We start from the raw sequence: 57671 nt of genomic DNA, 5'->3' as shown, positions 1-57671 counted from the left end.
GGAAAAAGCCCGGATTCAGGATATTTTAGGGTTTTTGGCCAGGCTTCGCAAGCTCGATCGCGCCACATTCCGCCGATGTATTTGCCGACATTCCGCGAACCGGAGTGAATCATGAAAGCGATTTGTCCCGATCGAACTCCCCAAGTATAAGCCGTAGCCTTGTCCACAACTTCCTCAACCACTTGAATTTCCACAAAGTGATTGCCGCCGCCGATGGTACCTAAGCCACCATCCCTGACTAAGCCGTCATTTGGGACTAATTCTTCGGGAGCCCATTTGACATCGCCATTCATGGAACCGCCTCCGAAAGTGCGATTGCACTCTGTCGCCAACTGCTCGAAATCCGAATTGGCCGCGCTGCCGGTTGGCTTGTCCCGCAAAGCATCCAGCCATCCGGGAATCCCGTGTTGGAACATCGCGCGAGCAGTTTTTGCAGTCATGCTGACATCGCGAGTACCGAAGAAATAATCGCCTTTGAGCAATTCTACAAATCGATCGCGCTGACTGAGGAATTGTTCGATCGACAAATCCGCAACGTGCAACCGCATCCCACAGTTGATATCGGAACCGACAGCCGCCGGAATCACCATTCCTGCTGTTTGGACGATCGACCCAATTGCCACTCCCGCATCCCCCGGATGGAAATCTGGAGTAGCGCAGGCGCGACAAACGCAACCACCTTGAGGGTGTCGAACATTCGCCAAATTTGCCAACTGTTTGAGCGCCTTTGCTTCCACAGGAAAATCCTCTGGGAGCAAAACTTCTGCTGTTGTAGCACTAGCATCCTGCCAGTATTTTTCCAGGGAACTCTTGAGAGAAATAGAGTAGACTTTGTTGCTGTAACTAACATCCAGACCTTGCCGAGACAAAGCTCGCAAAAGCCGGTTCAAGTTTTTTGGCTGCTGCATAAATAGTCTGTTGCGGGTTGCTATGCAACCCCCACAAATTGAAGAGATGTTGTAGTTAGTAAAAGACTTTGGTTCAGCAGCCGCAATCTTTTTGGAGAAAGGTTGAAAGGCAACTTTTCTACTTATATCGATCCTTGCACATAATTTTTTATATGTCAACTTCCAGCGAGTATCAGAAACCTGGTTTCTGCTTAGATACTTCGCAAACACACAAAATTTTTGTCAGAAACCCGGTTTTTTTTCCCAGCATCTCCTAAATAATTCCAGTTTTCATAGTTTACAGAAAATACCTCACCGTCGTCACCACCAGACTTTTTTTAGCCCGCAAAGCCGCCTTCAAAAAGAAAGCAGTTTGATTGTGCAGCAGTCCCTCCCACCAATTTCGCGTCACAAACGCCGGAATAATCAGCGTTAAAAACACTCCCGGCCGCCGCTCTTCAAACAAAGCCAAAAAGTGAGTTAAAGGCTCACCAACAGAACGGTAAGGCGATTCCAGAATTTCCAAAGGAATGTCAGACTGCAAATCTTGCCAAGCCGCTTGCAATTTTGCTATGTCTGTCAAACCAATATCTACGTGAACCGCCACAACCTCATCAGCAATTAAACGAGCGTAATCCAGCGCATCCAAAGTTCCCCGGTGCAACTGTCCGACTAGCACCACTGCCGGATGTTTCACCTCCTTAACTTTAGGTCTCCGAAGATAGGATTTAGGTGCGATTCCCTGAATGCTTAAGCGAGCGGCTACATAGCGATAGTGTCGGTTAATAGCTAAAAATAGACTGACTACGATCGGAATAGTTACTACCACAACCCAAGCTCCCAAAAGGAATTTGGTAGCGACAATTACAGCCAAAACTCCCGTGGTTGCCACTGCACCAATACCGTTCATCACAGCACTAGCTTGCCAACCTTTACCTCGCTCCTTAAACCAGTGAATTACCATTCCCGATTGAGACAGAGTAAAAGAAGTAAAAACTCCAACCGCATACAGCGGAATTATTGCAGTGGTATCGCCTTGGAAGATGATAATTAACAAAGCCGCGCAGAAGCTGAGCAGATTAATGCCATTAGAATAAACCAGCCGATCGCCCAACAGCGACAACTGCCTAGGCAAAAACCCGTCCCGCGCCAAAAAATAACACAGTCGCGGAAAATCCGCATAACTCGTATTCGCCGCCAACAGCAAAATTAACAGAGTTGCAATCTGCAAATAGTAATAAAATATGCCTACTCCAAAAATATCTTTTCCCAACAAAGAAAGCAGCGTTTCATTTTCTTGAGGAATCACTTGATAAATATGAGCCAAGTAACTAATTCCTAAAAACATTACCCCCAGAATTACGCCCAAATAAGTTAAAGTTAGGCGCGCATTCTTCCATTCAGGAGGTTTAAAAGCCAACACACCGTCCGATATCGCTTCAACTCCAGTCAGCGCCGTACAGCCAGCAGCAAAGGCGCGCGCGATCAGAAACAATCCCAAAGGTTCTTTAGCTGGAATATTTTCTAATGCCGGCAAAACATGACCTGTTGCCTGTTGGAATAAACCGCAGCCAATCAAGACAAAAATACCCGCGATAAACGCATAGGTGGGAACCATAAATATTTTGCCAGATTCCCGCAAGCCCCTGAGATTGGCAAACATGATTAAGACAATACAAACTAAGCATATTTCCACCGTATAGGGCAGCAGCGAGGGAACCGCTGAAGTCAAGGCTGCCACACCAGCAGAAATACTCACCGTAACTGTGAGTATGTAGTCAATCATTAGGGAAGCTGCTGCGATCAAACCCGGATAAGTACCCAAATTTTCTCGCGCTACAATGTAAGCGCCGCCGCCCTTTGGATAAGCTTTAATCGTCTGTCGGTAAGACAGCGCCACGATCGCCAGTAGTAAAACAATAATGCCCGAAATAGGTAACGACCAACTCAAACTACTGCTCCCCGCTAGTAAGAGTACCAGCAAAGTTTCTTGAGTAGCGTAGGCAACAGACGACAGTGCATCGGAAGCAAGAACAGCAAGTCCTGTAGCGTTGCTCAGACGTTCGTGAACAGATGCGCTAGTGGGCAAAGATTCACCCAGTAAAACCCGCTTGAGTCGAGAATAGGTGTACATTAAAACTCAATATAGAGGCGTCCACAAATCATAATCGAGATGGGAGCAGTTTTAAGCAATTTTTGGCTCACAAGTTATAATTATTTCTGGCTTTTTGAGTATGCTTTAGCTTATGTTCGAGAGCTTGCCAATTTTCGGATGCGATATCGTTGATAAACTCGTCAAGACTGTCGCGGTAAATAGAGAGCGATCGCAGCAATTCCTCTCGATTGTATTTCGCCACCATCACTCCCAACTCCGGGTTGCCGCCCCCTACGCGACTCGTGTCCCGAAAACCCGAACTCGCCAAATGTTGGGCTAAATTAACAATATCCCGATCGCCCTCAACAGCGCAGGCAGCAACCAGAGTCGCGCTAGCCATCAGCGGCAAATGAGAAATCCAAGCCACAGCTCGATCGTGTTCTTCCGGCTCACATCGGTAAACTTTAGCACCCAACAACCGCGCAATTTCCTCAACCTTATCCACCGCCAGCGCCGGAGTCACCGCAGTCGGAGTCACCACATAAGGCCGCCCCACAAACAAATCCCTTACCGCCGCCTCAATGCCGTTTTGTGCAGTCCCCGCCATCGGATGTCCCCCCACAAAATTCGGCCACATAGAGGACACAGCTTGTACTATGGGTGTTTTTACGGAACCGACATCGGTTAGAATAGTATCACGGGAAAGATAGGGCACCAACTCTCGGACGATCGATTCGATCGCTCCTAACGGCGTGCAAATAAAAACCAAATCGGCTCTTGCCATCAGAGACAGGTGTATGCTGGCTTCAGAGACAACACCGCTTTCTTGCGCGCGATCGCAAGTCTGCTGGCGACTCGAAACCCCAAAAACATCAAACCCGCGCGATCGCAAATCCAGAGCGATCGAGCCACCAATTAAACCAAGTCCTACAATACCGATATTCATAGCAATAAAATGGGGATAAATGATACGGTGCCGCCCCCATGACAGTCGAGGAACTCCTAAAAAAATATGCCGCCGGAGAAAGAAACTTTGCCGGAATCAACCTAACTGAGGCCAACCTCAGCGGCGTCAACTTGAGCGGAGCCAACCTCAAGGGTGCGAATCTGAGTGTAGCAAACCTCAGCGGAGCCAACCTCAGCAAAACCGACCTGACCGGTGCCAAACTCAACATCGCCAGACTCAGCGGCGCCCATCTCGGCGGTGCAAACCTCACCGACGCCGACCTCAACGTCGCTTACCTAGTGCGAGTTGACCTCAAAAGAGCCAACCTCACAGGAGCCAAACTGATCAGAGCCGAGCTAATTCGAGCCGAACTCAGCGGAGCCAACCTCAGCGGAGCCAACCTCAGCGGAGCCACCCTCACCGAAGCCACCCTGCGAGGAGCCAACCTCAGCGGAGCCAACCTCCGAGGCGCTCACCTAAGCGGCGCGTACTTGACAGAAGCCAACCTCGAACAAGCCAACCTGCAAGGTGCCGACCTCAGTCGAGCCGACCTCAGCAGCGCCGACTTGCGAGGGACGGAACTCCGACAAGCCAATCTCACTCAAGCCATACTCAGCGGAGCCGACCTCAGCGGAGTCAATTTGCGCTGGGCCATCCTCAGTGGCTGCAACCTGCGCTGGGCAGATTTGAGCGAAGCCAAATTGAGCGGAGCCGACCTCAGCAGAGCCGACCTCTGCCACGCCAACTTACTCAATGCAAGTTTAGTTCACGCCGACCTGTCAAACGCCTATCTGATCCGCGCCGACTGGATTGGAGCCGACTTAACCGGAGCCACCTTAACCGGAGCCAAACTCCACGCAGCTTCGCGGCTGGGTATCAAAACCGAAGGCATGACCTGCAAATGGGTAGATCTAAGCCCCAACGGCGACCACAGCCAAATTTATTGGTTAAATTCGGGAGGAACCAACGAATTTTTTCACGAAACCTTACCCACAGTTCGGATTGTAATTGACTCGCCCCTAGACCAAGGCGCTCATTTTGCCCTAGCTGCAACTTATTACCAAATTGCCCAACAATACCCGAGTTTAAGTCAGCCACCCACCATCGAAGTCAGCTCCAGGCGCACCGTACTCGCCTTTAAAATGGACAGCGATGATAAATTATTTGCCACCGCTTACGTTGCCATCATTCCTTTTAACGACGCCGCCACAACTCAAAAAAACCTGATAGCTTTGATGAAAATGATTCAATCCCACGACGCAGGCAAACTTAACGTTAAAGAATCCAAACACGTCCAATTATCCAGCAAAGATCTCAACCAAGCTATCAGCAAAGTAGACCAAATTAAAATTTCAAGTTCTTTTCCAAAAATTGGCGAAAGCATCAATTTTTTTCAAATTCCTACACAGATGATTTTAATTAATTCCAGCGATCAAAAAATTAGCGTATATCATCACCCAGCCTTCGGCAAGCGCCAGCTCAAAAAAAAATACGCTCCGAACAATGCAACCACCGCCAAATTAACCGAAAATACAAAATTGGGTCAAGCTAATATCAGCAGCATTTTGGATTTTATAAAAGGCTTCCACAATATAGATGTCTAAGCATATTGCATCAAGTTACAAAAAATGCTTATTCTATTTAAAGGTTGGCACAACAAAGCTTTGTTCTAGCTAACACATCAGGGAAAGTGAACAGCATGGACGCCGAAGAACTCATAGCCAAATATGCAGCAGGAGAAAGAGACTTTACTGCCATCCTCCTGTGCGAGGCAAATCTCAGCAGAATCGATCTAGCTGGGGCTAATTTCAGTGAGGCAATCTTGAGCCTAACCAACATGAGCGGCACCAATCTGTCAAACGCCAACATGAGAAAAGCCAAACTCAATGTTGCTAGACTCAGCGGTGCTAATCTCAACAAAGCCAACCTCAGTGGCGCTATTCTCAACGTAGCTAACCTGATTCGAGCCGACCTCAGCGAAGCCCAACTCGTCGAAGCTACACTGATCAGAGCCGAATTGATCAGAGCCGACCTCAGCGGTGCAAACTTGAGCGGTGCGAACCTCAGCGAAGCAGATTTGAGAGAAGCAACCCTCAGAGAAGCCAATCTAGAGCAAACTGACCTCAGCGGGGCTCACCTCAGAGGTGCTTGTTTGACAGCGGCCAACTTGGAACGGGCTAACTTGCACAGAGCCGACCTCAGCAGGGCGGACTTACGAGGAGTAAACCTCTGTAATTCAGAACTCAGACAAGCTAATCTGTCTCAAGCCAACCTCAGCGGCGCTGACTTGCGAGGCGCTAATCTGCGGTGGGCCGACCTCAGCGGGGCTAACTTGACCGGCGCTGACCTCGATGAAGCGAGATTGAGCGGGGCTAACTTGTACGGGGCAAATTTGAGCAATGTCAATCTGTTGAACTCTACTCTGGTACACGCGGATTTGACTCAAGCGAATTTGATTCACGCTGATTGGGTGGGCGCAGATTTGACCGGGGCGGCGCTGACGGGGGCAAAAATTTATGGGGTGTCGAGGTTTGATCTGAAAGCAGATGATATTACCTGCGATTGGGTTGACCTCAGTCCCAACGGCGATCGCAGCCACATCCAGCGGTTTACCTCACAAGAATCTCAACGGTTTTTTAATGCTACACCGCCGACAGTTCAAATTATTGTCGATCGACCCCTAGACCCCGATGCTAACTTTGCCCTCGCGGCTGCCTACCGCCAAATTGCTCGTCAATACTCGGGTTTGAGCCATCCTCCCAGCATAGAAGTTAACTCGAGGCGGACAATCATTTCGTTTAGAATAGAGCGGGACGAGCAATTGTTTTCCACAGCTTTCGTTGCCATTATTCCCTTTAGCGACGCGGCATTTACTCAAAAAAATCTCATTACTTTGATCAAAATGATTCAACCCCAAAATGGCAATAACCAGGGAGTCAGAGTCGCAAATCTAGTAGTCCAATTGAACGTAATGCTGACCAAAACAATCAGAAAAATAGGGGAATTAAAAATTCAGCCGATTCGCCTCGAACGCGAATTGATGTCGAGTTTTTTCCAATCGCCTACCCAAACCATACTCGCTAACTCCATCGCCGAAAGTTTGATGGTTCACTATCACCCAGACTTTGGCAGAAACTTGGCAAATTTGCCTGGAGTCACCAAAACCTCGATCAGTCCTGCAATTAAAGCCCAAAGATTCACAACCCCTCCCCTAAATACGGTGATTGAGTTTGTCAAAAGCTTTTATCAGCTCGGCGAGTAAATATAGCCGAAGGAAGGAAGAAGGAAGGAAGAAGGAAAAAGGAAGTTCGGCAACGAGCAATGTACGGGATGTAACGGATCTAAGTTCGTCGGAAGAAGGAAGAAGGAATCAAGAAAAATGTAAATGCAATTGTCGTCAATAATTTCAGCAATTAAAAATGTAATAACCTTGGGTTTGCTATATAAATTAAGTGGAAATAATTTAGATTTACGCCCCAAATAAGTTAGCCGATCGGCATTTCATTCAGGTTAAAAAATGGGAGCTGAAGAACTTCTCAAACGATTTGAACTCGTCAAAAGATACACAGAAGGCGACAGAGATTTCACAGGAATCAATCTGAATGAAGCTAATCTCAGCCGCATCAACCTCAGCCAATCAATTTTAAGGCGGGCTAGCTTATTTATCACCAACATCAGCGGCGCTAACTTGAGCGATGCTGACTTGACCGAAGCTAACCTAAATGTGGCTAGACTCAGCAGCACCAATCTCTCGCGGGCAATCTTAAACGGGGCTAATCTCAACGTAGCCAACTTAGTGAGAGCCGATTTAACTGCGGCTCAATTAATCGGAGCATCGCTGATTAGAGGCGAATTAGTCCGCTGCCAACTCAGCCAAACTAACTTCAGTCGTGCTAATCTGACGGAAGCCGATTTAAGAGAGGTAAAACTGATAGAAGCTAACCTGTGCGGTGCTAATCTTTCCGGTGCAAATCTCAGAGGTGCTTCGGCTTCATCGGCTAACTTTCAAGGAGCTAACTTGCACGGTGCGGATTTGACAAAAGCAGAACTTAATGGCGTGAATTTAATCGATGCGGATCTGAGACAAGCTTGTTTGCAGGGGGTGAATCTCAGCGGTGCCAATTTGAGCGGAGCTAACCTCAAATGGGCCGATTTGAGCGGAGCCAACCTTAACGGCGCAGATCTGATCGATACTAAATTCAACGGAGCTAACCTCAACGGAGCGGATTTAAGAAATACTAATTTAGCCAATGCTCATTTGGTTCACGCAGATTTGACAGAAACTAATTTGATTAACGCAGATTGGGTGGGGGCAGATTTGACGGGGGCAATTTTAACTGGGGCTAAACTCTATTCGGTTCCCAGATTTGGCATCATCGCCGATAATATTAGTTGCGAGTGGGTTGATATCAGCTCTGCTGGCGATCGATCTGCGATTCAACAATTTAATTCGCCGTCTGAAGCGAGAAAATTTTTAAATCATACGCCGGGATTAGTGCGAATTGTGGTTGATGCAGTTTTAGATTACTCAGCAAACATCACTTTAGCAACAGCGTATAGTGAAATAGCTCGGCATTACCGGGCAATGAGCTTTCCTCCGAATATTGAAGTAGGCTACCGCCGGACAAATATAACTTTTAGATTTGAGAGCGACGAACATTTATTGCCAGTCGCTTTTTTAGCAATTTTACCTTTTAATGATGCTTTAGAAACTCAGAAAAATATTGTGGCTGTTAGCAAAAATATCGCAAGTCAAAATTTGAATAAAAACCGAATTGTGCAGTTGTATAAAGGATTGAATGCAGCGATAGATAATTTAAGTGAAGCGAAGGAAATGCTGCAAATAACACTAAATTTAGCTCGGGAGACTAAGTTTTTTCAATCGCCTACCCAAACTATTTTAATTAGTTCTGGGCAGGAAAGTTTGACCGTGCAGTCTCACCCGAATTTTGGTGGGCGAGGTGGAAAAAATCAGGAGAATAAATTCAGTGTGCCCGATCGTCAAAAAGTAGTTGATTTTCTGGCAAGTTTTGATTATGTTGATTGAGCAATATCAACTGTGACATCGATTGATTGAGGTAGAAGTCCACAACTCGCTGCTCCACTTCTTGCGATCGCACTCCGAGCCGCACTGGCCCCACCATTTAACGATGGCGCGTCTCGTGGCGCGGGCTTTGCGCTTGGGGCGCAGCGCTCTAATTCAAACGGGGCTGCCCGCAGGAGCTTACCGACAGCGGTATCGAGTCAGTTATTTGATGCCGGTTTTGATGTGGCCCGATCCGGTGATTTTAGTTGCGCCGACACCGCTGCTGGAACATTTGCAGCGGGTGGAAATTCCTCGCTTGCAAGAGTGGCTGCAAACAGAGAAGCCGATCGAGATTTATTCCCATAATGCCGATTTCCAAGGGCTGACGCTCATAGATCCGCAGTCTTGGCTGGCGGATAGCTTGGCGGAAAATTCGGAACTTCGCGGCAATATTCCGACAATTATCGACGGTGTGGATGATTTGGAAGTTTGGACGCGCCAGCAGTTGACTGCGGGTTTGCAACCTCCTGACTGGAATGATTTAATGCAATCTGAGCCAATGCTGGCGGATGAAATCCTCCAAGTGCGGGTACTGCTAACGCGGGCTGTGTTTCTGCATCCAGCTAAGCCTGACGAGTGCTATTTGCTGGAAACTGCAGAGCAAAATATTTTGGAGGGGCTGCTAGGAAGGATCGAGCTTAACGGGCTGATTCCGGCTGCTTGGAGCAATTTTTGGCATTGCTGGCAAACTAACGGCCAACTGCGGTGGGCGCAAATTCATCGATCGAGCGGGTCATTTTCTCTCTACTGCGCGCCGGTGCAGGTGGCGGAGGTTTTGGGCAAAATTTGGTCTGCGGTGCCTGTGGTGTTGATTGGCTGTGCGGTGGATGTGGAACCGAAGGCTCCGATCTTCCGGCAAATGATGGGATTGCCAGAGTTGACGAGTGTGAAGTTTTCGCCCGATCGACAAAACGAATTAATTCAACTGTACATTCCCAACTGGCTGCCGCTGCCGAATACGCCGGAATTTCAGGGTGTTTTAATTCAAGAAATTCGGACTTTGCTGTTGATGAGTGTGTCGGTGGCGGGTTTAACTGTGCTGATTGTTGGTGATGTACCGCTGAGGGCTCGGCTGGCGGCGATTTTGGCTTCTGAGTTCGGTTCTCGGGTGCAGGTAGAAAAAACTGATGTGGGGGAGAATGGGATTTTGGTGAGTGGGTGGGAGTTTTGGCGGGAACATCAGGGGGAGTTGAGCGCGCCTCACTTGCTGGCGATCGCCACTTTGCCACTACCTACCTTGGAGAATCCTTTGGTGGCGGCGCGTGTGGCTTATTATAAGGAGCGGCGTCTAGATTGGTTTCGGTTGTATTTGCTGCCGGCGGCGCTGAATGAGTTGCAACGGGCGATCGCGCCGGTGCGAGAACGTCAGGGGGTTGTGGCGATTTTTGACAGCAGGGTGATTCACCGCAGTTACGGGCAGCAGGTTTTAGCGGCGCTGAGTCCGTTTGCGAGGATTAATTATTTGGATACGACTTGGCTGACGCAGGCCTGAGATGACCTGTTGGCGTATAATTTGGTTGGTTATACAATTGAAATCTGATTTAGCAGACAAAAATTATGGGTGAAGCTAAGCGTCGTAAAGAGTCGATCGGCGACGAATTCGGTAAAGAAGAGCGCATCGTTTCGTGGCTGCCAATCACGAAAACCCAAAGCGAAGATTTTGTGAGGTGGACATCTCGCGGAAGCTGGATCGGGATTAGTCTGTTGGTGGGTTGGTGGATTGTGGTGCGGTTCGTCGGCCCTGCGGCGGGTTGGTGGCAGGTTGATTGATGCCAGACTCGACAAATGCCTGTGTTGTGGGCATTGTGTCGAGTTTAACTGGGAAACAAGCGGCTGAATTTTTTGGAAAAATTTAGTTGCACATTTGGACTTGGTATGGTATCGTAATTATCTACGGGCGATTGGCACAGTGGTAGCGCGCTACCTTCACACGGTAGATGTCACAGGTTCAAATCCTGTATCGCCCATCTTATTAAATCTATATATATCAAAAGTTAGGGGGATTTAGCCAAGATTTTTGGCTTTACATTGACTATTAACTACGAAATGACTATGATTGCTCCAAAGCCATAGTCAGGATTAAGCTATGAACACTACACAGAAAGCTACCAATGGTAAATACAGAAATCAGACATATCTGACTGTTGTAGAAGCAATTAAGCCAAAGCCAGCAATAACTCTATCAAAGTTGTGGGAAATGTATGTAGTTTATAAAACTCCGACAGTTGCAGTTAGCACTCTTAAAAATGCTTACAGTGCCATAAGTTCTCATGTTAAAAAGCTACCAAAACAATCTCTTGAAGATGCTGTAGAAATAAGAGATTATTTGATTGATAATTTTAATCCCGATACGGCTAAAAAATATTTAAATAATATCACAGCTTGTTGTGATTGGGGTGTTGAGTATGGTCATATTTCTAACAACCCTTTTTTAGGTATGGCCAAGAATATCAAAACACAACCTAAACAATTAGAGGACATAAAACCTTTTTCTAAGGCTGAAAAAGATGCCATCATAAAAGCTTTTGAGACAGATCGCTACTATAGCCATTATGCCTCTTTTGTTAAATTTCTTTTTTTTACAGGATGCAGGACTTCGGAAGCTATAGGGCTAAAATGGAAACATATAGATGCTGACTGCCACCACATCTGTTTTTGTGAATCTTATGTTAGAGGAAATAGAAAAGGTACTAAGACTGGCAAACCAAGGATTTTCCCTTGTAATGCTCAATTACAAAACTTTCTAAAATTAATTAAGCCAGAAAGTGGCGATCCAGAATCTTTAGTATTCCCCAGTCCCGAAGGTAAAGAAATTGACGATCACAATTTCCTAAGCAGAGCTTGGAAGGGATATAAAAACAGGCATGGAAATAAAGTGGATGGGGTTGTAACAAAGTTGGTCAAAGAAGGTCTAGTTAGTGAATATAGGAGCCAGTACCATACTAGGCACACATTCGTTACACAATGTCTAGAAGCTGGCATCAATGTTGTACAAATAGCAAAATGGGTGGGTAATACTCCTGAGATAATTATGAGGCACTATGCGGGAATTACTGCTACCATCGAAGTACCTTTGTTGTAGAAATATCAGCACAAAAGTTTAAATTAAGTAAGTAATATTTATTTACTACTTTTTTTGCTGTTAGAAGTAGATGCAAGACTTACTGAAACAGCATTTAACCTACGCCAAAACGATCGATCGCCCAAAACACCCATTTTCCACTACAAATATACTACAATAAGAATGTAGCTCGTGTCTCCGCAGGAGGTTTCCTCGTGACAAATCCCAATATTTCCCAAAATTTCAACTTAATCATCCCCGCAGGAACCCAAATTGTCACCAAAATTGAAGTCAAAAATCCTGCCAGCGACCAATCTTGGAAACCGGGATTAGTAGGCGTCATCGTTCAATCGCCTACGGACAATTCCCACGCATATTTAGTCAAATTCCCAGACGGAACACAAGTTAGTCTGCGGCGACACGAACTCAGTATCCGCAAGCAGTTTCAGAGCGAAGGATTGCAGTCAGGAGGAGATTTTCTTGCAGAATACAACCTCTATGATTCTGTAATTTACCGCTGCATTGTTGGTTCCAGAGCCTACGGTTTGGATAACGAGCAATCCGATACAGACAGGCGCGGGATTTACCAGCCGCCGGCAATTCTTCATTGGTCGCTTTACGGCATTCCAGAACAATTGGAAAACAAGGAAAATCAAGAATGCTATTGGGAACTGCAAAAGTTTCTGGTTTTGGCACTAAAAGCTAATCCCAATGTGCTAGAATGTTTGTACACGCCTTTAGTAGAAACCGTTTCTCCTGTAGCACAAGAATTGCTAGAAATTCGGGAAATCTTTCTGTCTCAATTAATTTATCAAACTTACAATAGCTACGTTTTGTCTCAATTTAAAAAAATGGAGCAAGACTTGCGGAATACAGGAGAAGTGCGATCGAAGCACGCGATGCACTTGATTCGGTTGTTGCTGTCGGGAATTACGGTGCTGAAGGAAGGGTTTGTGCCGGTGCGGGTGCAGGATTTTCGATCGCAATTGCTATCAATCCGCAATCAAGAAATATCCTGGGATGAGGTGAATCGCTGGCGGTTGAGCTTGCACGCAGAGTTCGATCGCGCTTTTGCAGAAACTTCCTTACCAGAACGTCCTAATTACGAGAAAGCTAATCAGTTTTTGATTGAAGCGCGTAGAGGTGCGATCGGCTAAAAGGGGCGGGTTTACGCGATCGTTAAGTTGAGACATATATGGTTGGTAAAACCCGCCACTACAGCTATTTGCGATTGTTTAACCGGAATTGAAATTAGCATTAATAAAATGTTGGAAAAATGATCGAATATATCTCTAATCTAGCCAAAATTATCTCAGTTCGACCTTACCCATTGCTGTTTGCGACTGTCAGCGGATCGCACTTATACGGTTTTCCTTCGGCAGATTCTGATTTCGACTTGCGGGGAGTACATATCTTGCCGCTACCGAAAGTAATTGGACTGATTTCGGGAGAAGAAACAATCGAGGTTTCGGAAGTTCGGGAGAAAATGGAACTCGATTTAGTCACTCACGATATTAAAAAGTTTCTTGAGTTGCTGTTGAAGCGCAACGGCTACGTATTGGAACAACTGTATTCGCCGCTCATAGTTTATAGTAGCGAGGAACATCAGGAGTTAAAAGAACTCGCCTCGAACTGCATTACCAAGCACCACAGCCACCACTATCTCGGTTTTGCTCAGACTCAATGGAGATTGTTTGAGAAACAAAGCCCGCGTCGGGTTAAGCCGCTGCTGTACGTTTACCGGGTGTTGCTGGCGGGGATTCATTTGATGCAAACGGGGGAAGTTGAGGCGAATTTGGTTAAACTTAACGACAAGTTCCAGTTGTCGTATATTCCCGATTTGATCGATCGCAAACTGGCTGGTGCGGAAAAATCTGTGCTGGAAAATACAGATATTGAATTTTATCAGCAGGAGCGCGATCGGCTAATCAATGTATTAGAAGAGGCAAGTTTGACAAGTCATTTGCCGTCAAATCCTGATGCAAAGGTTGCTCTTAGTGAATTCTTGGTAAAGGTGAGGATGGCATCTGTGAACTAAGCTGTTCCACTTCTAATTACTCGTTTGGTGCGCCGAAGATTGCAGAACCTCCATTCCCAGACAAACTAATACTAAAAAAACCGGGTTTTTTATTGTGATTCAAGACCAGAATGCAGTATTTTTGTCCTTCATCAAACCCGGTTGTAAGTGATTTATCTTGAGATATTTGTGTTGGCTGGTTCGCTGAGGGCGGGTATGCCGATATTTTCATGTTCTGTAACCTGTGTTTGTTTTCCTGGTATGTAAATATTCCAACTTAACCCGCCTAAATATGTCTTGATATACGAAGTCAATGCGTGGATAAATACTACGATGCCCAGCATTTCTAATGACTCTTCAACCGTCACTATTATCTTGTAAGGTATATTATCTTCTCCCGCTACAGAAGCTTGGTATGCTCCTACCAATTCCATCCCTAGCGCTCCTCCAATATAAATAACAGTTGCTGCAACAAACAATTTTCGTGTAGGAACAGGAAGGTGGAACAGAAACTTAATGTAGGATAAGAGAAATATCACTACTAGAATGCCCACCGGCACAACCCAAGTAAAGTAAAGAATTCCTGTGGCATTTAGCATGGTTCGCATCGGTTGTACCAATTTTTCGTGCAATTGACCGGCTTCGTCTATAGATATATATAAAAATATGAATGATAAAGCTTTCCAGTGATTCTTGTAGCGACAACTATCCAAATTTTTTATATAGGCGATCGTACCCAGCAAGAAAGAACAAAACAGCAATGCCAAAGCTGAGTATGCGGTTGGAATGTTTCGCTCGGAATTAACGCTGAATACCTTGACGAAGTAGTTTTCAGACCGGACACCAGGCAAGAAGTACGCGGCCATCTCACTTAAGAAAGATATTACAACCAGACAGGTCACAACTCGAAGCAAAAATTGGGTGATCGTCCCAGGGGTTAGAGAAATTTGGAATTTCATGTTTTCTTAACCGTTTGTTTAATTTTTGATTAAGCATATGTTATCCAAAAAAATCTTTTCTCGGTATATCTACGGGAATAGATGAGCTATCATGGTGAACAATTTATTTTTTTTTACGGTAAAATTGTCGCAGGATTAAGAAATGTAGCAGATATCGATCGCCCTTAATTTTATTTGTGTAAATTAAAACATTATTGATTGAAACGTAAATTAGAGATATCGAAAAATGAAGCTGAAATCTTGACTGCGGTTGAGTAGAGCTCTAAATTCGATCGATCTCTGACAGAGAAACTCGGCTTCAGACAGCCGATCGCCCTAAGTACGGAGAATTTCTGACATCAAAGGCGATCGCCAATCTCAGTAAACACCCTGAGATCGAACAAGAGGCAGAATTAACCGGAGATTAACACTCCTAGACGCATTAAGACCGAAGAAACCGGGTTTTTTACCTGATATTTGTGTCAAAACAGATAATTTTCGTCCATCAAACCCGATTTCCGATCGCCCATGTCTCCAATACTAATTAATTAAGTTCGCAGTCACAAAAGCCAGTCCTTAAAGATCGGGCTGAAGTCCTGAGTGCGAACTTAAATCGTACCTGCGCGGCGTGTACACCCAAACATCTCCTCCATATTTGCGGGGAATAATCCGAGTTTGACTCGAACCAACAATGACTAAAGTTCTCATATCCGCATCTTCCGGCTGGAATTCGCCGAGGGTGCAAACGCGCACGGATTGGCCTGGCCTGCCGAGGTTTCGCCCCAATACAACCGGGGTTTTAGGATCGCGAGTTTGCAACAAAATCTCGATCGCCCTTCCCAATTGCCAAATCCGCTTTGTTGAGATCGGATTGTAAAATGCCATAACTAAATCGGCAGCAGCAGCAGCCGCAATCCGCTGTTCTATGACCTCCCAAGGCTTGAGAATATCTGAAAGCGAAATCACGCAAAAATCGTGTCCGAGGGGTGCTCCGATCGCAGCAGCGGCCGCCTGCATCGCAGAAATCCCCGGTGCTACCCGGATGTCGATGCCTTCCCATTCGGGTTTGGTATCAAAGTCGATCGCCTCAAACACCGCCGCAGCCATCGCAAAAATCCCCGGATCTCCCGACGAAACCACGGCGACAGATTTGCCCGATGCTGCTAAATCTAGGGCAAAACGGGCGCGATCGATCTCTTCGCGGTTGTCGGAATCGTGCCGCTTTTGTCCTTCTCGCAGGGTTCCGGCTAAGTCGAGATAGAACTTGTAACCCACCCAATCGGTGGCTTCGCGCAAAATTTGCTTAACTTCCGGCGACATCCAGGGCGCGCCTCCGGGCCCGGTACCGACGATCGCCAGTTTGCCGCGACTAATGCCGATCGCGCTTGCATCAATCGGTTCTGCAGCCAGGGCGAGCGCGCAATTCAGGGCTAAAGTGCGATCGCATTCGATTAACTGACTGTTTGCACCGGCTGCTGTCAGCGCAATTTGTGCCGCCTGATTTTCGCTGAATTCTATTGAGTTTAATTTGACAAGTTCCGATCGATTGAAAAAACGGACGGGAACTTGAAAATATGCTGAAACTGCTTCTAATGCCGGATTTCCCATCTCATCTTTTAAGGCAAAAAATCCAGCAATTGCAGCGGCCGCTAAATTTGTTTTTGCCAGTAATTCCCGCACGCAAGACAGGGCTATTTCTGGCTGCATATTCGATAGCTGTGTGAGTGCAACTGCCGCAATTTGCGGATGGTAAACCAAACAATCTGGTGTTGGCAAAACTGCTTTTTCGGTGACGCGGATAGTCAATTTTGCGTCGGGGGCGCTCCTCTCCGTTGGCGTAGCCCCCGTAGGGGCGGGCTGCGCTAACGGCAAATTGCTCTCGGAAAGCCAGCTTGCAGCGCCTTCTAGGCGTACTTTCGCCCCGGCGAGCAAATTTGAAATAAAAGTTTTCGCATCGTCTGGATTCGCCAAATAATAGCCTTGGGGAGGACTTAGCAAGGCGGTGCGAAACCGAATATCTCCCGTTGTTGTAATTGCAGGCTGCACGCCTAGGGCGGCTGCAATCTCTCTCGCCAAGTCGTTAACGCCGTGCAAACCGCCCAGCAGCGGTACTACGGCGCTTCCGTCTTCGGCGACGGCTAAAACTGGCGGTTCGGCGCGTTTGTCTGACAGCAGCGGGGCGAGGGTGCGGATGATGATTCCGGCGGCGCAGATGGCGATGATTGGGGTTTGGGTTGCAAATAATTCCCGCAATGTTTCGCCGAAGTTGCTAAAGTTGATGTCTGTGTCGGATGTGCGATCGACTAAACCGTAAATCTGGGAACCTGGGAAGACTGCGGAGATGGTTTGGGCGATCGGCAGGCTGTTTTGACCTAAGATAACTATTGCGGGAGAAACTCGATTCACGGTTTTATATAGGGCTGTGTTTGGACTGGTAGAATTTAATCTCTGCTTGCTTCACGAATACCTATTTTACGGAACCGATGAAAGTCGCGTTACTGAAGCGTGCTAAGGAAGAAAAGAAAGCAGTTTTTTGGGGCTAGAATTTTGAGTGATTCTATGCTATAAATTGTTGTCAAAAAACTGAATCTCAGAAGCGATAAAGCTGCAGAGATACAGAAGAATAGCGTTTTGATTTATTTTTTTAATTATGGGTTGAGAGACTATTGATGTCAAACCTTATGTTCCATAAATAGTTAAAAAGTCGTTTCCTCCCCTAAATTAAAGCGCAAATCAACTGGTTTTAAACCATTTCAGGATTCTTTAAAATACTTTTCAAGGCGTGAAGAAAGATTATTTTCTGGATGCAGCCACAACACATTTTCTGTCATCTGATTATCTGTAAGCTTAGTTAATTGGAGGTGATGTCGCAACCCAGAACGTTTGGTAGAGATATTAAAAGGTTGATAGCCGTAATTTTGCATAATTTCGCAAAGTTCTTTGACACTGAAACCGCCCCTTTCTAGATGTTCCGGTACTACCTCTGTCAGGATTACTGGATGCAGGCGTTGAATTGTGCGATCGAACCCTCGAATTACCAGGGGTTCAAACCCTTCTACGTCAATTTTAATAAAAGTGATGCCTGGTAATTCTTCAGGCAAAATGTCATCTCCGCGATACACGGTTAGTTGATACTGGTTGGAAATTAGCGACTCATATTGTTGAGGGATTTTTGTAAAAGTTCCCATCCCCAACTCTTCATTGACTACAGTTAGTGTTAGTTCGCTTTGTCGTTCGGCAAGACCGCAATTGTGCAGGGTAACTTGCTGCAATTCATTGTTACTCACATTCGCCTGCAATCGCTTAAAAACAAAAGGATTTGGTTCAAAGGAATGTACAGTCCCTGTCGGAGTAACACACCGTGCTGCCATCAGAGTAATCATTCCTAAATTAGCTCCGACATCGATAAAACTATCGCCCGGTTTTACGGCTTCGATCATGAATTTTTGGATATCTAACTCGTAGTAGCGACCTAGAAAATATGTCATTCGTTCGTGCCAAGAGGAAAGATCGAGAGTCATCAAATATTGATGAAACTTGCCGCGTATAGTACGGGTAGGGGCATCTTTCCACAATTCACTTTTATATCCACCTAAGTTTTCAAATAATTTTCCCCATCCCGGCAGTTCCCGGCGCGTGTAGGGCAAAATCATATAAATTAGTTTGGTGCTTTTCATCTTGATATTTCTCCAGGTCAGTGTCAACAATTTGGTCACTAAGACTTGATATTTTTGGCAGTCAGAAACTTCAAAATCTTTGATAGACAAGTTTGATCCAGAGGTTGTCACCCCGTGAACGCAATTATACCTCGAATCGCTAAGCAGTGTCAAAACTTCGAGATGTAAGGATTCAGGTCTGAGATTGGGGAATTAAAGAAGGCTTACCTAACCATACCAATAATGCTTGTAGGTCAATACTCAAATCTTATCCTGGCACTATACCCGGTGAGGCAGACCCAATCACTATGGCTCCACATTCATTATACTGACATTGGGCTCGTTGATATTGCACTACTTCAATTGGTCTATCTACTAAGCACGCTACCCTAGATTTACTATAACCAATAATGTTACTTAATTCTCTGCTACCACAATGCTCACTCTTAGTCAGGAGTGCTGATTTCATATCTATCTCGCGCAAATCTTTTTCGGGTTTTGCCGATATGTCCTGGCTGTCTCTCTGGTTTACGCTTTGGCTAGAGTTCTGACTATTTTGAGTTATCAAAAGCCGCTGTCTCTGATTTCTGTATCAGATTATTTGATGGGATTTTGATGATGTAAAAGCTATTACTTGGCTGTGTCTTTTTGAGTCTTTCGAGTTCTTATTCTAATTTTTAAATAAGCTTATTTTATTTGAAGTAAATTTGAATATTTCTCCCATTTGAACTGCTAAAATATTTTAACTTTCGTGCTAAAAGCTCTGACTTTTGCCTAAATAAGTTACCATATTTATCACCATAAATTAACTATTTTTGCCCAATATACTATGAGAGTTTGTCTGATTGTGGGATTTTTTGTATTTTACAATACCGAGCAATCCCTTGGATAAACTGTGGAGAATGACTTAGAGATCGCTTAAAACTTAATAGTTTTATGAGAAAATTTATGTCGCCGATAACTCAATTGCAACTACCAACCTGATAAACTGGGTCTTATATAGTCAATAGGACTTACCCCTAATCCTCAAAAACCCGGTTTCTTTCCGTATTTCTCGTTACTCAACCCAATATTTTCGCAGAAACCGGGTTTCTTGGCGCAAGTTCGAGTATAAATAACCAACAGACTGTCAATTAATTTCAATTGAGCATGAGAAAATTTTTAGGATTAGTTGTCTTTGGGATGATAATGGCGATCGCCTCTGTAGCTGTGGCCGCTCAACCTTTGTCCGTCGCCTATCCTCCCGCCAACCACAAAACAATAGCCGATCGCATTTTTTTAATCGGTACCGCCCCCCCAACCGGACAAGTATCGGTAAATGGCCAACAAATTCCGCGCAGCGGGGCGGGCCATTTCGCCCCGACAGTTCCCCTGCAATTAGGCGAAAATGTCTTTACCTTGCGTTACGAAAATCAGCAAGTTCAAATTAAGGTGAGGCGGGAGTCAAATCAGCCGGAAGTCCCCGCTGGATTGGCTTTTGCGAAAAATTCCCTGACACCGAAAGTCGATGTGGCGAGTTTGCCGGGGGAATATATTTGCTTTGGGGCGATCGCCCCGGCGAATGCTTTAGTTGCGGTAAAATTGGCTGGCGTTACTATTCCTTTAAAAGCGCGATCGCAAGTCGAACTCCCCGACAACAAATCTGTACTGCTAGGTGAAAATTCCCCGATCGCCAAAAGCAGCATCGAACAGTATCAAGGCTGCGCTATAACTCCCCCAAATCCACCCTTGCTCAAGGGCGAAAATGAGTCTAACTCCTCGCTACCAAAAGCAGAAAAAATTGATTTAGGAGTGCCAGTATTTGAGCTAACAATGAACGATCGAACTATCAGCCAGCAAGGTACCGGCAAGATTTCTCTTCTCTCCCCGGCTGAGTTAGAAATAGCCGAAGTAACAGCAGATCCTGGTGTCGCTAGAACCGGGGCGAGTACAGATTTTTCTCGGATGACACCGCTGCCAAAGGGAACGCGAGCAACAATTATCGGGCGCGAGGGAGAATGGATTCGACTCGATTACGGTGCTTGGATCAAAGCATCAGAAGTGCAAATTGTCAAGGATGCAGTTCCCGCGCGATCGATTATTCGCAGCGCGCGATCGCGTCAAGTTCCAGGCTGGACAGAGGTTTTATTTCCCTTAGAAATACCAGCCCCAGTCACCGTGCAAGAAGGAGAACGCACCTTCACTTTAACACTGTACAATACCACCGCTCAAACTGATATTATTCGCCTCGACGATGACCCAGTAATTTCGAGTTTGGTATGGCAACAAACATCGCCACTGCAAGTACAATATACTTTCAATCTCAAATCTGCCCAGCAGTGGGGCTACAAATTGAGATACGACGGCACAACTTTAGTGTTGTCTTTAAAACATCCTCCTGCGAATACCAGCATGATGCCGAATTCGTCAGCAAAACCGCTGTCGGGAATCAAAATTCTCCTCGATCCGGGACACGGCGGGCCGCAAGATTCCGGGGGTGTGGGGCCCACGGGCTATCGCGAAAAAACAGTAGCTTTAATTGTGTCGAAATTAGTGCGAGAGGAATTGGTAAATCGGGGCGCAAATGTGGTAATGACGCGGGTGGAAGATGTCGATTTGGATTTGCCGCCGAGGGTAGAAATGATTCAAAAAGAAGAACCGGCGATCGCAATTTCGATTCATTACAATGCCTTGCCGGATAACGGCGATGCCATTAATACTAAAGGTGTCGGCGCTTTCTGGTTTCATCCCCAAGCCCACAGTTTGGGAATGTTTCTTCACAATTATTTAGTTGCCAATTTGAACCGTCCGAGCTATGGTGTATTCTGGAACAACCTAGCCATGACTCGTCCTGCAGTTACTCCATCTGTTTTAATGGAATTGGGATTTATGATTAATCCCGAAGAATTTGAATGGATTGTGAATCCGACAGAACAGCAGAAGTTAGCCGAGGCGATCGCCCAAGGCATCACCGAATGGTTTGCTTCGGTAAAATAACACTTAGTAGCAAGGACTGAAGTCCTGCCAACCCAAGGAGCTCAAATAAATGCTAAGTTTTACTCAATCAAAAGCCTTTTTTATTGCAGCCGCAGTTGCAAGTTTAAGTTTCTCACTTTACAGCTTTCCAGTTTTTGGCAGACAGCAAAATCTTTCTTCCCAAAAAGTAGAAGCTTTAAAAAAGCAAACTCAATGCTCTTTTATTACAGGTGAAGGCGGCGCTGTCAACATTCGCAAAGGCCCCGGCGATAAGTACCCGATTGTAGCTAAACTCAAAAGAGGAGACGGAGTTCGGGCCGTCAGCAGACAAGGTGATTGGGTAAAAATTGCTGCAAGATTTTCGGGCAATCCTCCTAATGAAACTTTGACAATCCTTAACGGTTGGGTGAACAATAAATTTATTAATGGCTGTTCCGAAGACCAATTTGAGAGGTGGCGGCAATAGGGAATTTAGCGATTTATGATTAGGTAGAGACGGGTTTTTGAGATTGTCAATTATTGGCAGGTATTATCGATCGTCTGGATAGATTAGCAACCCCAACTGACAATAAGGTAATTTTAACGGCCCGGTATTCAACCCGCACCAGGACTTTCGGCTTCGCCTAGCCTCCTGGTGCGGGTGCAAGCTTGTATAGAACCCATTTGACATCTTTGAGTTTTTGGGTTGGGTGACGAGAAATATAGAGAGAAACTGGTTTCTGAGATTTACGCAAGGGGCGAGAAACCGAGTTTATACGAGTTTTTGGGTGACGAGAAATATAGAGATCAACCCGGTTTCTGAGATTTACGCAGAATAGATATCAAATGGGTTCTATAAAACCTGGTTTAAACTTCCCCGTATTTTTAACCCCCAAGTGTTGGGTTATATTATTGAATAATTGATGACATAATATAGCCTTTCGATCGTAACATGAGGTGCTAGGAGTGGGCATAGGGCATAGGGCATACTTCACCAAGCTTGAGAACCCCTATAATAGTTGGGATATTGCCTGCACTTGCATTGTTTTTTTGAACTGGTATCACTATCATAAATCATGAATTTTAGTCGATCGCTCTCGGTAATTGCCATGCTTTCGATCGCAGGCTGCAATATCCAAACGCCACAAACCAACACACAGCCTACAGAAAGTCGTAGCTTGCGGGGCGGGACGCCATCGCCAATTGCAGCCCCTGTTCCCGCCAAACCAAAGTCTGAAATCAAAGAAGCAACACTAATTGCTGTCGGCGACATTATGATGCACAGTACCCAAACGCGATCGGGCTACGACGCAAAAAATAAAACATACAATTTTGACAGTTTCTTCGCACCAGTTAAAAGCATCCTGTCAACAGGCGATTGGGTGATCGGAAATCTCGAAACACCTTTAGCGGGTGAAGATGCGGGCGGATATACGGGATATCCGCTATTTAACGCACCGGCTCAATTAGCGGATGCGACTAAAAAAGCCGGATTTAATATCTTGACAACCGCCAACAATCATGCTTTAGATCGTGGAGAAAAAGGAGTAATTAGGACGATCGCCAATCTGAGCGATCGCAAAATTGCTTCCACAGGAACAGCCAAATCGAAAGCTACGGGCGATCGCACTTTAATCAGCACCAAAAACAACATTTCACTAGCCATGCTAGCCTACAGCTACGGCACAAACGGCATCCCCATACCCAAAGGCAAAGACTACTTAGTTTCCCTAATCGACGAAAAAAAGATAATCAAAGACATAGCCAAAGCCCGCAAACAAGGAGCAGATATAATCGCAATTTCCCTACATTTTGGCGACGAATATCAGCGACAGCCAAACACCCAACAAAAACAATTAGTTGAAAACCTATTAAAAGCTGGTGCAGACATCATTCTCGGCAGCCATCCCCACGTCGTCCAACCTTACAAAATTTTTAACTTTCCCGGAAAAAATGGCAAAACTCGCAAAGCTGTAGCAATTTATTCAATGGGAAACTTCATTTCCGGTCAGAATAAAAAATATACAGACTTAGGCGTAATTTTGCAAGTAAATATTCGCAAAACCTTTCCCGAAAAGACCACAGAAATCACCAGCATCAAAACCTTTCCGACTTGGGTACACCGCTATACTTTGAACAATAAAACGAACTATCGAGTTTTGCCCTTAGAAACAACTGTCAGCCAGAAAAAAGATGCACTGCTAGCAACTTCACAGTATCCTGTTTTATCAAAATATTTGCAGGATATGAACAATCATCTTAACTCTTTGAATAGTCCGAAAAAATCCAAATAATTTGGCATTGAGAATTGGGAATTGGGCCTTAGTTATTGGAATTGGAGGCCTAGCCTAGAGATTTGTATTCCCAGGCAGTGCTCATTGCTAAGGTAACAGCTTAAGCTAGGAAAGCAATCATGTATCCAACGGAAGAGGGTGTAGTGGAGTAGAGCGACTTTTCTTTTTGTGATTATATTCTTCCGATACGCCAAGATAATCAGATGGTTGATATCTGCCGAATATCTCAGCGAAAATGTTAGGCAATTTTCGATAAGGAGAAACACCCAGATCTTTAAGCAAGATGTCAATATATTGTTGGAAGCGAGTGTTGGTTCCACAGGATAGCGAAGGTTCAAATTGAATATTTGCGCGTTTCCACTGGCGGATATATTCAATACTTTTTTCCATATTCTCGCTGGAAGGTAACTCAAGTTCACCCCGCAAGTAAGCACACAGCCATTGTGTGGCGATCTCGACTGCTGGCACGTGCATATATCCATGATTGAACCCGGCAAAGGCAATGCCAGTAATGCGAGGATGAAGCAAGTGGCGATATAACTGCACGCCATCTGGTTCGATTTCCAACATTTTTCGATATTTATCAGGCAAAAATGGAAAAATCGGCGTTTGCGAACCCAAAGATAGAACGACTAAATCGCATGGAATCTCGCAACCATTTTTCAATTTTACTGCTTCTGGCGAAAAACCAGATAATTCTGCACGGTGAGGCGAGATTTTTCCTTCTGCAATAAACGGATAGTAATTTTCAGGCGCAACTGCTGTGGCTGAACGTAAATCAGGCAATAGTTTGTGGTCTGGTTGTACAACTTTGATTCGACCCTGGGCGGCTTGGCTTTTTCCAGAAACATTTCGCTGAACTTGAAAGCGGAAGATGGATGCAATCAAATCCCAAAAAGCTGAAACAATGAAGCCAAGGCGATTGTGCAGGAAACGTTCAATGGCGGTTGGATGTGCCCAACTTGTCATCATCACTGTTCCAAAGCGGCTGAATAATGCGTAGGTAAAATGTACGCCCAAAATCCATTCGGGGATAAGCCAGCGCGGTGTACGAAATACATGATTTACTTGCGCGCCTTGTTTTGCCGCGAAAGTCGCCATATCCAAGGCGCTTTTTCCGAAGCCAACGATTACAACTCGTTGATTATCGAATACATCAAGCGTGTGGACATCCCGTTCAGTGATGATTTTCCCAGCGAAATCTTCCATACCTGGAAATTCAGGTTGATACTTTCCTTCTGTATATTGCCCAACTGAGATAACGACGTATCCAAATAATTCTTCGTGAACGCCCTCCTGATTTTTATATCTTAATAGCCAGCCATCTTCTGTTTCTTTTAGTTCGATAACTTCGTGATTTAACCGCACATCAAGCTTTAGATGGTTGACCGCTTGTTCCAAATAATTCAGGATTTGTTCTCCGGTGGGATGTAAATCAGGGGTGAATGGCCAGGGAAAATCAGATAAATGATACTGTTCCCTGATATTTTGCAGGTGTACGTTTGGGTATGCAAGTGCCCATACTCCGCCCATCTTTTCGGATTTCTCGAAAACAACTACTTGGAAGCCATTTTTTTTGAGAATATTGGCTGTCGTAATGCCTGATATTCCCGCGCCAATAATGGCAATTGGCATACCGTTTTTGTATTGCATATATTTGAGTCTCCTGATTCGGTAGGGTTATGAGAGTAATTATCCTGACGGAGTGACAAAAAACCGGACAGCCTTGCACTCAGAATAGTTTAAATCGATCGCTCTCAAAAAGACAGAGGCGTTTTCACCCCGTCATATCCGCGACCTTAACCCCAACTGCTGATAGTAGCTTAGTTGGTTATAGACGCTTGGGGGAGAGGAATCCTTGCAGTCTGGCTGCTACAACCTGAGTTGAGGCGACCTGGCACATTCCGATCGCCCTAAGGATGTAACTAATAACTAATAACTAATAACTGCTTAATTAACCAAGCGATCGCCCCTTCAACATCAGCCGCCTGCTCAACATCGGGAATCTGCGGCCGCTGCACCATCACCACCGGAAGTCCCAGTTCCCTAGCGGCAGCAATTTTAGCATAAGTAGCACCGCCCCCGCTGTTTTTACTAACAATTGTATCAATCTGATATTCTAACAGCAACTGCCGTTCGTCTTCCAATGTAAAAGGCCCCCTTGCTAATAACAATTTACCGTTAGGAACAGGAGTATTTAGTGCAGGAGGATCGATCGCCCGCATCAAAAACCAAATAGCATCCAAACCAGCAAACTCCGCCAATTCCTGCCTACCAATGGTGAGAAATACCCGCTGAGACTGCCCTGATAAAGCCCTTGCAGCCTCCGAGTGGCTGCCAACTTCAATCCAGCGATCGCCCTCCACCATCTCCCAAGCTGGACGCACCAGCATCAAATGAGGCACATTACACTCAGCAGCAGCGATCGCAGCATTAGCAGAAATCTGAGCCGCAAACGGATGAGTCGCATCAATCAACAAGTCGATCGGGCTACAATCCAAAAACGCCGCCAGCCCAGCCGCCCCACCAAAACCCCCAATTCGCACCGTACCCGTTTTTGGAGTAAAAGGCTGTTGAGTGCGTCCTGCTAGCGAAGAAACCACCTCAAGATCGGCGATTTGAGAGGCTCTGGCAGCCAGTTTAGTCGCATCCCCCGTTCCGCCCAAAATTAGCAATCGTTTTTTCATTAAATTATCCTTAGCCACTACACAAACTGGCGGTTAAAACCGCAACTACACAACCAAAGTCCGCCTGCGCCAACTCAAGAAAATCCAGGCTTTTAGAACCTGCGGAGGCAGGTTTTGTGTGTGTAGCTGCGACTTAAGTCGCCGAGACTTTTCTCAAGAAAATCCAGGGTTTCAGAACCTGCGGAGGCAGGTTTTGTGTGTGTAGCTGCGACTTAAGTCGCCGAGACTTTTCCAACATCCCCTAACCAACGCCCGCAATTTCGGTTAATAATATGTTTAGTAAAGTTTCAACTAACAAAAATGATTCGCTCACTTTTCACATTCTTTACAGTATTAATTGTAACCGGGTTAGTTTGGTTGGGAAACATCGCGCCCGCCGCCGCACAAGAACAACCCACAGACATTGCAGCTTCCCAGCAGGAATTAGCAGAACTCATTCAAAAAGCTTTTGAAGCTACCAACGAAGGCAAATTTCCCGCCGCAGAAACTTTCTGGACTCAAATCATCGAAAAATTCCCCTCACAAGCAGCCGCTTGGAGCAACCGAGGCAATTCTAGAGTCAGCCAAAACAAACTGCAACCAGCAATTGCTGACTACGAAAAGGCGATCGAACTAGCTCCCGAAGCCCCCGATCCCTACCTCAACCGCGGCATCGCCCTAGAAGGTTTAGGACGTTGGGAAGAAGCGATCGCCGACTACAATCACGTACTAGAATTAGACCCCAAAGATCCAGCCGCCTACAACAACCGAGGTAACGCCGAAGCAGGTTTAGGAGAATGGGAACCAGCAATTTCAGACTACAACAAAGCCTTTGAACTAGCCCCCGAATACGCCTTTGCTCGCGCCAACCACGCCCTAGCACTGTATCAAAACGGGCAAACCAAAGAAGCAATTCGCAACATGAAAAACATCGTCCGCAGATACCCTCAATTTGCAGACATGAGAGCCGCCCTCAGCGCCTGTCTTTGGGAAGCAGGAAATCGCGGCGAAGCTGAGAGCAATTGGGTAGCCGCAATCGGCCTCGATTCCCGCTACAAAGACCTCGATTGGGTTGCAAAAACCCGCCGCTGGCCGCCAGTTGTAGTCAGCGCCCTAGACAAATTCTTGAACTTAAAATAATCTTAAAGGGAAAGTTATCAGTTGTTAGTTGGCAGTGGGCAGTAGGCAGTTGTTAGTTGGCAGTTGGCTGTTGGCAGTTGTCATGCCAAATCCGGGTTGGCGATCGCCTTTATGAAACAGCCGGCGCAGGCCGACATCGTTTGTGTAGACGCGGTTTCAACCGCCGCATCATCAAGGGGTATGTTACTTTCCTAACAACTAACAGCTAATAACTAACAACCAACCAATAACCAATAACCAATAACCAATAACTAACAACTAACAACCAATAACTAACAACCAATAACTAACAACTAACAACTAACAACCAATAACTAACAACTAACAACTAACAACTAACAACTGACTAATTCTCGAATCCGGGCCGCCGTCAACTCCTCCACATTCCGCAAAACCGCTGCAGCACCTGCTTTTTTCAGCGCTGCACTATAAGCCTCACAGCGCACAGAATCATCCAAAACATGAGGTGGCAAAATTCCCATACCAAGCCAAACCCGATTTGGTTGCAATTCCCGCGCCTTCACCACCGTGTAAATATCGGCAACAGTATCTCCCGCATAAACCACCGGCAAATTCTTTGCTAAACCGTGCAGGTTTTCCAACTGTTCAATTGCTGCGAAAAGTCCAGCCGGATCTGGTTTTCCCGGTGCATCTTCCATCGCCACCAACACAGGGGAATTTAAACTCAGTTTCCCTGTCAAAACATAAGCAGCTTCAGCTCGCATCGCGCCGCTAAAAAAACCCCAAGCAACACCGCCAAGCGTTAAATTTTCCAGGTAAGCCGGACTTAACAGCAGCGGTTCGTCGCAAATGTAACCAGTCCAATTTTGCTCATCGGGCCCGCGATAGCGACTTTGGAAAAAAGCCACTAATTCGTCATAGTTGAGAGTGAGTTGATTTCTCGATCGCCCGATCGCCTCAAAATAACGGCAAACTAACTCAAAAGACGCTTCCCAGTCATTATTCCACACTCCCTCAGACTTCAGAGAGTCGATATCCAGAGAATTTGGGCGAAAAGCACCAGCCGTGAAGTGTTCCACCGCATCCGCGATCGCCCGCCTGTAGGAACCGGACACATCCCGCACCACACCGTCAATATCCAAAACTAAAATAACTCTGTTCACAACTTAATTATCCTGGTAACTGGGGCGAGTTTTGCACAAATTTGATTGATTTAGGGCCCAGAAGGGGCGCGAAACCCAGCCGCGCGACAAAAATTTTAATCACCGATCACTCATTATCGAACAGAATGTGCTACGCTTAGCGATTGTAGAAATTTTTAACAAATTCTATCAAAACCCTGGAGGTTTGCTTGTCCAAGTTCATCTTAAAAGTTCTCTGGCTAGAAGAGAATGTTGCCCTCGCCGTTGACCAAGTTGTCGGCAAAGGAACTAGCCCGCTGACATCCTACTTTTTTTGGCCGCGCAAAGATGCGTGGGAAGACCTCAAAAACGAACTCGAAGCCAAACACTGGATTGCTGACAACGATCGCGTCGAAATCCTCAACCAAGCCACAGAAGTAATCAACTACTGGCAAGAAGAAGGCAGACGGCGCCCGATGACAGAAGCTCAATCGAAGTTCCCCGAAGTAACTTTTACCGGCAGCAACTAAGCCCAGCTTTTAGTTCCTACCCATATACATTGGCTGTTATGGCTGATGGGATAGAGTACAGAGGCGGAGAAGGCCAAAAGACTTGAATCTTTGCTTTTTCCACCTCGCCGGCCAACATACAATTTAAATGCGCCACAGTCGATCGAGATCCTAACTCCCATTTTTAGAGACACTCGGGTTTAGGGCTTAGTCGATTTGAGATTTGAAATTTGAGACTTATCCAAAATAAAGCTCTCAAATCGGATTTTTTACAATCTAAAAATCCTCAGCTACCAAACAAAATAAATCAAAAATCTGCTTTTTTATAGTCTCAAATTGTTGTATGATTAGCTCTCAAAAAAATTGTTAAAAACCAATAACTAATAACAAATAACTAATAACAAATAACTAATAACTAATAACAAATAACTAATAACTTCTTCCCGGAACCTATGGGCGCCCAAAGCACGATCGACCAAACCGAACAACTACCGCTGGTAACAAATCCCGACATTCTCCAGCAAGCCATCCTCTACAAAATTAACACTCGCGCCACCGCACGCGGAGAATTAGTTTTTCCCTGCCTGCCGGGAATGCTAAACCACTATCTCCAATCAATCGAAAAACTATTTACCACCCTCGACAGACCCCTGCCAGAAGACCGCAGGGAGGAACTCAAAAAGCTTTTAGCCACTAAATTAGAACAAGGCTACCGCACCTCAACAGCATCGATGCTGATCCTGCAATACGAATCAGTGCAGCCGCCGCAAACAGGCTTGGCCTGCAAAGTGATTGTTACTACCTCAACAGTTGGAGAACAGTATAAAACCTGGGTAGACACCAGAGAACCTCCCCTGTTCGGTTCTCATCCAGATGCAAAATTGATGGCAACGGCTGCTAAATTGGGAAATCCCGATCGCATCCGCATATTAGACGTGGGGGCAGGTACCGGACGCAACACCTTACCCCTAGCCAGATTGGGCTATGCTGTAGATGCGATCGAACTCACCCCAAGTTTTGCAGAACAACTCAAAGCAGCAGCAACAGCCGAAAACCTTCCCGTCACAGTAACCGAAGGCGACGTGCTCGACCCCTTAATGCGGATGAAACCAGCGGGCTACCAACTCGCAGTTGCCGCCGAAGTCATCTCGCATTTTAGAGACAGCGATCAAGTACGGCTTTTCCTAGCCAAAATGTGCGATTTCCTCTCTCCCGGAGGCCTGTTGCTGTTCAGCACATTTTTAACCGTCGGCGACTACCAGCCCGATGCCCTCGTGCGACAAGTTGCCCAACTTTCCTGGTCTACTTTATTCACGCCCGGTGAGCTCACCGCGGCAATGGAAGGGTTGCCCTTAGTCCCAATATCGAACGAGTTGGTGTGGGAGTACGAACGCCACCACCTACCAGAAACAGCCTGGCCGCCCACGCCCTGGTTTCCCAGTTGGGCAACAGGTAGAGATGTTTTCCCGATGGCAAACGCCCGTCCGCCAATGGAATTGCGCTGGATTTTGTGCCGCCGCAGTTAGTTATTTGTCAGTTGTCAGTTGTCAGTTGTCATTAGGAGTAATTTTTTTAATCAATCCCATCGTTTCGATGCGGCAACAGCAATCGAAACCTTTGACCGCAGCTTCTGCCTCGGAAGTCAGGAGGCAGGGGACTGGAGGCAGGAGGATTTTTCCTTCATCCCTTCCCCCTAAGTCGTTACAAGCCTGTCCTTTAAAGGGGATCAGAAATGGGGAGGGGTCTGAATCCTTTTCCAATTTCCGACCTCCTGCCTCCTGCCTTTCAACTCCTGCCTCCTTCTTTGAAGCTAACAGTCGCATCAATTTTTTTATTCCCAAATCATCAAGCCGGCTCGCGGTCAAATGTTGCAGCCGATATACAAAAATTTACAAAAATATATATTAAGATGTAAACATAGCGAAGTTCGATCGCCCCGTGCGAGAAAAACTCGGTTTCCTAGCAGATCCTAGTGTTAGCAAACCTGTGATTTCTTGCGAAAAATTCGATCGCCATCTGGAATCCGTGCAACTACAGTCAAGACCGGAAAAACCTACTCCTCCCGATAGATGACATTTTAGGGGAGTAGAGGTGGCAAATAAAATAACTCGCTAACCGGCGAAACTCCCGAGAAAAAATATGCTTTTAACACGTCCACTACAAGCATTTCGAGCAATCTTCAGGCACAAACCTTCAACAAAAAGCTCGATCGACCAAAAAAGCAGTAAAAATTATTTAGACGGGAATATTTCTCCCGCTCCAAACCAAGAAAAAGACTGCTACATCCCACTAGAAATGCTGATGAGTAACGCAAAAACCAACTGCACCGATGAAGAAATTACCGCTTGGCTGCGCGGATTGCTGACAATTGCTTGGGCCGACGGCAACTTTGACGAAAACGAGCAAAAAATGATTGCGAACCTAACTCAGGATGAATTACATCCAGTATCTACTGAGACAGATTTTGAACCGATTGCCGCAGAGGAACTAGCTGCTGTGTTAGGGAAAGGCACTGCCAACGGGGAGAATTTTTTGAGAACAGCAGTCATGGTAGCCTTAGCAGACGGTACGTACTCGCTGAGCGAAGATGAGGTACTGTACAAGTTTTGCACAGCTTTGGGTCACAACATCGAGGCGATCGAATCTCTGCGACACACCATCGCAGACAGCAAATGCGACCCCCAAGGGCCAAACAGCCAAATAGCCTTTGATTCAAACTCCGTCCCCGCCGGCACACCCCTTTCATCTCCCCTACGCAAACCACACCACAAAAACGTCCTGCAACCGGTTAAAGATTGGCTGGACTGCTGGGAAATTCACGATCCCAAAGTGGCACATTTTGTCTGCAAAATGATTCCGCCACAATGTCCGTTTGAGCGAGATGTTGTATTGTTCGGGCGCAAAATCGTCCACATTCCGGCGATGTGCAAGATTAACCCGCTTTACGAACAGTTGGTGGGGATGCGCTTTCGAGCTCTCTGCTATTTAGCAGATGATTGTCAGGAAGATGTATCGTCATATTGTTAGCAGTCATTAGTCATTAGTCATTGGTTATTGGTCATTGGTTATTGGTCATTAGTCATTGGTCATTAGTCATTTAGACATTGCGAAATCTAGGATTAATGAATGTAACGATTAACCAATGACTGCTAATTAGTCCGGGACGCAAAAAGCCGAGTTTTTCTGGAAAAAAGAATCGTTATAGCCAGCCGCCCCAGTAGAAAAACTCGGTTTATTCAATTTTTGTGGGTAAGTCCTGCTAATAGCAAATTTGTTGTTAAAATTATATTTTTCCAGCGACTGTAACTCGCTATTAGACTTCTTTTTAGGCAGCCTCAGCATTCTCAAGAAAAAGAGCAATATTCTACTGAAATCTGGTATTATACTAACCATTAGTGTCAAATTAACGTTAAAGCTAGTATGAGCCTGCTGTTTGACGATTAAGTTATGGATCGCCCAGCAGGAAGCACTCGCTACTCCCCCTTAACGAGGGGAGAACCGGAAGTGTTCAAAGTTCCCCTGATTAAGGGGGATGCGAGGGGGAGCGAGACTCGGATGAAAACGAGAGATACCAAAGGTTTTAGTCTTAAGTTGACACTGATGACTGCTGACTGATGACTAATGACTGCTGACTGATTACTATTGATTAAATTATGCAATTTATCGATCGAGCTGATATTCAAGTCGTGGCGGGTAAGGGCGGCGACGGTATGATCGCTTTTCGCAGAGAAAAGTATGTGCCGGCGGGCGGGCCTAGCGGCGGTACGGGCGGGCGCGGCGGTTCTGTGTTTATAGTGGCGGTGGAAAGCTTGCAAACGCTGCTAGATTTTCAGTACAACCGGATTTTTAAAGCTCAAGACGGGAAGCGGGGCGCGCCGAAGAATATGACTGGGGCTTCTGGGGACGATCGCACGATCGAGGTTCCCTGCGGTACGGTAGTTTACGATGCCGAAACTCAGGCGGTTTTAGCAGATTTGGTGGTTCCCGGACAGACTATTTGTATTGCTCAAGGTGGCAAGGGCGGTTTGGGTAATAAGTGTTTTTTGACGAATTCTAACCGGGCTCCTGATTATGCGTTACCGGGCAAGGAAGGCGATCACAAGTTTTTGCGGCTGGAATTAAAGCTATTAGCTGAAGTGGGAATTATTGGTTTGCCTAATGCTGGTAAGTCAACGCTGATTTCTGCTTTGTCGTCGGCTCGTCCTAAGATTGCAGATTATCCGTTTACAACCTTAATTCCGAATTTGGGGGTAGTTAGAAAGCCGACTGGTGACGGTACTGTTTTTGCTGATATTCCGGGATTAATTGCCGGGGCTCACGAAGGTGCGGGTTTGGGTTATGAGTTTTTGCGACACATTGAACGGACTCGGTTGTTGCTGCATTTAATTGATCTTACTGATGAAGATCCGATCGCCGATTACATCACAATTCAGGATGAGTTGAAGGCCTACGGGCGGGGTTTGGCAAATCGGCCGCAGATTTTGGCTTTTAATAAGGTGGATGCGATCGATCTTGAGGATGAGGAAATTGCAAGTGCGATCGGGCGATTGCAAGAAATTAGCGGTGCTCCGGTTTTGTTGATTTCCGCTGTGAGTCGAGTTGGGTTGAATGAATTGATGCACGAAGTTTGGCAGAAACTCGACGAGATGAATGAGAAAGAGGCTGAGGAACTCTCAGCAGTGGGAGTTTTATAGCCCGGTTCTGATTCATGAGTTTTTGCGGTCATCGGTAGGTGTTTTTTTGAGGGGTCAATTTTTTCGGCTGTATTGCTTGCACAGCAAGGGTTTGAGGTGCAGTGCCGAAAAAAAAACTATGACCGCAAACGCTGTAATGCTTGCTGTGATTAGTTTTGAGGGCTGTTGATTTTTTTGCCTCAAGCCATCGCCGGTGGCTGAAATGATACTTTTACGATCGATTACCTGAAATTCAACGAACTGCGAATCCGCCCGTTGTAATCCACCCTCACCCTCCCATCTTGAAAAACCGTCACCACCGTCTCCACCGTATAAACAGACGCACCCGGTTTGTGACCTTGAAAAGTAAACGTCCAAGAACCATCCCCATTATCAACAAAAGGTGACTCCTCCGAAGCACCGTGCATCGCCGCTTCCGCTCGATATTTTCCTAAACCACCATTAGCATTTTCTGCAGCTTGACGGGCTAAATTTTTCGCGCGATTCAATTCGATATTGTTGGAAATAACCGTAATATCCGTCACTTCGCTTTCAGCAGAACGAAGGGGATTGCTGAATGCGGGAGAAACTCCCGCAGCTAAAGTTGAAAGCGCTAGCAAACAAGCAATTGGGGCGTGTAATTTCATCATACAAAATCATTTATACTTTCTGAAGTCTACAGCACTCGTACTCAGGATCCCGGAAGAGTTAAAAATTGTCCGAACAGCCTCTAAGTTATAGGTTCGCAGTTAGGATTTTAGTCCTGCGATTTTATGCGGACTCAAGTCCTGAATGCGAAACTATTTTAAGGCGAATTAATTAATTAATTTTTAATTTTTACCTTTGAATCGGCAGGCGTTTCCCCGTCGTTCAAATAGCGGTAACTCATCTTAGAAATATCCCGAATCAAACTTTGAGCAGGCTTCTCATTTTCCACCGGATGCTTCACCATCACCGCCACCAAATAACGCTTCCCGTTCGGCAAATCCACCATCCCCGCATCGGCCAGCATTGTATTAATATTACCCGTTTTGTGAGCAATAACTGAACCTTCCCCCAAACCTCTCGGTAGCAAAGTATCGTTTTTTGTTTGCCGCATAATTTGCAAAATGCGATCGCGCGACTTAACCGAAACCAAATTTCCGCGATCGATCTGCGCCATAACATTAATCAAATCCTTCGGGCTAGTAGTATTAGTTCCCTCCAAATCCGGCAACTTATTTCGCAGTACCGTCGCCCTCAAACCCCAAGCGGCAAAATGCTGATTCAAAACCTCAGCACCTCCCAACAATTCAATCATCATATTTGTCGCCGTATTGTCACTGATTACAATCATCTTTGTGACAACTTCCAAAGCCGAATATTTCGTACCCGCCGGATCGTCCTGCATTTGCCCAGAACCGCCCACAATATGTTCCGGCTTCAGCGTCACCACCTGATCTAACCGCACTTTGCCTTCATCTACTGCTTGGAAAAAAGCTGCTAAAATCGGCAATTTAATCGTGCTAGCTGAAGAAAAAGGCACGTCGCCGTTAAAATTTAGGTAGCTTCCAGTATCTAAATCAACTAAAAATATCCCCGCATTCAAGGTAGGATTTTCTGTTGCCATCACCTGAACTTGTGTTTTCAAAGCTCCTAATTCTTGATTCAGTTGTAGGGCTTCTGAAGCCAGCGGGGCTGCAACTGTGCTGTCGGATGGGTTTTTTGGCTGTGCGGGCGTTTCTTGTGTCGCTACAGCCGATCGATTCACAGCATTCGCCACCGACAGCAGAGTACCGCAAATCACCGCAATCCCAACTCCCAAAATCAGCAACCGAGTGGCGTACACCAACGGCGGCACCCTGGGAATAGCAGATTTTTTGCCCGGTCTATTGCTCCCTTGCGGGCGCGGTTTCGGCACAGGGGTTTTTTTGAAATTTGGGGCTGTTTCCAGCTCTAGAATAGCCGTTGGGGGCGCACTGGAGCGACTTTTGCGGGGGGCGCGGGGTTTTGTAGTTTCGGGCTCGTTGATGGGATTGCTGGCGATCGAACTTACATTTTCCAGACTTGGCTGTGGAAAATCGAACAAATCGACAGCCGCGAGATTTTTTTTGCGCGATTGGCGACTTTTCGACTGCGAAATTTTGGTAGTTTTGGGTTTTCTAGGGTTAATTGCCGATTTTGGATCGGACAAAAAGTCCTGTGCATTCAATTCTTCGGGGGAAGGCGCGGGAGAATTGGCTCTAATTTTCGTGACGCGGCTTGGTTGCGGTGATAAAGTGGCAGGTTCGGATGCTGGAATTTCTGGGCCGTTTGGCGGTTGGGGCGGGCGACGGCGGCCGGATTTGCCAGACTGACTTGTTTTGCCCGATTTAGGCGGTTGTGGCCCGGAGTTGGTAGAGGCTATCGAGGACATCACTGATAATATCGATCGTTTGGGAAACCGCTCTGCCACGTCTTACTCCTTCTGCACTGTAAATTTCAAGTTTAAGATTTTTTAGGTTGTCAGCCAATCAATTTGAGATTTTAGATTGGGAATTTTAGATTTATCCGAAACGCACCCGTGGTAGAAACCGGGTTTCTTGCCGGGAAATTACCTTAAAGTTGAGGTTTTTAGTCAAGAAACCCAGTTTCTTTGGTGACAAGCGGGTAAATCCTGTTCGCCAACAAGCCTCAATCTTACCTCCCAAATTATCTGCATTTCTCCTAGCTATCCGCTGGATTTTCCGGCAACGCATCCAGAGTATCAGAAACTGGCGATCGCGCGTAATTTTTTATTGCCCAATCTGTTTGGCGGAGAGTGCCCCGCAGCATGGCGACTTCATCCACTGTCGGATAGGCGCGATTGTACAAACGCCGAAACTTTTCCATCCTACTCGCTGCGGTGTGCGACTGCAAATATCCAATTTTCAGCAGCAGTTTTTCTAGTTGCTGGTAATATCCCTCTAAATTTTCCAGCGGAGCACTGTTGGGGGGATTGGGAGAGGGGGGGATTGGGAGAGGGGGGGATTGGGAGAGGGGGGGATTGGGAGAGGGGGAGAGGGGGGGATTGGGAGATTGGGAAAATATACCCTCGGACTTTTCCCTTCTCTGCGTAGCATCCGTTAAATCCGCTACAAAATCCGCTGCCGAACTTCCTTCTTCCTTCTTCCTTCTTCCCTCTTCCTTCTTCCTTCGGAAACCTTCTTCCCGATATAATTCGTAGCAGCAAATAGCGACTGCTTGAGCGAGATTTAGGGAGGTGTAAGCATCGCTGCTGGGAATGCGGATCAGGCGCTGGGCGCGGTTTAATTCGCTGTTAGTCAAGCCGCAGTCTTCTCGACCAAAAATTAGGGCGCTGGGGGCTTCTAGGAGCCAAGGTAAAGCATCGGCGGGTGCTTCTAGCTGCATTGGGTGCGATCGACTGTCGTCTCCTGTAGTGGCGATCGCCCTGACACATCCTACCAAAGCTTCTGGTAAAGTTGCTACTACTTTAACCGTTTCCAAGACATCGGCGGCGCGCACGGCCATCAGTCGGGCTTCTTGCCCTAAATGATCGCATTGGGGATTGACCAAAATTAATTGGCGCAAACCCATATTTTTCATGACGCGGGCTACTGAACCCACGTTTAATGGCCCTGCGGGTTCGACTAAGACGATTCGGATGTTGGTTAATGCCGTTGCGACCATTGTTACTGGGAGATAGCTGAATTATAGTTATTGCATAAATCCTTGAATTTATCGGAAAACTGCAGATTTAATGTAGGTTAACGCGGATTAACGCGGATAATTTAAGATAGTGTCTTGTCAAAATTAGCATGGCTAAGCAGCGATCGAAATCTGACTTACCGACTAAGATGTGTCCTGTGTGCGATCGACCTTTTACTTGGCGCAAAAAATGGGCCGACTGCTGGGATGAGGTGAAATACTGTTCGGAACGCTGTCGCCGCCGTCGCAACAGTTCAGAAAATTAAAAATGTTTTGCTCTTTGCCAAACAAAAGCTAAGATTGCAAAAGAAAAATTTTATGGTTAAAAATATGGCATCGCAACAAGTGCAACCAAAGTTAGTTATTCACGGCGGTGCCGGTAGTTCTCTACACAGCAAGGGCGGAATTGAGGCGGTTCGCAAATCGCTTTATGATGTTTTGGAGGCCGTTTATCCGCTGCTCAAAGACGGTGCGAGTGCGGTAGATGCGGTGATACAAGGCTGTCGGTTGTTGGAAGATGACCCGCGATTTAATGCCGGTACCGGTTCTGTGGTGCAGTCGGACGGGCAAATTCGGATGAGTGCTTCGCTGATGGACGGTTTGCTGCAGCGTTTCAGCGGGGCGATTAATGTTTCTCGGGTTCAAAATCCGATCGAACTTGCTAAGTTTTTGCAGGCTTCGGACGATCGGGTATTGTCTGATTTTGGGGCGGCGGAATTGCTGCGAGAACTTCATTTGCCGATTTACGATCCGATGACGGATTTGCGTTTGCACGAGTGGATGCAGGAACGCCAAGGCAATTTTAGCAAGGCAATGGCTGATGTGGTGGCGGAACCTGCTGGTGTTGGTACGATCGGAGTTGTAGCTTTGGATGCCGCGGGGGGTTTGGCTGCTGGAACTTCGACTGGCGGCAAGGGTTTTGAACGGATCGGGCGGGTTAGCGACTCGGCGATGCCGGCGGGAAATTACGCGACTGGTAATGCGGCGGTTAGCTGTACGGGTATCGGCGAGCACATTATGGATGAGTGTTTGGCGGCGCGGATTGTGATTCGGGTAACGGATGGTTTGAGTTTGAAGGCTGCTTTTGAGCGTTCTTTTGCGGAAGCTGACTCGCGCCAGCGGGATTTTGGGGCGATCGGGATTGATGCTAGCGGTGCGATCGCGATCGGCAAAACTAGCGAGGTAATTTTGGGTGCTTTTCACGACGGTACGCAAATGGGCGATACTTTGGAATCCAACCAGGGAACGCTGATTTTTGTTGCTTAAAAAGCTTTCTGGATCGTTAGTTCAGATCCCCGACTTCTCCAAAGAGTCGGGGTGCTCGATCGGTGTTATTTAATATCAAGTCCCGATGAATAATTATCATAAAATTATCATTCGTAGGTTTGGTTGAGCGAAGTGACACCCAACGTCAAATTGAAGATTGTGTTGGGTTTCATTCTTCAACCAAACCTACCTATATCATAAGCGATCGCCCGGATATTATATAAAGATCCGACAACTTTACCCCAAACTCAGGATTCCCGCCACCAAATCTACCACTAACCGTTTAGTTTTTAGCCATTCCATCCCGATGATAATTTCTGGGATCTCATCTCCTACTACCACAGGAACATTAAATTCTTGACCGTCAATTTGTACAGTACCGATATAAATACTAAAATCACCTTCTCCTCGTGCCGTATTCATGGGGTATTGATCATCTACAAGTGGCCAATTAAAATCTAAATCTTGGCTGTTCATCGCCAACCAACCGGTGAATCCAGTATCTAGAAGGGCATCCACAAATATGAGTTCGCCATCATTCCCTACCAAACTTATTTCAAAAAATACTTGATTTCTCTCTTCATCAAACCTTCCTTGAATCATAAAATACTGCCGCAAACTCCGGTTTCATTCAAGCGCCGAACAACCATTAGTTTCTGGGGATAATTTGTTAGCAGTTGTCCAAAAGCGACGAGTTGATCTTTCTCAACAAAATATTCGCCACTATCAGGATCGATAACAACGTACCAATTATAGTGAGTCGCCATGAGTTCGTCACGGACTCGTTCAAAAATCGGGCGACAGCGCTGCCACCGCATTTGGCTTTCAGCTTTTTGTTTTGCTTTCTCTTCGGGAGAAATTGGAGTTTTTTTGTATTTGTCAGAGATCCGGCGGGGTTTCCAGCCGGCAGGTGCTGTTATCATAGTTTTTTTGTATTGGCTCTGAATCTATTTTATCTATTTTAGCAAATATCGCCTGTGACCTTAACAATCTTAACTTCGCAACTGCCAAAGTTTAACTGTACCATTCTCGCTGCCGCTAACCAGATTTTCGCCCAAATGCCCGATCGCCAACGCAGACACAGGGCCCGAATTTCCCTCCAAAGACTGCAGCAACTCGCCGCCAAGATTCCAAAGTCTGACAGTGCCGTCAAAACAACCCACAGCAAAGTATTTCCCGTCGGGGCTAATGGCGGCGGAAGTGATGCGAATTCCTGTTTCCATAGAATGCAATAATTCGCCTGTTTGCAAATTCCACAGGGCGAGATTTTTGTAGCCGTAACTGACAAGAATTTTGCTATCAGGAGTAATTGCTACATAATTTTCGCTGCCAAACGTTCGCCGCACTTCGCCGCTGGGAAGTTCCCACAAAGTGACTGTGGCGCGACAGAAACCGCTGGCTGCATTGAGGCCGCTGGCTACTAACATTTTGCCGTTTGGACTCAGGGCGATCGCACTTATATCATCTCCTTGATAGCCTTCCAAAACTTGCAGCAGTTGGCCGCTGTTGAGGTGCTGAAGCTTGACAGTGCCTCTGGTGGTGCCGATCGCCAAAATTTGCCAGTCGGGGCTCACAGCGACGGATTCGTGGCGGTGTACGTCTGCTAAACGCTTCAGCAGTTCGCCGTTTTGCAGGTTCCAGAGTTTGACTGTGCCCGCGCGCGATCGTGTCAGCAGCGTTTTGCTAGCGGGGCTGAAAGCAACTAACAACACGGCTGTTGAATGTCCGCAAATAGTCCGCAACAGTTCCCCGCTGTGCAAACTCCAAACCTTCACTGTACTGTCGTGGGAACCTGTTGCGAGTAATTGTCCGTCGGGACTGATGGCGGCGGATAGAATGCTGTCTGAATGTTGGAGAGTGGCTTTTAAGGTTGCGCCGGATGAGGTTTTTAGTTGTTTTTTATACCGGGCTATATCCAGCCAGTCGATCGCGTCTCTCCAATTTTTGAGAGCATTTCGGGGCCGATTTGTCAGCGTTTCTATATATCGATACAAAGTTTTAGATAAGTCAACCTCTACACCTTTGATTTGTTTGTTGAGAAGTGCCGCTATTTCGGCCGGGCTGCACCCGCACAGCAAGCCGCACAAATGCCTTTTTTCCACTGGTGTCAGCCCTCTTCTGGTGTGGGGGGCAAATTCTTGTTTGGCGTTTGCTAAGTCGCTGTAAAGCTTTTCGATGTCCCAGTCGCGGCTAGCCCGTGTAAAAGGTTCTTCTGGTCTATCGAGGTTTGAGGGTGTCATTTGTGGCAGTCGCGATCGAGTTCCTAGTCAAATTCCTAACCAAAATCCTAACATTCGCTGTGCGCGATCAAACTGCTTTCACCGCTAATCTATTTTTAACACAGCAAACAACCAAAAGAGTTTCGGGTAAAAAATCTGCGGAAATCCTGACTTCTACAGTTTGCTAAATAATTCTACATTAACCGGAGAAACAAAATGCCTGGTATTGCGATCGCCTTATTTTTTGGCCTCGGTTTGATTTTAAGTCTTGTTGGCTATATTTGGGGATTAGTTCAAGCTTTCGGACAGGAAACTTTTTGGGGAGTGCTTTACTTAATTGTACCCTGTGCTGCCTTAGTTTTTTATATCAAAAATTGGAGCAATCAACAAATTAGAAAAACTTTCTTGATTCAATGTGCTGGCTTGCTAATGTTTATTTTGGGAGGTCTTACTACTTCAGTATTTTATGGCGCAAATTTTACAAACAGCCCGGATTCTGAGCTGAATCAAGAACTAAAAAATAACAATCCATCGCCCTCTTCTTTTCCTGGGGATCTTAACACTTCTCCATCACCAAGTCAAAAATCACCTCCGAGTTCTGGGCTATCTCCTCAAAGTTCTCTAGCACCCGATAGCAAAGATGAGTTCAAACAATCGATGAAACTCGGCTATGTCTACTACGCGCAGCGAGACTATCCAACGGCTTTAATCCATTTTAACAAAGCTTTGGAGGCGCGATCGGGCGATGGTTATGCTCTCAAGGCTGTTGAAAATACCAAAAGCGCGTTAGCGAAGCCCTCGAAGAGGATCGTCCAAGCAAAGGCTAAATAACCCACATACACATTCACTTGAAATTGATTAAACATAAAATCATGAAACAGACATCAGATAAACTAAAATTCGTAGAAATGTTCGCATTTTGGATACAGCTATTTGTTGGGGGGAGTTTTTTATTGGTCGGTTTGTTTGGGGGTTTGTCTTCTGGCAGTTTTTTCGTTTATTTATTTGCTGTAGTTGGTTTGCTGTTGATGATATTCGTAGAGATTGAGACAATTACATTTGACAAAAATCTCGGTCATCTGACTATCAAGCGGCATAAACCACTCATTGCCAAGACGAAACTTATCAAACACCTACTTCAAGATATTTCAGGTGTGGAAATACAGGAAATGTCAAGTAGCGAGAGCAATACCTATCGTATCTGTCTTGTGTTGCACTCAGGTAAGCAACGTGTTCCTCTAACTTCTTCCTTCAGCACTGGTTTAGGAAGCAAGCACAAAAAAGCCGAAGTCATTGCGACATTTTTGGATATCCGAAATTACGGTCTTGATGGCTTTCCCACAGACAACTCTAACGAACTTAAATGGGAGACTATAGCAGAGGAAATTACCCACTGGGAAACTGCAATCAAAAGTGATTCTAATGATGCTGATGCTCACCTGAGATTGGGATTAGCTTTGATGCTTCAAGACAAAACAAAAAATAAAGAACAAGCAATGGGCTATCTAAAACAGGCCGAGACTTTATTCAAAGCTCAAGGCTGTGACGAAGAAGCTATGCAGGCTGCTCAACTTTACGGCGCGGTTTATTGGGGAATGCTGGGAAAGTGAAGTTCAGATGCAGTCTTGGATACACTCCGACTGAAGAAACCGGGTTTTTTGCAAAAAGATGCGTTGTAATCTGCCGATTCGGTAAAAAGTCCGGTTTCTCGGTTTTATCTAAGTCCTAATTATCCAACATCTCAACTTTACAGCCAAGTTTGAATAAACTCTTGTGGGGAGTAGGGGTTTGGCATCTTGGCCGCCCTCAACATACAATAATTATGACTTTTCTGAATTTAATTAATGAATTATATGAATTGACCTGAACAAAAAACTGTTTGATAATTGTAGTTAAGACCTTTTCTGTAAAAATAATAGGAAAACTAAAGTTCTAAGTCAAAATTCTATAAAACTTGTAGTTGGACGCTTCGGGAAATAGAGGAGTATGGCAGATGTTTAATTTATTAAATCTTAGTTTCTAAATAACCTTGTTTAAAAAATCCCAATATCGACTTATGAAAGTTATCAAGCAAACACCAACTCAACTCACAATTCAAACTTGTAGATTCTGGGATGGTTTGTTATTAATTTCTCCTTTTATCGTAATTGGCTTAGGGCAGATTGTTTTCGGGTCAAATTGGATAGGTGGAGGTATATTTTTGTTGTTTTCGCTGTGTTTGTTGGACGGCGTAATAGATGAGATCTATATTTTTGATAAAAGTTGTGACAAAATGACCGTTAAACGACGGGGTTTGTGGCTGAATCGCGTTACACAAGGCTCAACTCGCAATATTTGTGCGGTGGAATTAAACGCAATAGCAGATAGCGAGGGGAATTTCAGCTACTATGTTGATTTGTTGATGTTGGGGGGCGATCGCGTTTGTTTGGGAAGTAATGCGATCGCCAAAGAACAGCAAAAAACTGTTGACTTGATTTGCGAGTATCTGAATTTAGCACCGCACAAGTCAGCGATCGGGATTAAAAATGAGAAAATTGTGTTATTTTGATGCGCACAGTCTCATATTTCTTTGCTAAAGCTGTTGATGGTAGCTAAAGCTCTAATTGCTGAGATTTATCAACGTTTTTATGCGTTTATTTAAGATTATTCGCCACCCCACAGCTTATCTCAAACCAAGGCGCAAGTAAACTCGTGACATTAGTTGTAGGGGAGAAATTTTTAAGCTAATCTATGAATAATACAAAATCCGACTTAAATACCCCCTTGATTCTTTAGTGCTTCTGGCCTAGAAGGAAAGGAAAGTTTGGGATGCGTTTCAACCGCCCGCTAAGAGAGGAGTTGTTGGCGCGGATTGGGTTGAATCGCCGTTACGCATCAATTTTTGGGCGAGTCTGCGAGTAAGCTGTTGCTCATATAGATTTTGTAGGGGGATTGAGGGGGAGAAGGGGAGAAGGGGAGAAAGGGAGAGGGCGATCGCACTAAGGAATTAAAATTTAATAATATCAAATCCTCTCTTCATCGCAATAGTAAATTCACTATTGACTGTTGACAGTTAACATCATTCCGATGTAACCGGAAACGATATAAATTAAGCGATTGGCGCGTTACTTTCGCTCTGCCTGGTAATGCAGATTGGGGAGGATATGCCTCTCTTTAACCCTGAGCTTCTGGAGAGATAGAAGTGTGGCAGATGTTTAATTTATTAAATTTTCGTTCCTTTAAGCTGTTGTTAGTTTGTGGGTGTGTCCTTCGCTCGAAAGGTTATATATATTATTAGCTTTTGTGCGATCGGGGGAAAACAAAAGCTAATAAATATTTCGTTAACATTCAATCAAGAACATCTTAGACTTTAGCCCACTGACATTCCCCGCGACAAATCAATCAAGAGTGTCAGTTCGATGGTGAAAAGCTAGAAATCATCCCAACCTTCAAGGCTAGAAGACATCACGTAACTGGTGACACTGGACTCAAAGAAGTTGGCTTTTGTGTTTGCCTCTTTCTTTGTATCCGAAAATCGCTCCAAATGAGCGTAGGGGCTTTTCTTGTATTTCATATCAGGAAAAAGCGGTTCTAAGCCGATCGCCTTGAGTCGCTGATTCGCAAGGTACTTTGTATATTGCTCTGTGCTGCTGGTTGTGATACCTAGAATGCTATCTCCAACAATGTGCTCGGCCCACTGAGACTCGTGTTCCACCGCAGTCGCAAACATTTCGTAGATTTGCTCCTGACTGTGCGGAAAGATTTCCATCGCTTCTGGAAGTAATTTCTGATACAGCCGCACATGGGAAAGTTCATCTCGGTTGATCATTCTAAAGATATCGGCACTTCCAGCCATCAGCATCCGTGAGGACAGATTGTAGAAAAAGTTGAATCCATTGTAGAAGTACAACCCTTCTAGCAGATAATCTGCCATCAGCGAGACAAAATAGTTTTCTGGGGTTGGATCGTCAACATACTTTTGATACAGTCCGGCGATGAATTGACAGCGCTGTTTCAACACTCGATCGCTGCGCCAAAACTCATAAACTTGGGAACGGCGATCGCTAGGAACAATGGTTTCAATGATGTACTGATAGGACTGATTGTGCATTGCCTCCTGAGAAATTTGTTCCGCCATGCACAAGGAGATTTCGGGTGCGGTAACACTATTTTTGATGTGCGGCACATTGCAGGTTTGTACCGAATCGAGAAATGTCAGATAGCTGAGGATGCCATCAAAAGCTCGCCGTTCCCCAGTCGTGAGATTAGCATAATCAGTCACATCCTGAGTCACATCAATTTTTTCAGGAATCCAAAAGTTTTCCCGCATTTGTCGGTACAGCCCAACTGCCCAGCCGTAGCGAACATCGTTCAACTGCATTAAGTTGGTTGTTTCGCCAAACCAAATTTTGCGATTTCCTGTTGCATCATTCCCCAGGGGATTGAACACGGGGTTAATTGGCATTCGATTTGATGCAGTCGCTGGAATGGGTGTAGCTAGACTTAAAACCATTGTGAGTTCATCCGATATAGTTAATACAACAATTGAGGGCAGTTCATGAACACAGTTTATCAACCGTGAAATAATCAGTTAATTCGCGCAAGCAACACAGCCATCGTTAGATTCTTTGAAACTATCTTTCTGTACGGTGCGAATGTAGTAGATTGCTTTGCAGCCAGAGTGCCAAGCTAACACCAAGATGTCAAAGATATCTTTTGCCTTGAGAGAGCGATCTGGTTCATCAGGAAAATACACACCTGCATTTAGATTGAACAATAATTCCATTGAAATTCCTGTATCAATCCACTGCTGCATCGTGGCGATCGCGTGGATTACCACCCGTTGATTCAGCGTCTTGTTTTCACTGTAAAACCAGAAATGATCCCGAATGTAAGGTGGCGCAACCGGAACCGTCCCTTTGGCCCATTTTTCATAGAAGAACCTGCTATAAACGGGCAACACACTGGCAGTACAACCTTGGACTAAGGATGAAGAGGTATTGGGTGCGATCGCCGTGATATGGGAATTGCGAATGCCATGCTGTTGAATCGCCTGACTCAAGGTTTGCCAACGTTCCGGCTGACGGGCGTTTTCCAAAAACCACTTCACGGGCTTTGCTCCTACCAAATGACCTTTACTCCATTCACTGCCGGGAAAAGCAGGATAGGCTCCTCGCTCTTTTGCCAGATTCATTGATGCGGCGGTGCAATAGTAACCGATGTCTTCAAACAGATTGCTAATCTCTTGCAGGTGATTGTAAGTTAGATGGCGCTTGGCCAACCAATCGGCTAACCCCATGCAGCCCACTCCGATCGTGCGATATTTGTTGTTATGTGTGGTGCTGGCGGCAAAGGGCGGTGTGGTTAGATCGATCGTGTTATCCAAAATCCGCACGGCTGTCTGACAAATCTGTTCGATCGATCGCGCATCATCTTCTAAATTTGCCAGATTAAGGCTGACCAAGTTACAGGTATGGGCTTCTTCCCCTGGCTTCACATTCGACCAAGATTCCTGACAGAGATTTCCACCTGGAATATAGCCTTGATGCTGATTAGGATTTGCCAGATTGACCGTATCCTTAAACCAAAGATAGGGCATTCCAGTTTCTAACTGAGTTCGCATCACGTCTTTGAACAACAGACGAGCATTCACCTTTTTGTATAGCGTAATTTCTCGATCCAAGCTGGCTTCGATTTGAGCGTAGGCAGCTTCAAAAGATTCTCCCCACAGTTCAGCCAGTTCGATGCCCAGCTTTGTTCGCACCTCATAGGGGTCAATCAGCGTCCACTCCGCATCGGCTTCCACTCGTCGCATGAACTCATCACTAACCACCAACTGCGGAAACACATCATAGGCTTTCCGCCGCTGATCCCCATTCTCGGTTTGCATCTCCAAAAATTCGGGCAAATCCAAATGCCAGGTATCTAAACTGACGGTGATCGCCCCGGCTCTCCGTCCGCCCTGATTGACGGCGATTGCGGTATCGTTGAGCAGCTTCACCCAGGGAATCACCCCGCCCGAAGCATTGGCTTTCCCCATCACCCAACTGCCCGTTGCGCGAATCCGAGACAAATTCACGCCGACACCGCCACCGTTTTTAGAGATCCTAGCGGCATCATGAATCCCAGAAAAAATGCTTTCGAGATTGTCATCTAATGCGGTGATAAAGCAACTGGCGAGAGAACCGTCAGGAATTCGCAGGTTTGCCAGAATCGGCGTTGCCAAAGAAATCTGCCGGCGTGCCAACATTTCATAGAACTGCTTGGCCCACTGGAGCCGCTGTTCTGGTGCTTCCGCCCAGGCCAACAACAGCGCACAGGTCAAAAGGGATTCTTGGGGCAATTCATTCGGCAATAGATACCGTTTGGTCAGCAACACGGCTCCAGCGTAATCGTAGTCAGCATCCCAATCCGGCTCGATCCACTCATTGGCAATTTCTAACTCTGCGGGAGTGTAGGTCAAGATGCGACGATCGTACTGCCCTTCGAGGACTTTAGCTTGCACAGTCCGGGCATAGTCACCATATTGATAGCCCCGACTCACCTGAATGTCTTTCCACAAACTCCAAATGTGCAGCCTCCCTGCGGCATAGCGCCAATCGGGTTCTTCAGGACTGCACAACTCCAACGCACAGCGGATCAGATTGTCTTGAATTTCTCTGGTTGTAATGCCGGGACGCAGCTTAGTGGTCAGGCTGGCTTCTAGGGCGATCGGGTTTGCCGATAGTTCTCGACAAGCCCAGTTGACGACTGCGCGAATTTTTGTAATATCGAGTTCCGTCGTAGAACCATCTCGGCGAATCACCTGAATATTGCTTGTAGAAAACTCGGCAACAGATGTAACTTGCATGGCAATTAATAACGATTAAGGCGCAGTGGATAGGAAGGCAAACGAATCCAGGAATGGATTATAAAGTGCCACCCCTTGAGACATAAAAAATGGGCAATTGAAAAGTCGTAATGACTAGGTTAAAAGCAATGCTTCAACCAGAACCGATCGACTTTCAAAGCAAATATTTTCAAAAACCCGATCGGGGAAAATCCGCCCCAGGATGATGCCTAGTTCGATCGGTGATTTGCGCTCAGTATAGATCAATTATTGTCACTTCGCACATTAATTTACGCTATTGCTAGCGTTGAGATCGGGACTAGACGCTACATATTGCTATATGACTAGGTTTGTAGGATTAGAGGCAGCATTTCCTCGCTCTACAATCAATCTGGCAGCGATTAAACAAAGCAGTTCGATCGCGTTCAATTGTGCTATAATCCGCGACTATTCGGTTTTGGTGAAAAGCAGCCATCAGACGGAAAGAGGAAAGAGCAATGCAAATCTGCCGCTGTCCCGCAACTGTCAGGAGAAGTGCTATAGCGGTTCTCAAGCGTGGTGAGATATGCCCTATGTCCTATGTCCTATGCCCTATGTCGGATAGTACCTCCTATGAGAACACAGAAAGGCTACATACAACACGATTACGCTGGTTTCAGTTTTCGTGGCTTGATTAGTTGACTTTTGCGCCCCACCGACAGAGATTAACTACAAAACTAGCCGGTGCGATCGGCGCAGTCAACAGAAGAATGTGCGTACATAATAATGTTATTTTTCCGGTTCTTTGAGTTTCCAACCTGGTTTGACAACTTGCCGCGATCGGGCAATTACTAAACAGTCATTCGGCACTTCTTCAGTTACGACAGAACCTGCTGCTACTGTAACATTTTCTCCCAAAGTTATCGGTGCAACCAGCACGCTGTTGGAACCGATTTTAGTTCCCGATCCTATTTGAGTTTTGTGCTTATTCTTTCCGTCGTAATTGGCGGTAATTGTCCCAGCACCGATGTTGACTTTTTCTCCCAAACTCGCGTCGCCTAAATAAGACAAGTGAGCGATATTAGTTCGATCGCCAATTTGAGCATTTTTCAATTCTACAAAATTGCCGACGCGACAGTTTGCGCCTATTTGGGCGTGTCCCCGCAAGTGCGCGTAGGGGCCGATTCGCGAATTTTCGGCGACAATGCTGTCAGAAATTACCGAATAAAGCACAGTCACATTTTCGCCAATTTGACTGTTTTCAATCAAAGATCCGGGCCCGATGCGACTCCTGGAGGCGATCGAAGTTTTTCCCCGCAAATGAGTTTGCGGTTCAATTACCACATCCGCTTGCAACTCTACGGTATCATCGATCGTAATGCTGTGGGGATCGATAAGTGTCACTCCCGCCCTCAGCCACTTATCCTTGATCCGCGTTTGCAAAATATCGGAAGTTGTGGCTAAATGTTTGCGATCGTTAATGCCCAATATTTCTTGATAATCTTCGACATCCACCGCCATCACCGGAGAAAGGCTACTTACCGTATCAGTTAGGTAATATTCTTTTTGGTCGTTATCTGCCTTCAAATCTGGCAAAATTTTCTCTAAATCCGGCCAGTGAAAGCAGTAAACACCTGCATTAATTCGGTGGTTTTGCTTTTGAGCTTGGGTGCAATCTCGGTCTTCTATAATTTGCTGAACTAAGTTTTGACTGTCGGTAAATACTCGCCCATATCCTTGAGGATCGGGCAAATTAGCTGTCAATATAGTAGCCGAGTTTTGGTGCTGTTTGTGAACGGCCATCAATTGTTTGATAGTTTCTGCCCTCAGCAAAGGTACATCGCCATTTAAGACCAGCAAATCTCCTTGAAATCCCTCTAAGTGAGGCAGCAATTGTTGGATGGCGTGACCGGTTCCCAATTGTTCGGTTTGTTCGACAAATTCTAGGGGAGGAGATTGAGGATTGTCCGCTATTTCTTTACCTTCAATCAGAGATTCTTTAACGAGTTCGCTGCGATAACCGACTATGACAAGTCGCCGGGAAATTTCAATTTCTTGACAACTTTGAAGGACTCGCTCAACGAGGGTTCGCCCGCCCAATTCGTGGAGAACTTTGGGCAAGTCAGATTTCATGCGCGTGCCGCGTCCAGCCGCTAAAATTGCTATTGCTATCATTGTGCGATCGAGTTTTTTGCTATAAAAACTTGAATATTGACTAACTGATGATATCACTCACAGTCCGTCGATGCCACTGCGATCGCACAATTTTTTAATCTTAAATCTCCAATCTTCAATCCGGGCGTGCCCTGTCTTTTTCCCGCCGGATGTCGGTTTGAGGCGCGAGGCTTGCGGTTTGACTCGATCGCCCTGGGGTAGATAGAGCTCCGGGCACGGTATCAAATTTCCGACGACTGAAGTCCTTACTACAAAACGGACTCAGGTTTTTCGTGAGGAGTGCAGTTTTTCCCGAAGGGATGCCGCGGGGGCGATCGAGAGCGATCGTTTATATCTGCGATCTGCGATTTGCCGCGATAGATTATACTATTTGTTGGATTTCACTTATGTCAATTTAATGTCAAGTTGCAAATATCTCGATCCCCCTAAATCCCCCTTAAGAAGGGGAGTAGGGGTTGACTTTGATCGGAATCTTGTCCCCCCCCTTATTAAGGGGGAGTAGGGGGCAAGCTAAGGGGGGATCGGATTCGGGAGCAGCCTCATAAAAAATTGGTGTTATGGTGTTTTAAACTCAAAAAAACTATTAGTTGCTCCTTCTTCCTCCTTCCTTCTTCCTTCTTCCTTCTTCGGACTTCCATCCGTTACATAATCCGTTGCCGAACTTTCTGCATTATCAGGTGTCCAGCTATGACAGAGCTTAATTTTCAGGAACTTGCCAAGGAGGGAGATCCGCAGGCGATCGCATCTTGGCTAAACAGCCAGTTACAATCTGAAGGGATCGCAGCCTCCGCGCACCTCGACGACGACTGTTTGGATATAATTCTTGAAGCCGAGCAAGTACCGCTCGAACATATATTAGTTGATTTTGTCCGCAGCCAACTGACAGATTTGCAGCCGGATTCGATTAGCAAAGTGAAGGTTGAGGGGCGAGAAATCGGTCAGATTGTGCCTGCTTGGATTCAGGAGTTTAGTTTAGAAAACAGCACTTTGGAACAACAGAGCTTTGTAGAAGAATCTGTGCCAGATGCTGCTGTTGCGAAGGTGGAAGATCGCACAGAAGAGACACAGAGTGATATTGAGGAGGAGCAATCGGCGGAATTAGCGGTATTTGAGAAGCGGTTGCGATCGACTTTTATTGTCGTCGCGCTGGTTACTGGTATGTTGGCGATCGCGGTAGTAGCATTTGTCGGTAAAATTTTGAACGAGCAGCCAGCAACTGCGGGGAATAAACCCGATGAAATAGCGAATTTACCAACTGTACCGGATACTTTTCGAGACGCAGTTAACAGCGCAGTTAAAGCAGCAGAATTAGGGCGAGTCGCAAAAACCAAGGAAGATTGGACGATAGTTGGCGATCGCTGGCAAGAAGCAGTATCGTTGATGAGAAGAGTACCGGTGTCTAGCTCCAACCATCAACTAGCTCAGACAAAAGTAATCGAGTATCAGAAATACCTGCTTTACGCTCAAGAAGCCGCAGTAAATCCACCCCAGCCAGAGCCAACTCCCGCACCAGCCAAAAAAGCCGAACCGGATAAAAAAACTCCTAAGAAATCTAATTCCCCAAAAGCAACTTCCGAGAAAGAAACTCCTAAAAAATCTAATTCCAAAAAAGCAACTTCGGAAAAAGAAACTCCCAAAAAATCTAATTCAGAACAGCCAGAACCGGAGCCAGAAACTCCTAAGAAATCTAATTAAAAAAGCCGAATCCGAGAAGCGGTAAGTGCGCCGCATTCCGCCCTAATTAGGAAGATTTTTTGTCCACAAATGTAGATATAAAACACCGATTTAAACACTTATGAATGACAACGATTTAATTGTTTCTTCTGAATGGTTGGCCGCCAATACCGAAAATCCGCAAGTTGTAATTATTGACTGTAGGTTTTCCCTCGCCGATGTCGAATTGGGACAAAAACAATATCAAGAAAGTCACATTCCCGGAGCTTTTTATTTAGATTTAAATCGAGATCTCGCGAGTGCAGTTGGTAAACATGGCGGCAGACATCCGCTGCCAAATATTGAAGAATTAGCGGCAAAATTGAGTGCGGCTGGCATTAATTTAGGAGAAACTTTAGTTGTGGCTTATGACGATTCGCGGCTGGCTTTTGCGGCTCGTTTGTGGTGGCTGCTGCGATACATGGGACACAGCAAAGTTGCTTTGTTAGATGGCGGTTTTGGCGCTTGGAAGGCGGCGGGATATCCGGTAACAAATATTTTGCCGGAATCTCGGGAGGGTAAATTTGTACCGGAATTGCAGCGGGATGCGATCGTTGACATTCAGGCGGTAAAAGAGCGAAAAGACTTGCCGGACAGGGTTTTGGTTGATTCGCGAGAGAGCGAGAGATACGCGGGCTTGCGGGAGCCGATCGACCCGATTGCAGGTCACATTCCGGGTGCTGTCAACTACCCTTGGCAAGGGGTGACGGATGAAACTGGAAAAGTGCGATCGACCTCGGAACAAAAACAGCGGTGGACGGAATTAGGAAAAGCGGAAGAAATCATTGTTTATTGCGGTTCTGGGGTGACAGCTTGCGTTAATTTACTGTCTTTAGAAATCGCCGGAATTCCCGATGCAAAACTTTATGTCGGTAGCTGGAGTGATTGGTGTTCCTATCAATTGTAGGGTACTTACCAAAGCATTAATTATTCGTTACCAGGCTCTGCCTGGTAATGCAGATCCAGAGGCTCTGCCTCGATGAAAGCCAAGCGAGGCAGAGCCTCTGGACATCGGTTCCCAGGCAGAGCCTGGGAACCAGTTACAAAGCGGACTAAAGTCCTTACTACAAACCGATATTAAGATAATGCCCTAAAAATCGAAGTAAATATAAGGCAAACCGCCTTCGGGAGCTAACAGCCAAACTGCGTAGAAACAAAGCGGCACTAATACCAATTTCATCGGCCAATTTAACTCAATTTTCAAAATGCGATTGAAGCCATAATTAAGCAGCATTGCTGCAGCCACAGCCGCCAATATCCAAGCCAACTGCACTCTGTCCAAACCCAAAGCTTCCACATAAACTTTATTAGCAAACTGTACGTCAGCAGGGTGTCCCCACAAATGGGAAATCGCCCATCCAGAATCTTTTAAATCGGGAAGGCGGAAGAATATCCAACTACTAAAAACCATCGCCTGAGTCAGCAGCCAAGCGATCGCCATCCCGATCGGATTTTCCCACAAAAACTCGATTCGCAACCGCTTAAAAGTCACATCTGTTAATCGGTGCAGCGCCAAAGCCAAACCGTGCAAAGCCCCCCACACAATAAATCCCCAAGCCGCCCCGTGCCAAACTCCCGCAATTAACATGACGGTGAACAAATTGAGACAAGTGCGCCACAAACCGACGCGGGAACCACCCAACGGAAAATATAAATAATTTCGCAGCCAATCGCCCAAAGTCATGTGCCAGCGCCGCCAAAAATCACCGATGCTGGTAGTAAAATAAGGGAAGTCAAAATTTGGTGGCAAATACCAACCAAGCAGCAAAGCAGTACCGCGCGCCATGTCAACATAGCCGCTAAAATCGAGATAAAGTTGCAGCCCATAAGCAAAAATTGCCAGCCACAAATCCTCGCTTCCCGCCCGTTGTAAGTTAGTAAAGCTTAAATCGACATAAATTCCCAAGTTGTCAGCAAAAAGACCTTTTTTAACTGCACCGAAGGCGATCGTCCAAAGTGCTTCAGAAATGCGATCTGGCGTCGGAAAACTCTGGGATTTTAGTTGATAGATCAAGTTGTGATAGCGAGTAATCGGCCCAGAAATCAGTTTCGCAAAAAACAACTTGTAAGCAGCAAAGTGCAGCAGCGAAGTAGCCGCCGGTGCGCCTCGGTACACGTCAATCAAATAAGAAATGCACTCAAAGCAAAAGAAACTCAATCCCAAGGGTGCGATGACGTGAGTTTTTACCCAGTTAGCGCTGTCGAGAGCAACTGGCCAATTCAACAAAGTGCCGATCGAACTCAATACAAAAGGCACATACTTAAAACCCAGCAACAGCAACACATTCAGCGCAATTCCGATCCACAGCAACCACAAACGGCGGCGGTTCCAAGAAGCATTAGCAATCCGCCAATCTAGAGGTTCTCCAATCGCCATCGCCAAGCAGTAATTAAACACAATACTGACTAACAACAGAGGAATGTACCAAATTTGCAGCGAAGCGTAAAAAATCAGACTACCTACCAGCATGATAAACAGCCGCCACCACTGCAGCGGAACTGACCAGTAAGCAGCTAACAAAACTAACAAAAATAGGACATATTGAAGGGAAATGAAAGTCATGCGATTTTAGATTTTGGCTTGGCGATTTTAGATTGAAGATTTTAGAAGAGCTTATTTTGGTAAGGGTTTGGATCTTAGCTTTGGATCTTAGCTAAGGTTGCATTATTTTGCGATCGAACCTTTGCTAAAAACGATATCGATCGTGCATTTTAGCCGATCGCGCTAACACAAACAAAAACACAGCCTAAGTCCGTACTGTACAGTCGGCAACTTAGAACTGATACATTTTACAGTACAAGTGTTAAATGCTGTTACAAATTAAATAAACTTTCTTTTTGTCAACCTATAGCCTTTCTCAAAAAAGTGAGGTATGCCCTATGCCCGGTTTGCCCTATGCCCGGTTTGGCCTATCCCAGATAGTACCTCCTATGAGATCGCAGAAAGGCTATATCTGCGTCAATCTACCTTAAATCTGCGGTTTCCCGATCGAAGATTGATGCAACCAGTCTAAAAACTAACCGACGATCCCAAACATTCAGCACCGCTGGCAGCCCCGATCGCGATACAATGAATTTCTGCCAGCAAGTCCTTGGGAAAATGAAAGACACTCTTCATTCTCCACCACCAAAATTTTTGCTGCAGAATCCCGCACAGGCGATCGAGAATTTGCTAGAAAAAGCGGTGTTTTCACCCCCTTAGCAGCAGACATTTCCAAAGGTTTTTCTAAATCTCCATCATACACAACCGGCAAATTGACCAAAAAAGTCGATCCCGCTCCGGGCGAACTTTCAATTTCAATACTTCCCCCCAGAAATTCAGTCATTTTCTTACACAAAGATAATCCCAATCCCGTGCCTTTCACGCCCTTCTGCAAGTGATTTTCGATTTGGACAAATTCTTCAAAAATCCGCGTTTGGTCTGCTGGCGGAATACCAACGCCCGTATCTGCCACGGAAAAAGTAACAGTTCCCTCCTCTTCCATTTCCGCAGCAACTCGCACTTCGCCGGCTTCAGTAAACTTAAGAGCATTTGAAATCAGATTTCGCAAAATCTGAGAAAGTTTTCCCTCGTCCGTTGTGAGGGTTGGAAGTTCCCGAGGCGCTTCAAAAATCAGAGTAACGGCAGAGTTTTGGGGTAGCAGGGGGCGCATCATTCCCCGCAGCACGCTGAACAAATCTTCGACTTCAAAATCAGCAACGCGAACAGTGACTTTTCCAGCTTCTACTTTGGCTAAATCTAACGAGTCGTTAACAAGTTCTGCCAGAGAAAGGGCAGATTTGTGAATAGAATTTACTTGCTTTTCTTGTTCTGGTGAAAGTTCTCCGTCGAGGCGCTCTAACAAAATCTCGGAAAGACTTAAAATTGCCGTTAGGGGAGTGCGAAACTCGTGGCTCATATTGGAGAGAAAGCTGGTTTTTAGTTCGCTGGCGCGCTGGAGAAATTCTGCTTTTTCGTTCAATTCGGCGTAAAGTGCCACAACTCCGCGATTGGTATCTTTTAGTTGTTGATTTAACTGTACGAGTTCTTCTTGACGCTGGCGGAGTTCGTCTAAAGTACGCAGCAATTCTTGATTTTGTTGCTGAATTTCGGCGTAGGGATCTTCGGGAATTTGGCGCGCTAGTTTGTCAACTAATTGATTTAGTTCGATCGCGCTTAGAGCAGGCATTTGTTTAGAAAACTGCTTAATTAACTGTACAGCAGTTCCGCGATCGGGCGAAGAATCGATTTGCACGTCATCCATCAACCGTTTCGCCGCCGCCAAACCGAGTCCCGCACCGGTTTGCGATCGAAAATCGGGGCTCAAAACCGCCGATAAATCAGCAATTCCCGGCCCGCTGTCAGAAATCCGAGTCCGAAAAAATTGGCGCGATTCCCCTTCCACAATAAATTCTACTTTACCGCCGCCTGCATATTTAAAAGCATTGCGGGCAATTTCGGAAACTGCTGTAGCGATGCGAGTTTGTGCTTGGGAATCGAATCCTAGCCCCTTAGCAATTTGGCGCGCTCTTTGGCGTACTTGTACGATATCTTGCTCAAAGCGGACTTCCGTCGTCAGGATTGGGTAACTAATGCCATTTTCGATTTTCGACTTTCGATTTTCGATTGTGGAATCACTGATGACTATCATGTTTGAGTTCTCGCCTACAGTTTCATTTTTTTTTGAAAGTGGTATGTATTAAGCTGGTTGTCTTACCTTAGCCACGACAACTGTCATATCATCGCGAGTCCGTTTGAAGTCCCGGTAGAGCACCGCCGCGATTAAAGCCGGATGTCTCGCGGCCAAACCCGGATAGCGGTTGAAATCCCACTGCGTCGCCAAACCGTCGGAGTGCATGACTAGCAAGGAATGCGGCGACCAAGGATAGACAAATTCTGCTACTTTGAGCATCCGATGTCCAACAGTACCGTTGTAAGAAACCATGCTGCGGCTGCGGTTATCTGTCACGACTACACCAGAGATATTGCCAATTCCGGCAAAACAGACTGTTTGTTGGGTACGATCGATCAGGGCGATCGCAGCAGCCGCTCCTCTGGTATTTTTTAAAGCAGCGTGCGCCTTCTCTAAAATAGCTTTCGGCCCGAGTTTAGCACTTTCCCCAAATACCCGGACAGCTTCTTGCGAAGCTTCCTCCGCCAAAACCCCGTAGCCGAGCCCGTCAGCAACTAAAATTAGATTTTTGTCCCGATCGTTTTCTGTCGCCCAGGAATCCCCGCAAATTTGCTCTCCTGCTTTCGGCAAGCTGACGACCCCAAATTCCAAGTAATTGCTGTTTTGGGAAGTTTCCAGGCGATTCTGAGTCGGTTCCAAGCGCATTAATAAAGCTGTCCCCAGTTTCGGTACAGAATGAATATCAAAAAAACTAGAAAGGCGTTTAATCGCGCCGAGTCCGGTTCCCAGAGTTCCCGCAGTCGAAAAACCGTCTCGCAGACACTGGCCGACATTTGCCATTCCCGGCCCCCGGTCTAACGATACTATTTCAATGCTATATCCTGCGTCTGTTTTTACAGTTTGCAGCAAAATCTCTCCTTCGCTGGCGTGTTTTACCGCGTTTTTTGCAGCTTCGGCGGTGACAATTGCTACTTTACCGCGATCGGTCTCATCAAATCCGACTTCGGCCGCGAGGGCGACTGCAATTCGCCGCGCTTCTCCGACTTGACTTTCTTCTGTTACTGGCAGGGCTAAGGCATTTATCATTATTTTGTAGTTTTAATCTTAAGCTAGTCAGTAGCCATTAGTCATTAGTCATCTTGCCCGCTCGCGAAGTAGAAGGGTAGTCATCACTCATCATCTCAGAAACCGGGTTTATTGGAATATTTTTCGTCACCAAACGCCAAAATCGAAGAAACCCGGTTTCTC

General features: G+C 45.9%; 45 protein-coding genes and 1 tRNA gene (1 of these 46 running past the window's edge). 25 read left to right on the top strand and 21 right to left on the bottom strand.

Translation table 11 applies throughout. The features are described 5' to 3' along the window. The 3 genes from QT998_RS11960 to QT998_RS11950 all read right to left on the bottom strand — a co-directional run. Window positions 1–908, bottom strand: the 5' portion of a protein-coding gene (locus tag QT998_RS11960; RefSeq protein WP_333116950.1) for an RtcB family protein. It extends 556 nt beyond the left edge of the window; 908 of the gene's 1464 nt are visible here — the first part of the coding sequence; its start codon is at window positions 906–908; the stop codon falls past the left edge of the window. 277 nt (window positions 909–1185) lie between these two features. Then, a complete protein-coding gene (locus QT998_RS11955) occupies window positions 1186–3021 on the bottom strand; it encodes an APC family permease (RefSeq protein ID WP_333091514.1) in 1836 nt (611 codons plus the stop codon). A gap of 67 nt (window positions 3022–3088) precedes the next feature. Next, window positions 3089–3952 carry a prephenate/arogenate dehydrogenase gene (locus QT998_RS11950; protein ID WP_333116989.1) on the bottom strand — a complete coding sequence of 288 codons (864 nt, stop codon included), beginning with the start codon at window positions 3950–3952 and terminating at the stop codon, window positions 3089–3091. 14 nt (window positions 3953–3966) lie between these two features. Between QT998_RS11950 and QT998_RS11945 the strand changes: the two genes are divergently transcribed. The 9 genes from QT998_RS11945 (at window position 3967) to QT998_RS11905 (ending at window position 14113) form a co-directional block, all read left to right on the top strand. Next, entirely contained in the window at window positions 3967–5532 is a 1566-nt protein-coding gene (locus QT998_RS11945) for a pentapeptide repeat-containing protein (RefSeq protein WP_333091512.1), read from the top strand. A 95-nt stretch (window positions 5533–5627) separates the two neighbouring features. Continuing rightward, window positions 5628–7190: a pentapeptide repeat-containing protein gene (locus QT998_RS11940; protein ID WP_333091511.1), complete on the top strand. Its 1563-nt coding sequence runs from the start codon at window positions 5628–5630 to the stop codon at window positions 7188–7190. 255 nt (window positions 7191–7445) lie between these two features. Then, window positions 7446–8975, top strand: a complete 1530-nt coding sequence (locus tag QT998_RS11935; RefSeq protein ID WP_333091508.1) for a pentapeptide repeat-containing protein — start codon at window positions 7446–7448, stop codon at window positions 8973–8975. A gap of 22 nt (window positions 8976–8997) precedes the next feature. After that, window positions 8998–10506 (top strand): helicase C-terminal domain-containing protein, encoded by a 1509-nt coding sequence (locus tag QT998_RS11930; protein WP_333116956.1) that lies wholly within the window; start codon window positions 8998–9000, stop codon window positions 10504–10506. 65 nt (window positions 10507–10571) lie between these two features. Beyond that, on the top strand, window positions 10572–10784 hold the full coding sequence (locus QT998_RS11925; protein ID WP_333116958.1) for a DUF2839 domain-containing protein: 213 nt from the start codon (window positions 10572–10574) through the stop codon (window positions 10782–10784). Window positions 10785–10909: 125 nt separating this feature from the next. Further along, a tRNA-Val gene (locus QT998_RS11920) sits at window positions 10910–10981 on the top strand. Between the two features lie 119 nt (window positions 10982–11100). Next, complete coding sequence (locus QT998_RS11915; RefSeq protein WP_333091504.1) at window positions 11101–12096, top strand: site-specific integrase; 996 nt, start codon at window positions 11101–11103, stop codon at window positions 12094–12096. Window positions 12097–12290: 194 nt separating this feature from the next. After that, on the top strand, window positions 12291–13232 hold the full coding sequence (locus tag QT998_RS11910) for a nucleotidyltransferase domain-containing protein (RefSeq protein WP_333116961.1): 942 nt from the start codon (window positions 12291–12293) through the stop codon (window positions 13230–13232). A gap of 119 nt (window positions 13233–13351) precedes the next feature. After that, window positions 13352–14113, top strand: a complete 762-nt coding sequence (locus QT998_RS11905) for a nucleotidyltransferase domain-containing protein (RefSeq protein ID WP_333116963.1) — start codon at window positions 13352–13354, stop codon at window positions 14111–14113. Window positions 14114–14265: 152 nt separating this feature from the next. On the opposite strand, the gene QT998_RS11900 is transcribed toward QT998_RS11905, so the two are convergent. The 3 genes from QT998_RS11900 to QT998_RS11890 all read right to left on the bottom strand — a co-directional run bounded on the left by QT998_RS11900 (window position 14266) and on the right by QT998_RS11890 (window position 18707). Then, window positions 14266–14958, bottom strand: coding sequence for a hypothetical protein (locus tag QT998_RS11900; protein ID WP_333116965.1), 693 nt, complete (start codon window positions 14956–14958; stop codon window positions 14266–14268). Between the two features lie 648 nt (window positions 14959–15606). Then, on the bottom strand, window positions 15607–17436 hold the full coding sequence (gene cobJ / locus QT998_RS11895) for a precorrin-3B C(17)-methyltransferase (protein ID WP_333116966.1): 1830 nt from the start codon (window positions 17434–17436) through the stop codon (window positions 15607–15609). A gap of 347 nt (window positions 17437–17783) precedes the next feature. Next, a complete protein-coding gene (locus QT998_RS11890) occupies window positions 17784–18707 on the bottom strand; it encodes an FkbM family methyltransferase (protein ID WP_333091493.1) in 924 nt (307 codons plus the stop codon). Between the two features lie 1128 nt (window positions 18708–19835). Here QT998_RS11890 and QT998_RS11885 point away from each other — a divergent pair. The 3 genes from QT998_RS11885 (at window position 19836) to QT998_RS11875 (ending at window position 23914) form a co-directional block, all read left to right on the top strand. Next, window positions 19836–21662, top strand: coding sequence for an N-acetylmuramoyl-L-alanine amidase (locus QT998_RS11885; protein WP_333116970.1), 1827 nt, complete (start codon window positions 19836–19838; stop codon window positions 21660–21662). Between the two features lie 49 nt (window positions 21663–21711). Beyond that, the gene (locus QT998_RS11880) at window positions 21712–22107 is read left to right on the top strand and encodes an SH3 domain-containing protein (RefSeq protein WP_333116972.1); all 396 of its coding nucleotides are present in this window, start codon (window positions 21712–21714) and stop codon (window positions 22105–22107) included. Window positions 22108–22696: 589 nt separating this feature from the next. Beyond that, window positions 22697–23914 (top strand): CapA family protein, encoded by a 1218-nt coding sequence (locus QT998_RS11875; protein WP_333091489.1) that lies wholly within the window; start codon window positions 22697–22699, stop codon window positions 23912–23914. Window positions 23915–24031: 117 nt separating this feature from the next. Here QT998_RS11875 and QT998_RS11870 read toward each other — a convergent pair whose 3' ends face one another. Further along, window positions 24032–25567: a flavin-containing monooxygenase gene (locus QT998_RS11870; RefSeq protein ID WP_333116975.1), complete on the bottom strand. Its 1536-nt coding sequence runs from the start codon at window positions 25565–25567 to the stop codon at window positions 24032–24034. A 272-nt stretch (window positions 25568–25839) separates the two neighbouring features. Next, the gene (locus QT998_RS11865; protein ID WP_333116977.1) at window positions 25840–26601 is read right to left on the bottom strand and encodes a cobalt-precorrin-6A reductase; all 762 of its coding nucleotides are present in this window, start codon (window positions 26599–26601) and stop codon (window positions 25840–25842) included. A gap of 300 nt (window positions 26602–26901) precedes the next feature. Here QT998_RS11865 and QT998_RS11860 point away from each other — a divergent pair, with 300 nt between their 5' ends. Then, on the top strand, window positions 26902–27720 hold the full coding sequence (locus QT998_RS11860; protein ID WP_333091485.1) for a tetratricopeptide repeat protein: 819 nt from the start codon (window positions 26902–26904) through the stop codon (window positions 27718–27720). A 335-nt stretch (window positions 27721–28055) separates the two neighbouring features. Here the strand turns inward: QT998_RS11860 and QT998_RS11855 are convergent, their stop codons facing one another. Next, window positions 28056–28844: a TIGR01548 family HAD-type hydrolase gene (locus QT998_RS11855; protein WP_333091484.1), complete on the bottom strand. Its 789-nt coding sequence runs from the start codon at window positions 28842–28844 to the stop codon at window positions 28056–28058. A 176-nt stretch (window positions 28845–29020) separates the two neighbouring features. Here QT998_RS11855 and QT998_RS11850 point away from each other — a divergent pair, with 176 nt between their 5' ends. From QT998_RS11850 to obgE, 5 genes are all read left to right on the top strand, one after another. After that, complete coding sequence (locus QT998_RS11850; protein ID WP_228042653.1) at window positions 29021–29332, top strand: 30S ribosomal protein PSRP-3; 312 nt, start codon at window positions 29021–29023, stop codon at window positions 29330–29332. A 431-nt stretch (window positions 29333–29763) separates the two neighbouring features. After that, complete coding sequence (locus tag QT998_RS11845; RefSeq protein WP_333091481.1) at window positions 29764–30837, top strand: class I SAM-dependent methyltransferase; 1074 nt, start codon at window positions 29764–29766, stop codon at window positions 30835–30837. Window positions 30838–31450: 613 nt separating this feature from the next. Then, on the top strand, window positions 31451–32338 hold the full coding sequence (locus tag QT998_RS11840; RefSeq protein ID WP_333116981.1) for a Mo-dependent nitrogenase C-terminal domain-containing protein: 888 nt from the start codon (window positions 31451–31453) through the stop codon (window positions 32336–32338). Between the two features lie 420 nt (window positions 32339–32758). Further along, entirely contained in the window at window positions 32759–32926 is a 168-nt protein-coding gene (locus QT998_RS11835) for a hypothetical protein (RefSeq protein WP_333091477.1), read from the top strand. 38 nt (window positions 32927–32964) lie between these two features. Continuing rightward, entirely contained in the window at window positions 32965–34005 is a 1041-nt protein-coding gene (gene obgE / locus QT998_RS11830) for a GTPase ObgE (protein WP_333116983.1), read from the top strand. Between the two features lie 221 nt (window positions 34006–34226). On the opposite strand, the gene QT998_RS11825 is transcribed toward obgE, so the two are convergent. The 3 genes from QT998_RS11825 to QT998_RS11815 form a co-directional block, all read right to left on the bottom strand. After that, window positions 34227–34634, bottom strand: coding sequence for a hypothetical protein (locus tag QT998_RS11825; RefSeq protein ID WP_228050322.1), 408 nt, complete (start codon window positions 34632–34634; stop codon window positions 34227–34229). 173 nt (window positions 34635–34807) lie between these two features. Further along, window positions 34808–36379 (bottom strand): serine hydrolase, encoded by a 1572-nt coding sequence (locus QT998_RS11820; RefSeq protein ID WP_333091473.1) that lies wholly within the window; start codon window positions 36377–36379, stop codon window positions 34808–34810. A 290-nt stretch (window positions 36380–36669) separates the two neighbouring features. Further along, the gene (locus QT998_RS11815; protein ID WP_333218010.1) at window positions 36670–37632 is read right to left on the bottom strand and encodes an RNA methyltransferase; all 963 of its coding nucleotides are present in this window, start codon (window positions 37630–37632) and stop codon (window positions 36670–36672) included. Between the two features lie 128 nt (window positions 37633–37760). Between QT998_RS11815 and QT998_RS11810 the strand changes: the two genes are divergently transcribed. Further along, window positions 37761–37916 carry a DUF2256 domain-containing protein gene (locus QT998_RS11810; RefSeq protein WP_333091470.1) on the top strand — a complete coding sequence of 52 codons (156 nt, stop codon included), beginning with the start codon at window positions 37761–37763 and terminating at the stop codon, window positions 37914–37916. 64 nt (window positions 37917–37980) lie between these two features. Beyond that, the gene (locus QT998_RS11805) at window positions 37981–38916 is read left to right on the top strand and encodes an isoaspartyl peptidase/L-asparaginase (RefSeq protein ID WP_333117484.1); all 936 of its coding nucleotides are present in this window, start codon (window positions 37981–37983) and stop codon (window positions 38914–38916) included. 237 nt (window positions 38917–39153) lie between these two features. On the opposite strand, the gene QT998_RS11800 is transcribed toward QT998_RS11805, so the two are convergent. From QT998_RS11800 to QT998_RS11790, 3 genes are all read right to left on the bottom strand, one after another. Then, the gene (locus tag QT998_RS11800) at window positions 39154–39519 is read right to left on the bottom strand and encodes an aspartyl protease (protein WP_333091469.1); all 366 of its coding nucleotides are present in this window, start codon (window positions 39517–39519) and stop codon (window positions 39154–39156) included. Then, window positions 39516–39839 carry a hypothetical protein gene (locus tag QT998_RS11795; RefSeq protein ID WP_333091468.1) on the bottom strand — a complete coding sequence of 108 codons (324 nt, stop codon included), beginning with the start codon at window positions 39837–39839 and terminating at the stop codon, window positions 39516–39518. Before QT998_RS11795 ends, QT998_RS11800 begins: the two co-directional genes overlap by 4 nt. Before the next feature lie 69 nt (window positions 39840–39908). Continuing rightward, the gene (locus QT998_RS11790; RefSeq protein ID WP_333091467.1) at window positions 39909–41156 is read right to left on the bottom strand and encodes a WD40 repeat domain-containing protein; all 1248 of its coding nucleotides are present in this window, start codon (window positions 41154–41156) and stop codon (window positions 39909–39911) included. A 195-nt stretch (window positions 41157–41351) separates the two neighbouring features. Here QT998_RS11790 and QT998_RS11785 point away from each other — a divergent pair, with 195 nt between their 5' ends. The 3 genes from QT998_RS11785 (at window position 41352) to QT998_RS11775 (ending at window position 43683) form a co-directional block, all read left to right on the top strand. Continuing rightward, on the top strand, window positions 41352–41966 hold the full coding sequence (locus QT998_RS11785; RefSeq protein ID WP_333091465.1) for a hypothetical protein: 615 nt from the start codon (window positions 41352–41354) through the stop codon (window positions 41964–41966). 17 nt (window positions 41967–41983) lie between these two features. After that, complete coding sequence (locus tag QT998_RS11780) at window positions 41984–42745, top strand: tetratricopeptide repeat protein (protein ID WP_333117485.1); 762 nt, start codon at window positions 41984–41986, stop codon at window positions 42743–42745. Window positions 42746–43191: 446 nt separating this feature from the next. Continuing rightward, the gene (locus QT998_RS11775) at window positions 43192–43683 is read left to right on the top strand and encodes a hypothetical protein (RefSeq protein WP_333117486.1); all 492 of its coding nucleotides are present in this window, start codon (window positions 43192–43194) and stop codon (window positions 43681–43683) included. 861 nt (window positions 43684–44544) lie between these two features. On the opposite strand, the gene QT998_RS11770 is transcribed toward QT998_RS11775, so the two are convergent. The 3 genes from QT998_RS11770 to glmU form a co-directional block, all read right to left on the bottom strand. Beyond that, window positions 44545–45579, bottom strand: coding sequence for a ribonucleotide-diphosphate reductase subunit beta (locus tag QT998_RS11770; protein WP_333091461.1), 1035 nt, complete (start codon window positions 45577–45579; stop codon window positions 44545–44547). A gap of 126 nt (window positions 45580–45705) precedes the next feature. Then, window positions 45706–47964, bottom strand: coding sequence for a ribonucleoside-diphosphate reductase subunit alpha (locus QT998_RS11765; RefSeq protein ID WP_333117489.1), 2259 nt, complete (start codon window positions 47962–47964; stop codon window positions 45706–45708). Window positions 47965–48711: 747 nt separating this feature from the next. Next, window positions 48712–50097 carry a bifunctional UDP-N-acetylglucosamine diphosphorylase/glucosamine-1-phosphate N-acetyltransferase GlmU gene (gene glmU, locus QT998_RS11760; protein WP_333091458.1) on the bottom strand — a complete coding sequence of 462 codons (1386 nt, stop codon included), beginning with the start codon at window positions 50095–50097 and terminating at the stop codon, window positions 48712–48714. Window positions 50098–50784: 687 nt separating this feature from the next. On the opposite strand from glmU, the gene QT998_RS11755 reads away from it, so the two are divergent. Together QT998_RS11755 and QT998_RS11750 are read left to right on the top strand one after the other, a co-directional pair. After that, entirely contained in the window at window positions 50785–51792 is a 1008-nt protein-coding gene (locus QT998_RS11755) for a hypothetical protein (protein ID WP_333091457.1), read from the top strand. A 100-nt stretch (window positions 51793–51892) separates the two neighbouring features. Then, the gene (locus QT998_RS11750; protein WP_333117496.1) at window positions 51893–52717 is read left to right on the top strand and encodes a sulfurtransferase; all 825 of its coding nucleotides are present in this window, start codon (window positions 51893–51895) and stop codon (window positions 52715–52717) included. Between the two features lie 183 nt (window positions 52718–52900). Here QT998_RS11750 and QT998_RS11745 read toward each other — a convergent pair whose 3' ends face one another. The 3 genes from QT998_RS11745 to QT998_RS11735 all read right to left on the bottom strand — a co-directional run bounded on the left by QT998_RS11745 (window position 52901) and on the right by QT998_RS11735 (window position 57509). Further along, window positions 52901–54373 (bottom strand): MBOAT family O-acyltransferase, encoded by a 1473-nt coding sequence (locus QT998_RS11745; RefSeq protein ID WP_333117497.1) that lies wholly within the window; start codon window positions 54371–54373, stop codon window positions 52901–52903. 475 nt (window positions 54374–54848) lie between these two features. Next, window positions 54849–56441, bottom strand: coding sequence for an ATP-binding protein (locus QT998_RS11740; RefSeq protein WP_333117499.1), 1593 nt, complete (start codon window positions 56439–56441; stop codon window positions 54849–54851). A 48-nt stretch (window positions 56442–56489) separates the two neighbouring features. Continuing rightward, on the bottom strand, window positions 56490–57509 hold the full coding sequence (locus QT998_RS11735) for an ATP-binding SpoIIE family protein phosphatase (RefSeq protein WP_333091450.1): 1020 nt from the start codon (window positions 57507–57509) through the stop codon (window positions 56490–56492). Between the last annotated feature and the right edge of the window lie 162 nt (window positions 57510–57671).

It is taken from the genome of Microcoleus sp. S1D4 (assembly GCF_036700765.1).
Taxonomy (GTDB): Bacteria; Cyanobacteriota; Cyanobacteriia; order Cyanobacteriales; family Microcoleaceae; genus Microcoleus.
This window is presented reverse-complemented; position numbering and strand designations above follow the sequence as displayed.

Excerpts from the sequence above, each read along its gene's own strand:
- QT998_RS11955 (WP_333091514.1), bottom strand. The coding sequence starts at position 3,021 with ATGTACACCTATTCTCGACTCAAGCGGGTTTTACTGGGTGAATCTTTG.
- QT998_RS11945 (WP_333091512.1), top strand. The coding sequence starts at position 3,967 with ATGACAGTCGAGGAACTCCTAAAAAAATATGCCGCCGGAGAAAGAAAC.
- QT998_RS11940 (WP_333091511.1), top strand. The coding sequence starts at position 5,628 with ATGGACGCCGAAGAACTCATAGCCAAATATGCAGCAGGAGAAAGAGAC.
- QT998_RS11935 (WP_333091508.1), top strand. The coding sequence starts at position 7,446 with ATGGGAGCTGAAGAACTTCTCAAACGATTTGAACTCGTCAAAAGATAC.
- QT998_RS11925 (WP_333116958.1), top strand. The coding sequence starts at position 10,572 with ATGGGTGAAGCTAAGCGTCGTAAAGAGTCGATCGGCGACGAATTCGGT.
- QT998_RS11915 (WP_333091504.1), top strand. The coding sequence starts at position 11,101 with ATGAACACTACACAGAAAGCTACCAATGGTAAATACAGAAATCAGACA.
- QT998_RS11905 (WP_333116963.1), top strand. The coding sequence starts at position 13,352 with ATGATCGAATATATCTCTAATCTAGCCAAAATTATCTCAGTTCGACCT.
- QT998_RS11900 (WP_333116965.1), bottom strand. The coding sequence starts at position 14,958 with ATGGCCGCGTACTTCTTGCCTGGTGTCCGGTCTGAAAACTACTTCGTC.
- QT998_RS11890 (WP_333091493.1), bottom strand. The coding sequence starts at position 18,707 with ATGAAAAGCACCAAACTAATTTATATGATTTTGCCCTACACGCGCCGG.
- QT998_RS11885 (WP_333116970.1), top strand. The coding sequence starts at position 19,836 with ATGAGAAAATTTTTAGGATTAGTTGTCTTTGGGATGATAATGGCGATC.
- QT998_RS11880 (WP_333116972.1), top strand. The coding sequence starts at position 21,712 with ATGCTAAGTTTTACTCAATCAAAAGCCTTTTTTATTGCAGCCGCAGTT.
- QT998_RS11875 (WP_333091489.1), top strand. The coding sequence starts at position 22,697 with ATGAATTTTAGTCGATCGCTCTCGGTAATTGCCATGCTTTCGATCGCA.
- QT998_RS11870 (WP_333116975.1), bottom strand. The coding sequence starts at position 25,567 with ATGCAATACAAAAACGGTATGCCAATTGCCATTATTGGCGCGGGAATA.
- QT998_RS11865 (WP_333116977.1), bottom strand. The coding sequence starts at position 26,601 with ATGAAAAAACGATTGCTAATTTTGGGCGGAACGGGGGATGCGACTAAA.
- QT998_RS11860 (WP_333091485.1), top strand. The coding sequence starts at position 26,902 with ATGATTCGCTCACTTTTCACATTCTTTACAGTATTAATTGTAACCGGG.
- QT998_RS11845 (WP_333091481.1), top strand. The coding sequence starts at position 29,764 with ATGGGCGCCCAAAGCACGATCGACCAAACCGAACAACTACCGCTGGTA.
- QT998_RS11840 (WP_333116981.1), top strand. The coding sequence starts at position 31,451 with ATGCTTTTAACACGTCCACTACAAGCATTTCGAGCAATCTTCAGGCAC.
- QT998_RS11835 (WP_333091477.1), top strand. The coding sequence starts at position 32,759 with ATGGATCGCCCAGCAGGAAGCACTCGCTACTCCCCCTTAACGAGGGGA.
- obgE (WP_333116983.1), top strand. The coding sequence starts at position 32,965 with ATGCAATTTATCGATCGAGCTGATATTCAAGTCGTGGCGGGTAAGGGC.
- QT998_RS11825 (WP_228050322.1), bottom strand. The coding sequence starts at position 34,634 with ATGATGAAATTACACGCCCCAATTGCTTGTTTGCTAGCGCTTTCAACT.
- QT998_RS11820 (WP_333091473.1), bottom strand. The coding sequence starts at position 36,379 with ATGTCCTCGATAGCCTCTACCAACTCCGGGCCACAACCGCCTAAATCG.
- QT998_RS11815 (WP_333218010.1), bottom strand. The coding sequence starts at position 37,632 with ATGGTCGCAACGGCATTAACCAACATCCGAATCGTCTTAGTCGAACCC.
- QT998_RS11810 (WP_333091470.1), top strand. The coding sequence starts at position 37,761 with ATGGCTAAGCAGCGATCGAAATCTGACTTACCGACTAAGATGTGTCCT.
- QT998_RS11805 (WP_333117484.1), top strand. The coding sequence starts at position 37,981 with ATGGCATCGCAACAAGTGCAACCAAAGTTAGTTATTCACGGCGGTGCC.
- QT998_RS11800 (WP_333091469.1), bottom strand. The coding sequence starts at position 39,519 with ATGATTCAAGGAAGGTTTGATGAAGAGAGAAATCAAGTATTTTTTGAA.
- QT998_RS11795 (WP_333091468.1), bottom strand. The coding sequence starts at position 39,839 with ATGATAACAGCACCTGCCGGCTGGAAACCCCGCCGGATCTCTGACAAA.
- QT998_RS11790 (WP_333091467.1), bottom strand. The coding sequence starts at position 41,156 with ATGACACCCTCAAACCTCGATAGACCAGAAGAACCTTTTACACGGGCT.
- QT998_RS11785 (WP_333091465.1), top strand. The coding sequence starts at position 41,352 with ATGCCTGGTATTGCGATCGCCTTATTTTTTGGCCTCGGTTTGATTTTA.
- QT998_RS11775 (WP_333117486.1), top strand. The coding sequence starts at position 43,192 with ATGAAAGTTATCAAGCAAACACCAACTCAACTCACAATTCAAACTTGT.
- QT998_RS11770 (WP_333091461.1), bottom strand. The coding sequence starts at position 45,579 with ATGCCAATTAACCCCGTGTTCAATCCCCTGGGGAATGATGCAACAGGA.
- QT998_RS11765 (WP_333117489.1), bottom strand. The coding sequence starts at position 47,964 with ATGCAAGTTACATCTGTTGCCGAGTTTTCTACAAGCAATATTCAGGTG.
- glmU (WP_333091458.1), bottom strand. The coding sequence starts at position 50,097 with ATGATAGCAATAGCAATTTTAGCGGCTGGACGCGGCACGCGCATGAAA.
- QT998_RS11755 (WP_333091457.1), top strand. The coding sequence starts at position 50,785 with ATGACAGAGCTTAATTTTCAGGAACTTGCCAAGGAGGGAGATCCGCAG.
- QT998_RS11750 (WP_333117496.1), top strand. The coding sequence starts at position 51,893 with ATGAATGACAACGATTTAATTGTTTCTTCTGAATGGTTGGCCGCCAAT.
- QT998_RS11745 (WP_333117497.1), bottom strand. The coding sequence starts at position 54,373 with ATGACTTTCATTTCCCTTCAATATGTCCTATTTTTGTTAGTTTTGTTA.
- QT998_RS11740 (WP_333117499.1), bottom strand. The coding sequence starts at position 56,441 with ATGATAGTCATCAGTGATTCCACAATCGAAAATCGAAAGTCGAAAATC.
- QT998_RS11735 (WP_333091450.1), bottom strand. The coding sequence starts at position 57,509 with ATGATAAATGCCTTAGCCCTGCCAGTAACAGAAGAAAGTCAAGTCGGA.